General features: G+C 35.3%; 65 protein-coding genes and 3 pseudogenes (1 of these 68 running past the window's edge). 55 read left to right on the forward strand and 13 right to left on the reverse strand.

Going from position 1 to position 57326, the window contains the following annotated elements; all coding sequences use genetic code 11:
* Positions 1–305: 305 nt before the first annotated feature.
* From ACE38V_RS19740 to ACE38V_RS19750, 3 genes are all read left to right on the forward strand, one after another.
* Positions 306–722, forward strand: a complete 417-nt coding sequence (locus ACE38V_RS19740) for a hypothetical protein (RefSeq protein WP_375844004.1) — start codon at positions 306–308, stop codon at positions 720–722.
* A 761-nt stretch (positions 723–1483) separates the two neighbouring features.
* Complete coding sequence (locus tag ACE38V_RS19745; RefSeq protein WP_375844006.1) at positions 1484–2083, forward strand: tyrosine-type recombinase/integrase; 600 nt, start codon at positions 1484–1486, stop codon at positions 2081–2083.
* A complete protein-coding gene (locus ACE38V_RS19750; protein ID WP_375844007.1) occupies positions 2037–2378 on the forward strand; it encodes a tyrosine-type recombinase/integrase in 342 nt (113 codons plus the stop codon). The genes ACE38V_RS19745 and ACE38V_RS19750 overlap by 47 nt, the downstream gene beginning before the upstream one ends.
* 178 nt (positions 2379–2556) lie before the next feature.
* Here ACE38V_RS19750 and ACE38V_RS19755 read toward each other — a convergent pair whose 3' ends face one another.
* Positions 2557–3054: a sigma-70 family RNA polymerase sigma factor gene (locus ACE38V_RS19755; protein ID WP_375844009.1), complete on the reverse strand. Its 498-nt coding sequence runs from the start codon at positions 3052–3054 to the stop codon at positions 2557–2559.
* Between the two features lie 679 nt (positions 3055–3733).
* Between ACE38V_RS19755 and ACE38V_RS19760 the strand changes: the two genes are divergently transcribed.
* Entirely contained in the window at positions 3734–4429 is a 696-nt protein-coding gene (locus tag ACE38V_RS19760; RefSeq protein WP_375844156.1) for a toxin regulator, read from the forward strand.
* A 214-nt stretch (positions 4430–4643) separates the two neighbouring features.
* Here the strand turns inward: ACE38V_RS19760 and ACE38V_RS19765 are convergent, their stop codons facing one another.
* Entirely contained in the window at positions 4644–4874 is a 231-nt protein-coding gene (locus ACE38V_RS19765; RefSeq protein ID WP_375844011.1) for a hypothetical protein, read from the reverse strand.
* Positions 4875–5346: 472 nt separating this feature from the next.
* Between ACE38V_RS19765 and ACE38V_RS19770 the strand changes: the two genes are divergently transcribed.
* On the forward strand, positions 5347–5901 hold the full coding sequence (locus tag ACE38V_RS19770) for a DUF7010 family protein (protein WP_375844013.1): 555 nt from the start codon (positions 5347–5349) through the stop codon (positions 5899–5901).
* Positions 5902–6009: 108 nt separating this feature from the next.
* On the opposite strand, the gene ACE38V_RS19775 is transcribed toward ACE38V_RS19770, so the two are convergent.
* On the reverse strand, positions 6010–7050 hold the full coding sequence (locus tag ACE38V_RS19775; protein WP_375844016.1) for an IS1595 family transposase: 1041 nt from the start codon (positions 7048–7050) through the stop codon (positions 6010–6012).
* Positions 7051–7832: 782 nt separating this feature from the next.
* Between ACE38V_RS19775 and ACE38V_RS19780 the strand changes: the two genes are divergently transcribed.
* The 10 genes from ACE38V_RS19780 (at position 7833) to ACE38V_RS19825 (ending at position 13620) form a co-directional block, all read left to right on the forward strand.
* Entirely contained in the window at positions 7833–8204 is a 372-nt protein-coding gene (locus ACE38V_RS19780) for a YwqH-like family protein (RefSeq protein ID WP_375844017.1), read from the forward strand.
* Positions 8197–8481, forward strand: a complete 285-nt coding sequence (locus ACE38V_RS19785) for a YwqI/YxiC family protein (RefSeq protein WP_375844019.1) — start codon at positions 8197–8199, stop codon at positions 8479–8481. The genes ACE38V_RS19780 and ACE38V_RS19785 overlap by 8 nt, the downstream gene beginning before the upstream one ends.
* A 15-nt stretch (positions 8482–8496) precedes the next feature.
* Positions 8497–9981: a T7SS effector LXG polymorphic toxin gene (locus ACE38V_RS19790; RefSeq protein WP_375844021.1), complete on the forward strand. Its 1485-nt coding sequence runs from the start codon at positions 8497–8499 to the stop codon at positions 9979–9981.
* 1 nt (position 9982) lies between these two features.
* A complete protein-coding gene (locus ACE38V_RS19795) occupies positions 9983–10411 on the forward strand; it encodes an SMI1/KNR4 family protein (protein ID WP_375844023.1) in 429 nt (142 codons plus the stop codon).
* 248 nt (positions 10412–10659) lie between these two features.
* Positions 10660–10845 (forward strand): hypothetical protein, encoded by a 186-nt coding sequence (locus ACE38V_RS19800; RefSeq protein WP_375844025.1) that lies wholly within the window; start codon positions 10660–10662, stop codon positions 10843–10845.
* A 345-nt stretch (positions 10846–11190) separates the two neighbouring features.
* Positions 11191–11457 (forward strand): hypothetical protein, encoded by a 267-nt coding sequence (locus ACE38V_RS19805; RefSeq protein WP_375844026.1) that lies wholly within the window; start codon positions 11191–11193, stop codon positions 11455–11457.
* A complete protein-coding gene (locus tag ACE38V_RS19810; protein WP_375844028.1) occupies positions 11450–11734 on the forward strand; it encodes a YwqI/YxiC family protein in 285 nt (94 codons plus the stop codon). The genes ACE38V_RS19805 and ACE38V_RS19810 overlap by 8 nt, the downstream gene beginning before the upstream one ends.
* A gap of 15 nt (positions 11735–11749) precedes the next feature.
* The gene (locus ACE38V_RS19815; protein ID WP_375844030.1) at positions 11750–12646 is read left to right on the forward strand and encodes a T7SS effector LXG polymorphic toxin; all 897 of its coding nucleotides are present in this window, start codon (positions 11750–11752) and stop codon (positions 12644–12646) included.
* A 98-nt stretch (positions 12647–12744) separates the two neighbouring features.
* Positions 12745–13059 (forward strand): hypothetical protein, encoded by a 315-nt coding sequence (locus ACE38V_RS19820; protein ID WP_375844031.1) that lies wholly within the window; start codon positions 12745–12747, stop codon positions 13057–13059.
* Positions 13060–13245: 186 nt separating this feature from the next.
* Positions 13246–13620: an immunity 22 family protein gene (locus tag ACE38V_RS19825; RefSeq protein ID WP_375844033.1), complete on the forward strand. Its 375-nt coding sequence runs from the start codon at positions 13246–13248 to the stop codon at positions 13618–13620.
* 384 nt (positions 13621–14004) lie between these two features.
* Here the strand turns inward: ACE38V_RS19825 and ACE38V_RS19830 are convergent, their stop codons facing one another.
* Positions 14005–14376 (reverse strand): winged helix-turn-helix transcriptional regulator, encoded by a 372-nt coding sequence (locus tag ACE38V_RS19830; protein WP_375844035.1) that lies wholly within the window; start codon positions 14374–14376, stop codon positions 14005–14007.
* 195 nt (positions 14377–14571) lie between these two features.
* Between ACE38V_RS19830 and ACE38V_RS19835 the strand changes: the two genes are divergently transcribed.
* From ACE38V_RS19835 to ACE38V_RS19860, 6 genes and pseudogenes are all read left to right on the forward strand, one after another.
* Complete coding sequence (locus ACE38V_RS19835) at positions 14572–15795, forward strand: MFS transporter (protein WP_375844037.1); 1224 nt, start codon at positions 14572–14574, stop codon at positions 15793–15795.
* Complete coding sequence (locus ACE38V_RS19840) at positions 15776–16258, forward strand: heme-degrading domain-containing protein (RefSeq protein WP_375844039.1); 483 nt, start codon at positions 15776–15778, stop codon at positions 16256–16258. Before ACE38V_RS19835 ends, ACE38V_RS19840 begins: the two co-directional genes overlap by 20 nt.
* Positions 16259–16278: 20 nt before the next feature.
* The gene (locus ACE38V_RS19845; protein WP_375844158.1) at positions 16279–16743 is read left to right on the forward strand and encodes a tautomerase family protein; all 465 of its coding nucleotides are present in this window, start codon (positions 16279–16281) and stop codon (positions 16741–16743) included.
* Positions 16744–16796: 53 nt separating this feature from the next.
* Complete coding sequence (locus ACE38V_RS19850) at positions 16797–17639, forward strand: aldo/keto reductase (protein ID WP_375844041.1); 843 nt, start codon at positions 16797–16799, stop codon at positions 17637–17639.
* 157 nt (positions 17640–17796) lie between these two features.
* Entirely contained in the window at positions 17797–18591 is a 795-nt protein-coding gene (locus ACE38V_RS19855) for an SDR family NAD(P)-dependent oxidoreductase (protein WP_375844042.1), read from the forward strand.
* A 158-nt stretch (positions 18592–18749) separates the two neighbouring features.
* A pseudogene (locus tag ACE38V_RS19860) lies at positions 18750–18940 on the forward strand (IS1595 family transposase); the annotation flags it as partial.
* A 116-nt stretch (positions 18941–19056) separates the two neighbouring features.
* Here the strand turns inward: ACE38V_RS19860 and ACE38V_RS19865 are convergent.
* The 4 genes from ACE38V_RS19865 to ACE38V_RS19880 are packed head-to-tail and all read right to left on the reverse strand — an operon-like array spanning position 19057 to position 23812.
* The gene (locus tag ACE38V_RS19865; RefSeq protein WP_375844045.1) at positions 19057–20556 is read right to left on the reverse strand and encodes an FGGY-family carbohydrate kinase; all 1500 of its coding nucleotides are present in this window, start codon (positions 20554–20556) and stop codon (positions 19057–19059) included.
* A gap of 16 nt (positions 20557–20572) precedes the next feature.
* Positions 20573–21526, reverse strand: coding sequence for a transketolase family protein (locus ACE38V_RS19870; RefSeq protein ID WP_375844047.1), 954 nt, complete (start codon positions 21524–21526; stop codon positions 20573–20575).
* The gene (locus ACE38V_RS19875; RefSeq protein ID WP_375844159.1) at positions 21523–22347 is read right to left on the reverse strand and encodes a transketolase; all 825 of its coding nucleotides are present in this window, start codon (positions 22345–22347) and stop codon (positions 21523–21525) included. Before ACE38V_RS19875 ends, ACE38V_RS19870 begins: the two co-directional genes overlap by 4 nt.
* A 34-nt stretch (positions 22348–22381) precedes the next feature.
* Entirely contained in the window at positions 22382–23812 is a 1431-nt protein-coding gene (locus ACE38V_RS19880) for an L-fucose/L-arabinose isomerase family protein (protein ID WP_375844050.1), read from the reverse strand.
* Positions 23813–24065: 253 nt separating this feature from the next.
* On the opposite strand from ACE38V_RS19880, the gene ACE38V_RS19885 reads away from it, so the two are divergent.
* From ACE38V_RS19885 to ACE38V_RS19970, 18 genes are all read left to right on the forward strand, one after another.
* Positions 24066–25094: a LacI family DNA-binding transcriptional regulator gene (locus ACE38V_RS19885; protein WP_375844052.1), complete on the forward strand. Its 1029-nt coding sequence runs from the start codon at positions 24066–24068 to the stop codon at positions 25092–25094.
* A 757-nt stretch (positions 25095–25851) separates the two neighbouring features.
* Positions 25852–26016: a hypothetical protein gene (locus tag ACE38V_RS19890; RefSeq protein ID WP_375844054.1), complete on the forward strand. Its 165-nt coding sequence runs from the start codon at positions 25852–25854 to the stop codon at positions 26014–26016.
* A gap of 148 nt (positions 26017–26164) precedes the next feature.
* The gene (locus ACE38V_RS19895) at positions 26165–26368 is read left to right on the forward strand and encodes a hypothetical protein (RefSeq protein ID WP_375844056.1); all 204 of its coding nucleotides are present in this window, start codon (positions 26165–26167) and stop codon (positions 26366–26368) included.
* Between the two features lie 341 nt (positions 26369–26709).
* Complete coding sequence (locus ACE38V_RS19900) at positions 26710–27132, forward strand: PTS sugar transporter subunit IIA (protein WP_375844057.1); 423 nt, start codon at positions 26710–26712, stop codon at positions 27130–27132.
* Positions 27125–27616 (forward strand): PTS sugar transporter subunit IIB, encoded by a 492-nt coding sequence (locus ACE38V_RS19905; RefSeq protein WP_375844059.1) that lies wholly within the window; start codon positions 27125–27127, stop codon positions 27614–27616. The genes ACE38V_RS19900 and ACE38V_RS19905 overlap by 8 nt, the downstream gene beginning before the upstream one ends.
* Before the next feature lie 30 nt (positions 27617–27646).
* Positions 27647–28444 carry a PTS mannose/fructose/sorbose/N-acetylgalactosamine transporter subunit IIC gene (locus ACE38V_RS19910; protein WP_375844061.1) on the forward strand — a complete coding sequence of 266 codons (798 nt, stop codon included), beginning with the start codon at positions 27647–27649 and terminating at the stop codon, positions 28442–28444.
* Positions 28437–29264, forward strand: coding sequence for a PTS system mannose/fructose/sorbose family transporter subunit IID (locus ACE38V_RS19915; protein WP_375844063.1), 828 nt, complete (start codon positions 28437–28439; stop codon positions 29262–29264). Before ACE38V_RS19910 ends, ACE38V_RS19915 begins: the two co-directional genes overlap by 8 nt.
* A 31-nt stretch (positions 29265–29295) precedes the next feature.
* Positions 29296–30030: an MBL fold metallo-hydrolase gene (locus ACE38V_RS19920; protein WP_375844065.1), complete on the forward strand. Its 735-nt coding sequence runs from the start codon at positions 29296–29298 to the stop codon at positions 30028–30030.
* 72 nt (positions 30031–30102) lie between these two features.
* Positions 30103–30831, forward strand: coding sequence for an MBL fold metallo-hydrolase (locus ACE38V_RS19925; RefSeq protein ID WP_375844067.1), 729 nt, complete (start codon positions 30103–30105; stop codon positions 30829–30831).
* Positions 30832–30906: 75 nt separating this feature from the next.
* Positions 30907–32217, forward strand: coding sequence for a glycoside hydrolase family 140 protein (locus ACE38V_RS19930; protein ID WP_375844069.1), 1311 nt, complete (start codon positions 30907–30909; stop codon positions 32215–32217).
* A gap of 194 nt (positions 32218–32411) precedes the next feature.
* On the forward strand, positions 32412–32783 hold the full coding sequence (locus ACE38V_RS19935; RefSeq protein WP_375844070.1) for a hypothetical protein: 372 nt from the start codon (positions 32412–32414) through the stop codon (positions 32781–32783).
* A gap of 233 nt (positions 32784–33016) precedes the next feature.
* Positions 33017–33238 carry a CDI toxin immunity protein gene (locus ACE38V_RS19940; protein WP_375844073.1) on the forward strand — a complete coding sequence of 74 codons (222 nt, stop codon included), beginning with the start codon at positions 33017–33019 and terminating at the stop codon, positions 33236–33238.
* A gap of 1 nt (position 33239) precedes the next feature.
* The gene (locus ACE38V_RS19945; protein WP_375844075.1) at positions 33240–33410 is read left to right on the forward strand and encodes a CDI toxin immunity protein; all 171 of its coding nucleotides are present in this window, start codon (positions 33240–33242) and stop codon (positions 33408–33410) included.
* A gap of 250 nt (positions 33411–33660) precedes the next feature.
* On the forward strand, positions 33661–34356 hold the full coding sequence (locus ACE38V_RS19950; RefSeq protein ID WP_375844077.1) for a GntR family transcriptional regulator: 696 nt from the start codon (positions 33661–33663) through the stop codon (positions 34354–34356).
* A 19-nt stretch (positions 34357–34375) separates the two neighbouring features.
* Positions 34376–35383 carry an ADP-ribosylglycohydrolase family protein gene (locus tag ACE38V_RS19955; protein WP_375844079.1) on the forward strand — a complete coding sequence of 336 codons (1008 nt, stop codon included), beginning with the start codon at positions 34376–34378 and terminating at the stop codon, positions 35381–35383.
* Between the two features lie 30 nt (positions 35384–35413).
* Entirely contained in the window at positions 35414–36784 is a 1371-nt protein-coding gene (locus ACE38V_RS19960; protein WP_375844081.1) for a purine-cytosine permease family protein, read from the forward strand.
* Positions 36777–37673: a PfkB family carbohydrate kinase gene (locus ACE38V_RS19965; protein ID WP_375844083.1), complete on the forward strand. Its 897-nt coding sequence runs from the start codon at positions 36777–36779 to the stop codon at positions 37671–37673. Before ACE38V_RS19960 ends, ACE38V_RS19965 begins: the two co-directional genes overlap by 8 nt.
* A 475-nt stretch (positions 37674–38148) precedes the next feature.
* Entirely contained in the window at positions 38149–38772 is a 624-nt protein-coding gene (locus ACE38V_RS19970; RefSeq protein ID WP_375844085.1) for a DUF2238 domain-containing protein, read from the forward strand.
* 310 nt (positions 38773–39082) lie between these two features.
* Here the strand turns inward: ACE38V_RS19970 and ACE38V_RS19975 are convergent.
* The 4 genes and pseudogenes from ACE38V_RS19975 to ACE38V_RS19990 form a co-directional block, all read right to left on the reverse strand.
* Positions 39083–39235: pseudogene (locus tag ACE38V_RS19975) on the reverse strand (class II aldolase/adducin family protein); the annotation flags it as partial.
* A gap of 371 nt (positions 39236–39606) precedes the next feature.
* Positions 39607–39897: a hypothetical protein gene (locus ACE38V_RS19980; RefSeq protein WP_375844087.1), complete on the reverse strand. Its 291-nt coding sequence runs from the start codon at positions 39895–39897 to the stop codon at positions 39607–39609.
* A gap of 176 nt (positions 39898–40073) precedes the next feature.
* Positions 40074–40409 (reverse strand): hypothetical protein, encoded by a 336-nt coding sequence (locus ACE38V_RS19985; RefSeq protein ID WP_375844089.1) that lies wholly within the window; start codon positions 40407–40409, stop codon positions 40074–40076.
* 1047 nt (positions 40410–41456) lie between these two features.
* Positions 41457–41744, reverse strand: coding sequence for a hypothetical protein (locus tag ACE38V_RS19990; RefSeq protein ID WP_375844091.1), 288 nt, complete (start codon positions 41742–41744; stop codon positions 41457–41459).
* 582 nt (positions 41745–42326) lie between these two features.
* Here ACE38V_RS19990 and ACE38V_RS19995 point away from each other — a divergent pair.
* Together ACE38V_RS19995 and ACE38V_RS20000 are read left to right on the forward strand one after the other, a co-directional pair.
* Complete coding sequence (locus ACE38V_RS19995; RefSeq protein WP_375844093.1) at positions 42327–43346, forward strand: processed acidic surface protein; 1020 nt, start codon at positions 42327–42329, stop codon at positions 43344–43346.
* Positions 43343–43927 carry a class D sortase gene (locus ACE38V_RS20000; RefSeq protein ID WP_375844095.1) on the forward strand — a complete coding sequence of 195 codons (585 nt, stop codon included), beginning with the start codon at positions 43343–43345 and terminating at the stop codon, positions 43925–43927. The genes ACE38V_RS19995 and ACE38V_RS20000 overlap by 4 nt, the downstream gene beginning before the upstream one ends.
* 66 nt (positions 43928–43993) lie before the next feature.
* Here the strand turns inward: ACE38V_RS20000 and ACE38V_RS20005 are convergent, their stop codons facing one another.
* A complete protein-coding gene (locus ACE38V_RS20005) occupies positions 43994–44959 on the reverse strand; it encodes a quinone oxidoreductase family protein (protein WP_375844096.1) in 966 nt (321 codons plus the stop codon).
* A 132-nt stretch (positions 44960–45091) separates the two neighbouring features.
* Here ACE38V_RS20005 and ACE38V_RS20010 point away from each other — a divergent pair, with 132 nt between their 5' ends.
* The 14 genes and pseudogenes from ACE38V_RS20010 to arsB all read left to right on the forward strand — a co-directional run.
* On the forward strand, positions 45092–45361 hold the full coding sequence (locus ACE38V_RS20010) for a hypothetical protein (RefSeq protein WP_375844098.1): 270 nt from the start codon (positions 45092–45094) through the stop codon (positions 45359–45361).
* 130 nt (positions 45362–45491) lie between these two features.
* Positions 45492–45704 carry a hypothetical protein gene (locus ACE38V_RS20015; protein WP_375844100.1) on the forward strand — a complete coding sequence of 71 codons (213 nt, stop codon included), beginning with the start codon at positions 45492–45494 and terminating at the stop codon, positions 45702–45704.
* A gap of 678 nt (positions 45705–46382) precedes the next feature.
* Positions 46383–47075: pseudogene (locus ACE38V_RS20020) on the forward strand (aspartate/glutamate racemase family protein).
* 756 nt (positions 47076–47831) lie between these two features.
* Positions 47832–49958: a BglG family transcription antiterminator gene (locus ACE38V_RS20025; protein WP_375844161.1), complete on the forward strand. Its 2127-nt coding sequence runs from the start codon at positions 47832–47834 to the stop codon at positions 49956–49958.
* Positions 49955–50944 carry a 6-phosphofructokinase gene (locus ACE38V_RS20030; RefSeq protein WP_375844102.1) on the forward strand — a complete coding sequence of 330 codons (990 nt, stop codon included), beginning with the start codon at positions 49955–49957 and terminating at the stop codon, positions 50942–50944. Before ACE38V_RS20025 ends, ACE38V_RS20030 begins: the two co-directional genes overlap by 4 nt.
* 13 nt (positions 50945–50957) lie before the next feature.
* Positions 50958–51266, forward strand: coding sequence for a PTS sugar transporter subunit IIB (locus ACE38V_RS20035; protein ID WP_375844103.1), 309 nt, complete (start codon positions 50958–50960; stop codon positions 51264–51266).
* A 29-nt stretch (positions 51267–51295) separates the two neighbouring features.
* Positions 51296–52585, forward strand: a complete 1290-nt coding sequence (locus ACE38V_RS20040) for a PTS sugar transporter subunit IIC (protein WP_375844105.1) — start codon at positions 51296–51298, stop codon at positions 52583–52585.
* 33 nt (positions 52586–52618) lie between these two features.
* Entirely contained in the window at positions 52619–53017 is a 399-nt protein-coding gene (locus ACE38V_RS20045; protein WP_375844107.1) for a tetratricopeptide repeat protein, read from the forward strand.
* Positions 53018–53061: 44 nt separating this feature from the next.
* A complete protein-coding gene (locus tag ACE38V_RS20050; protein WP_375844108.1) occupies positions 53062–53928 on the forward strand; it encodes a class II fructose-bisphosphate aldolase in 867 nt (288 codons plus the stop codon).
* 93 nt (positions 53929–54021) lie between these two features.
* A complete protein-coding gene (locus ACE38V_RS20055; RefSeq protein WP_375844110.1) occupies positions 54022–54645 on the forward strand; it encodes a P-loop nucleotide/nucleoside kinase family protein in 624 nt (207 codons plus the stop codon).
* Between the two features lie 76 nt (positions 54646–54721).
* On the forward strand, positions 54722–54862 hold the full coding sequence (locus ACE38V_RS20060; RefSeq protein WP_375844112.1) for an Imm70 family immunity protein: 141 nt from the start codon (positions 54722–54724) through the stop codon (positions 54860–54862).
* Between the two features lie 429 nt (positions 54863–55291).
* Positions 55292–55561 carry a hypothetical protein gene (locus tag ACE38V_RS20065; protein WP_375844114.1) on the forward strand — a complete coding sequence of 90 codons (270 nt, stop codon included), beginning with the start codon at positions 55292–55294 and terminating at the stop codon, positions 55559–55561.
* Positions 55562–56320: 759 nt separating this feature from the next.
* Complete coding sequence (locus tag ACE38V_RS20070) at positions 56321–56668, forward strand: ArsR/SmtB family transcription factor (RefSeq protein ID WP_375844116.1); 348 nt, start codon at positions 56321–56323, stop codon at positions 56666–56668.
* 25 nt (positions 56669–56693) lie between these two features.
* Positions 56694–57326, forward strand: partial view of an ACR3 family arsenite efflux transporter gene (arsB, locus tag ACE38V_RS20075; RefSeq protein ID WP_375844119.1) — the 5' portion only. It continues 420 nt past the right edge of the window; only the first 633 of its 1053 coding nucleotides appear in the window; the start codon lies at positions 56694–56696; its stop codon lies off the right edge, out of view.

Genomic DNA, 57326 nt, shown 5'->3' on the forward strand with positions numbered 1-57326 from the left:
CATACACATAAAAATTGAATGAATTGGATTAGTTGGAACGCCGTATGCTGGGAAACTCGCTTGTACGGTGTGAAGTGGGGGAAAAGCTGGCGATAACTTCAAATGCTTACCTATCACTATAATAAAATTAGATTTAGTCAGCAGTTGTCTGTTGGCTCTTTTTATGCCACATCAGGAAGATACTGTTCATAAAACTATCCTTTTTAAACGAACGGCCAGTATAGTTGAACAATTCGATAAAAAACTCAAATTCCTCCAATTACCATTGTTTAAAAATGGTATAATTGGAAAAAAGGGGTGCGGGTATGAGGAAATTATTATGGAGTTTCAGCTTACTTATTATCATTATGATGTTAGGGGGATGTTCAAGTTCTTCTGAAACTTCGGGTTCTTCAGAGGCAAAAGACGTTGGCTATCAAATAGTAGAGTACGGTGGATTAAGTGATAGACGAGCTGTATTGGATAAAGATAATATCAAAAAGATTGAAGACATTATGGCAGCTGTCAAATGGGATAAAATAGTATCAGTTGATAAAGATAACAAAGAAGATGCTGTATTTTGGTTTATAGACCAAAATAACAAGGAAGGGCAGAAATATAAAGTGTGGTTCAACGAAAGTGGCTCGGCATACGTACAGAATAAAAAGCAGATATGGGGCGTTTTGGAAGGGAAAGCCGGTGAAACATTATCCTCTATTTTCAAACTTAATGCACAGAGATAAAGAATAGAGAAATTTTTAGTTATAGGAGTGCGTTAGTTTAATAAGTAATTAAGAAGTCAGCATACTAATGTTGGCTTTTTATGTCGTAATCGGAAGATTATGTGACATAGTATCCACTTAATCCATTGGACATAGTGGATTTCTGCAACTATCTTAACTGCATTTAGAGTAGGACTAATTAGTGATTGTGACTCTAATAATGAAATCTTATCTGTTTAAAATGCATTTTTTTTAAGAATCTCCGCAAATTCCTGAGGAGATCCTTTTCTTTTAGTATTTCCTATAGGTATAAGCATCGGATCCCAGATGAATTTTTTAATCACCTAAGTATAAAAGCCGAATATTATCCAAACTTTTAGCTATTTGCTTAATGACAGGATTAACATTTTTAGCATTAAGATTAGTTACTATTAAGGGTTCTTTTAGGTAAGCAATATATATTACAGGTAACTTAGACGTCGTATCAATACTATAGGTAGGTATTTGAATTAAGTTATTATCCATCATATATCCATAAACCTTACTATAGACACTTGAATCTAAATTATGGGAATGTAAATCGTACTTACCAATTCTAAAATTAAAATTCCCATATAAATCTCACCCAAATAGCTCTGCTACTTAAGCATTTGCCACCAGTTAAATCAAGATAGTTAAATAAACACCAATTCTTAAGTAATTTTTAATAGGTTTATAGATTTCAAAAACTGTCCATACTTGTAACTATCAATGCATTAAAGTAAAGAAAGGGGAGTGCCTTGATGGTATTGCAAGGAGGTTCTGATTTACTTGGTTATAGTAAGAGGTTCTTCCGGCATTTAAAGAGGAAGAACTATTCAAAGGAAACGGTTATTGGGTATTCAAAGGATTTACAGAAATTTGGTCAGTTTTTGGAGGAGATTTATGAGAGTCAGATTTTAATAGAAGATGTAAAGAAAAATGATATTTTAGATTATATGGATTTCCTGAGGGAAAGAGAAGGGTACCGGACAAATTCAATTTTACGCCATCTTGCCACATTAAAATCATTTTTAAAATTTCTCGTTCAAGAACATGATTTACTGGAGAATCCTGCAATGAAAATTCAAACCCCAAAGCATTATACACCATTGCCAGAAATTCTCGAAGTGGATGAAGTGCAAAGCCTGCTAGAAGAGGCAAAAAAGATTTCATATTTTTACTACGCGCTATTTAGCTTCATTTATTATACAGGAACGAGGATTACAGCTGCTAGAATGCTCCAAAAGTGCCATCTTAACATAAAAAGTCAGAGAGTATATTTTGAATATATTAAAGGGGGGAAGAGATCTCCATTTGCCACTGCACCCTCGTTTAACAGTTATTATGGAGAGATATCTTGAGCAATATAAGGGAAACGGCTCACCTTATGTCTTTCAATCCCCAAAGGTAAAGAACACCCCAATCAGTGCCTGCGAGATAAGGATTAATCTTCGTAAAGCAGCAGAAGCAGCGGGAATAACAAAAAGAGTGACCCCGCATATACTCAGGCATTCCGTTACTACGCATTTAACCGTTCTCGGAGTAGAACAGGTATTCATTGCAGCAGTACTAGGTCATATTGATTTGCGATCGACTAGTCGTTATCAGCATTTGTGTGTAGATAATTTAAGGGAAGTGGCGGGAGTGCTTAAATAGTTAATGATGGAAGGATAAAGTGAAAATGTTATTCGCCTAATTGATCAAATTTTAAATGGATTAATATCAAAAAAATAAAATTCCATGCTCCTACCGTTATAATCGCTGGAGCATGGAAATTAAACAAACGTTTGATTGAAATCCAAAGTCCCTTAAATAAGTGGATTTTCAGAAAAAATTATAAAGGAAATCTATTTAGGTTGGAAGCCTTCCTCAACCTCCGCAGAGCACCACTTCGCCAGCCCTTCACGGTCGAAGGAGAGACCATCTCTAATTGGGCAATATCCTTAATAGTTAAATCAGCTATGATAGTATATAGTACCCATTTTTTCTGATTGACAGTAAGATCAACACAATACTCATAGATGATTTCCTCCTCCAAGGTACGAGGGGAATTAGGATCCTCAATCAGCGTCCAAAATTCCTTATCCGGATAAAATTGGTTATTTTCATGTTTGTTGATGGATGTCAGTTCGCTCATAATCCTTCCTTTAATAAAAGTGTAAGCATAGTTTGAAAATTTTCCTTTCTCAGGATTAAATCGCCCATGCGCCTCCCATAGTGCGATGAGTCCAGTTTGAAAAAACTCTTCCTTATTTTTGTAAATATGCAGTGAACGAAGGATGTGTCCGATCATCGGTTCATATTGTTTTACTAATTCATTAAAGCTCTCCATCATTGACCCTTTCAGGAAAGCGCGCTTACCAATTGGATTCCCGGGTAAGTCAAACATAACGAGAAGAAGATCATCTATCAAACTCGAGAATTAAGGATTTTAGGGGGTAGAATTCGCAATCTTCCCTAGGGAGAATCGCGAATTCTAGGGGTGAAAATGGGGGAGAATGAGGAAAGTGATAAAAAAAAATGGAGCTTAATAAGAAGCAGGGGTAAGAACCGTCGGCCCTAGCTTATATTCTTGATATTAACCTCTGTAGCGGCGCCAGTATTTGCTGTACTTACCTTTTATGATTTTAGTTTAAATAAGTAATATTAATATCCAATTGTTAAGAGAGTGTAGGCACCATCATTTTGGTTGCTTTCGCTCTCTTTATTTTTAATCAAACGTTTGATTGAATTCTTCTGGACACAATTCAAATAAAATATCAAAATAAATTCATATTTATTTCCAATATCTAAAAAACTGTTCTACAGAGATTTACACTCCATAGAGCTATTTTTAAGCTATTAACCAAATAGGTTTTTGGCATATTTTGCTGGGACGAGAAATCCCTCTCTTGTGTCACTTTCAATCTCTCAAATTTTGTAAAAAATTGGGTCGTGATTTTCAATTTTTAGTTCTTTATAATATATAGGGAATCGATTAGACTATATAAGGGGAAATTAATTTGAAAAAAGTGCTGGAATTTTTTAAAAAAAGATGGAAGTATGTATTAACCGCAGCGATTGCACTTATGATTGGAGCAACCTTTGGTCCCTCTGATGAAGAATTATCGTCAGCTCTAAAAGCCAATGCAGACTTAAATAGTAACATAAAAGAAAAAAATTCAACGATCAAAGAAAATGAAGCCATGATTAAAAACTTACAAGCAAAAGTAGATGAAGCGGCTCCTTGGTTCAAAATGAAAGAAGAAGAGCAGAATCAGAAAGAAGCGGAAGCTAAAGCAGCAGAAGAAAAACGTCTAGCAGCAGAAAAAGCCAAGAAAGAAGCGGAAGCTAAAGCTAAGGCCAAGGCTGAGGCAGAAGCTAAGGCTAAGGCAGAAGAAGAGGCTAAAAAAGGGTATGAAACAGGCATTACTTATGATCAATTAGCAAGAACTCCTGATGATTATGTTGGCAAAAAGGTTAAATTCCATGGTACAGTTGTTCAAGTTATTGAGGGTGACGATACAACCCAAATAAGATTGGCTGTTAATGATGATTATGACAAAATTATTTTTGCAGAATTTGATAAATCCGTTGTAAGCCAAAGAGTATTAGAAGATGACACGATTACGATATTTGGCTTATCTTCAGGTCTAATCTCATACGATTCAACTATGGGGGGACAAATTTCCATTCCTGGTGTTTCTATTGATAAGATCGACATGTAAAAGAAGCAGGGGGACGTTTCTAAGTAGTTCAGTTTTAAGGTAGAAAATTAGAAGCGAAAACATAACAAAGTAAATAGCATTATTTTAACACCATAATTCGCACAAAAAAACGCAAGGGATTTATATCACCTTGCGTTTTTCTTTAAGTCAATTTGACTATCTCTTTATACTTGATACATAAAGGTTTGTATTGCAACCAAAATAATTAATAATGTTAAGGTAAAGAAAGAAATTGATAATCTTTTCTTCTTAAAATATATTGCTCAATCCCCAATAAAAACATTGATATTGCAAGAATAATTTGTACAAATCCAGAGTAGAAGAAATTTACAGGATATGTCGTAAAAGATAAAAGTATAAATACTATCATGGGGATAATTAATATTAATTGAGTAATTACAATAGGCTTTACTCTGTTCTTAAAAAAACGGTTACTTATTTTCATATTTTTCTCTCCATTAAGGGTAAATAATAATTTATTCCAACTTTCACTTTTTTCTAAAGAATACCATCAATTTATTCAGTTTCCTTATTTAAATTAGGCTCTGTTAAATAATATTGTTGATAAACAAGGACCCTATATGAGTAACTGGTTCTCTTTTGGGAGAGAAAAGTTAGAAATAAATGTTAAATCAACAGACTAAATAGCAATATTTTAGTCTGTTCTTTTTGTTGTTAACTAAGGGATTTTATTAAAATTACATATTAAATAGCACAAAACCAGCATATAAATCTATGGCTAAAATACACTCATTTTTCAACATCGACTAGGTTTAAAAATAATAAATTTAAAATGAATGATATATTTTACTTAGGATTGTTATAGGGTTTATATGGAAAATGTTGTATAATATAAAATGAAAACTTAGATAGATATTCAACTAACGGGGTTGTTGAATAAAAGAAAGGGGAAAAATTTGGAATTAAACGAGATTAGAAATGAACTATCAATAAGAGGGAAAAACGGGATAGGATTTTTATTTTCAGCTATAGTAATTTGGTCAATAGTTACAATAATATTTATACAATCGATAGAAATTTATCAGAAAAACATCTATATGTTGTTTTCAACAGGTTTAATGTTCCCATTATCCGTTGGAATTTCTACTTTAATAAAGGCTGATTGGAAACTTAAAAATAATCCATTAGGTAATCTAGGTTTATACTTAAATCTGGCTCAGCTTATCTATTTCCCTATACTTTTTTGGGGAATTATAAAAAGTCCGAATGATGCTATCATATTTTTTGCAATTATAACAGGAGCCCATTTTTTTCCTTATGGCTGGTTTTATAATGCTAAAGCCTTTTATGTAATGGCACCAGCGATTTCGGTCTCAATTATGTTTTTGGGTTTGTATCTAAACGGAGATAATCTATGGTTGATACCAATTTCTATAACTATTTTTTTGCTATTTTTAATTTTTTGGCTCTACTTCGATTATAAGAAGAAAATAAAAGTGATTGAGTATTAAACTAATGGATAACTTTAGTTAAGGAAGACCATCAAAATGATGGTCTATTTTTATGCACAAAATCTCAATAATTTTCAAATAAATTGTCCATTCAAAGTACATCCCTCATCATAACTTAAATGTTGATAATCTTAATCTTTCATAAGTTGCATTAGTCGAGAACAAGCAACTATCAATAATCATTTTACTTATAGTTGTAGAATCATTACGGAATCTTATTATGTCCAGGAATTGAAACCAACTCAAATAATGGTCGAGGTATTTTGTTGCCACACCATTAAATCTGTCCATCCAGCCTTTCAAGCGGCTATGATAGTTATTGACATTTCGGATATGGTAAAGACCTCTGACTCGTTCCTTCCCATCAGATTTGAAGGGGTAATGCTCTAATCCTTTATCTTTTGCATAGGTTTTGAAAGCCCGCCACGCATCCGTACATAAGGTATTAGAATTAGATAGCTTAGAGCCGATTGCTTTATCTAAGCGTGATTTTACAATACGTCCCTTTCCTATCACTTTGGAATAAGTCAGTTTTTGACGGTCCCTTGCAATCAGCACACAAACTTGTTCTCTACTGATGCCACGGAATTGAGAAGCATCACCACGTTTGCGAGCTTTACGCCCATTTAATTTTCGTTTACCTTTTTCAGAGTATAGGAAATAGGTTTCGTCCATTTCAACGATACCAGAAAATTGGTCGAAGTCCATTTGGTTCAAAGCGGATAAAATCTTATGCCTCCAATAGAAAAGGGTGACATAGTGGACTTCAATCATTTCAGATGCCTTGCGTAAAGAATACCCTTCGATCATACATTGAATGAAATCAAGCCATTTATGGGAAAGGTGCGACCCCTGTAAAGGGGTATTCGTAACATCTGTAAAGGTTTTACCGCAATCTTTACAGCGATAACGCTGCCGTTCCATTGTTTTCATTCCTACTTTTACGGAATACTTTCCGAATCGGACAACATTAGTCGAATGACAGTGAGTGCAAGTATAGCCATCCTTATGTTTCTGCTCTGATACTTCTTTAAAAATTGGTTCACTTGCAGAAATTGAGGCAAGAGATTTGGTGAAAAACTCCTTTAAACGTAGTTGGTCTGCGATGCTGAGTTTTTGAATCTCCTTTATAATGTCAGTTAATGCCATTCGAAACCACTCACTTTTGTCCTTATTTATATAGTCATTATAGAACAACGGTTCGCTTTATTCAAATATCAACATAATTGTTTAACAGAGCCTTAAATTAAAACAACTTTCGCACTAATATTAACAACGAAATTAGCATAAGTACTTTCAAATGACTTATAGCCATTATCCGTTTACCAATTAAGGTGTTTTTTTAAGCGTTAATTAGCCATACACATTGTTAAATCAACAAAAGTAAAGAGTCCAATTCAAATGAATTGAACTCATAATTATTGTGCTTTTTTAATTTTTCTACTTCAAAACTGAACTACTTAGGGACGTTTCTCTGCTTCCTTTTTATATGGAGGGAAGAAGGAACTGGCCTCCAGCTTTCCTTTTTGATATTAATCTCTGTAGCGGCGTAATTATTTGTTGTACTTACCTTTTATGATTTTTGTTTAAATATAGTAATATTAATATCCAAATGTTAAGAGAGTGTAGGCACCATAATTGTGGTTGCTTTCGCTCTCTTTATTTTTAATCAAACGTTTGATTGAATTTTTCTAGACACTATTCAATAAAAATATCAAAATAAATCAATTTTCATAATAATTTCCAATATTTAGAAATAATATATGTAAAAAGTATATTATTTCCATAAATAGATAATAAGAATTCTAGCAATTTTGTGGAAATAGGAGGAAAGGCCTTCCGTAATAGGCCTGTAGGAACATTGACGCTTTTTCACTGGAATTGGATAATAAATCCATATCATAGAAAACATGCAAGAAATGGGGGATATCATGAGTTTGCTTGCATTTCTATACGAAGAGTTACGAAAGAAGCAAGAGGAATTAAAGCGTCTTCAAACATGTCAAGCCTCCCTTCAAGAATGTCAGGAGGAGTTTTTGTTAAATGAGCCGTTATGCCTTGAGCCAAAGTTGAGTGCACACACATGGCACGGGAATCTCGCTAGGAAATTTGATTTGATTCGTGAGGAGGAAATTCTCTCCAATTATCGAAATCTTGAAAACAATCAATTGAACCAAGCATTTAGCACGCTGAGTAACAAAATTCAAGATGTTCAAAATGAAATTGCTGCTCTTGAAGTAGCGATTCAAAATGAAATTGCTCGGATGAGAGCCGAGAGTGAAAGGAGGCAAAATCATGAGTAAGGAAGTGAAAATCCAATCTAAGGAAATTGAGGCGGCATTATCTTATCTAAAAGAAAAGACAAACACGCTGCAAACCACTTTTCCGCATGATATTGGCGGCAGCAATTCGCTCGATACCGTTACTCGCTTGAACGAGTTGGGGATGTCGTTAGAACTGTTGCTCCTTCGTTATCAAGCTTTCCTCCTGAGAAATGAAGACGCAACTCGGGAGGCTGTGAAACAGCTAGAAGAAACCGATGAAACGATCTCCCAGCAATTTCTATGGAACTTAGAGTAGAAGGGTGGAGGGAGAATGAAAGTATTAGATGTTCATGGTTTTCAAGCAGGATTGGAGGAAATTCAACAAAATTTGCGAACGCTGAATGAGCAGGTTTTGGAACTCGAACAGGCGGTACAAAGGATAATTGGTTTGGAAGAAGCACTCAAAGGAAACGGGGGAGATTCCATTCGCCAATATTATCAACAAATCCATCAGACCTTTCTCATATTCTTCCAATCCTTTATCGCAAATTATGATAAGATAATAGAAAAAATAGGATACACCCTACATACCTTAGAACCCGCAGAAAATGGCTGGATTCATGAGTCCTTTGTTGATGAAAACGTTCAATTTGGGCTAAGGAAAATCCAATCTATTACAGAGTCGCTGACCCATGAAACGAATGACGTTATGGCAAGTGTAGAGGATCTCGTCTATTTGCCCAGACTGAGGGATGAAGCTACACAATTTGGCATTCAACAAGCGAAAGATCAAGCAAAAAGGGCCATCGAACAACTTCATCTTTTTGATCAACAAGCAACGAGAAGCCTTGAACCCATCGAAAAAGATATCCAAAAGATGACGGTCTTTATTCAACAAGCGGAGGCGATTAGGGGTGATCAAGATATCCTGATCCATTTTGAACCAGTGAAATTATTGGGTCAATCCGGATATTTAAGTTTGATGGGAGATTCATCCCCATTTACGGAGGAAGAGGAACAAAATTTAAGAGATTATCTTATCGCACTTGAAAAAGGAGAAGTAGAGCCGAATTTAAAGGGAGAATATCCCGATGATTTTACCATGGAGAACAACATCTTCCCCTATCTTCCAGGAAAAGAAATAAATCTAGATCCTAAATTAAAAGCCATCTTAGCTCTTGGATTCGACATTATTGCTGGAGATGCCTTGACCATCATCAATCCTGATGCCTCCTTAAAGGATAAAGCCATTGCAGCGGCTATGATGCTTCCGCCGGCAAAGGGAGTAAAGGTATTGAGTAAGGTGAAGGATTTGGAGGAGTTGGTTAATGGGGTGGAGGATGTTGCTAAGTGTACGGGTAAAGAAACTTATCAACATCTAAAGGACTATAAGAATAATAAATATTTTACTCGGAGTGTAGAGTATAATGCAGGTAAAGATGGCACAGGATTAACTTATAAAGTATATCAAAGAGGAGATATTAATTGGGATATGGTCCGAACAAAAGGTGCTAAAAAAGGTCGCGGGTTAACAAATGCTGAAGCATCTGCGAAATACGGACTTGCTCCTATTCTTGATGATGCAGGTAGTGTTGCAACATTGCATCATTCACAACAAAAAGGTCTTGGACCATTATATGAAGCTTCAACAAGGTACCATAATATCAGTAACGCTAAAAGAGCTCCACTACATCCTTATAAAGGAAAGTTAAACCCATTTTATCCAATGGATGAGACAACTAGAGGAGCATTTCAAAAAGTAGATTCTATTAATTATTGGAAAATACGAGGAGAAAAAGCTATAGGAGGAAAATAATATGAGTATTTTGCCTGAGAGACTAGATGAAGTTCTAGGAGAAGAAATATATAAACGTGAAGATAGCAATCTAGTACAGGATGCTTTAATAAGACTAGGTGTAAACGCATCAGATACTTTCCAAGAATTTTATATCCAGTATGCAGGACCTTTTTGGGAAGAGCATGTACCCTTTGAATTACTAGATATAGCAGATGGAGAAAATAATATTGAATCATACACACTCATTTCTAGAAAAGAACATGGTTTTCAGAGGCAGTATCTGGTTTTAAGTGAAATGTCAGCAAATGCTGTATTAGTGCTGGATACTGTAACAGATAAAGTTTATATAGTTAACTTTGAGGGTGGAGATGAACTGCTCTTAAAAGGAGAGTTAAAGGAAACTTGGTCATCATTTTTTGATTTCTTGAAGGCATATTTTAATTGTTAATTATGGTTCAATAAAAGATAAATCATAGATACTTAAAACCTTGATTGGTAATATGCCTTTCAAGGTTTTTTAACTTTAAGAACTATATGGTTAAAAACAATATTACTATTGAATCAAAGGCTCATGATGGTTAGCAAACCTACGAGATTGGTTGTAGTGATAATTAAATAACACAACCACACTAACTACTCGATTTATATTTTGCACACGAGAATGATAAAGCTTGTAATACTAATGGTAAAAACATTTTGGTAGAAGGAAATGTTTCTAAGCAAATAAATAAGCGAATTAGTGATTTACCTGAACAAACTAAGCAATCTGTTATTATTGATGTTAAGGGGCAAAATGTCGCAAGGGATGTTTTAGGGGACATTAAACAAAAAATAAATGAAAGAACAAATGGTGGAGTAGAACTAATTTTTAAAACGGATTAGAGGTGAAATTTAGATGGAGGTAGGAATATTAGAAGAAGCAGGGGGACGTTTCTCTGCTTCTTCTTTACATGAAAGGAGGCATGGAGCTGTCACTTAGCTTCATTGCCCCTATGCTTCTTGTAAATATTCATTATTCAATTAAAATTGTATAAATAGCAAATTATACTATTCTGTTAAATTAATTAACATGCACTACCGATAAACGGTAGGAGCAAGAGACTTAAACAAACGTTTGATTGAGATCCAATGTCCATAAATAAATGGTTTTTCAGTCAAAATTATAAAGGAAACAAGAGGAATTAAGGTGCCTTCATATATGTAGGTCCTCCCTTCAGGAATAAGATCTTGTCAAACGAGCCGTTATGTCTCGAGCCGAAGCTGAGTACATACACATGGCACGGGAATCTTGCTAAGAAATTTGATCTGATTCGAGAGGAGGAGATTCTCCCCAATTATCAAAATCTTGAAAACAATCAAATGAACCAAGCATTTAGTGTGCTAAGTAACAAAATTCAAGACGTTCAAAATGAAATTGCTGCTCTTGAAGTAGCGATTCAAAATGAAATGGCCCGGATGAGAGTCGAGAGTGAAAGGAGGCAAAATCATGAGTAAGGAAGTGAAAATCCAATCCAAGGAAATTGAGGCGGCTTTATCTCATCTAAAAGAAAAGACAAACACGCTGCAAACCACTTTTCCGCATGATATTGGCGGCAGCAATTCGCTTGATACCGTTACTCGCTTGAACGAGTTGGGGACGTCGTTAGAACTGTTGCTCCTTCGTTATCAGGCTTTCCTCCTGAGAAATGAAGACGCAACTCGGGAGGCTGTGAAACAGCTAGAAGAAACCGATGAAACGATCTCCCAGCAATTTCTATGGAACTTAGAGTAGAAGGGTGGAGGGAGAATGAAAGTATTAGATGTTTATGGTTTTCAAGCAGGATTGGAGGAAATTCAACAAAATTTGCGAACGCTGAATGAGCAGGTTTTGGAACTCGAACAGGCGGTACAAAGGATAATTGGTTTGGAAGAAGCACTCAAAGGAAACGGGGGAGATTCCATTCGCCAATATTATCAACAAATCCATCAAACTTTTCTCATATTCTTCCAATCCTTTATCGCAAATTATGATAAGATAATAGAAAAAATAGGATACAACCTACATACCTTCGAACTCGCAAAAAATGGCTGGATTCATGAGTCCTTCGTTGATGAAAACGTTCAATTTGGGCTAAGGAAAATCCAATCTATCTCAGAATCGCTGACTCATGAAACGAATGACGTTATGGCAAGTGTAGAAGATTTAGTCCCCTTACCCAGACTAAAAGATGAGGCTACACAATTTGGCATTCAACAAGCGAAAGATCAAGCAAAAAGGGCCATCGAACAACTCCATCTTTTTGACCAACAAGCAACGAAAAGCCTTGAACCCATCGAAAAAGATATCCAAAAGATGACGGTCTTTATTCAACAAGCGGAGGCAATGTTTAGGGGTGACCAAGATATCCTGATCCATTTTGAACCAGTGAAATTATTGGGTCAATCCGGATATTTAAGTTTGATGGGAGATTCATCCCCATTTACGGAGGAAGAGGAACAAAATTTAAGAGATTATCTTATCGCACTTGAAAAAGGAGAAGTAGAGCCGAATTTAAAGGGAGAATATCCCGATGATTTTACCATGGAGAACAACATCTTCCCTAATCTTCCAGGAAAAGATATTCATCTGGATCCTAAATTAAAAGCCATCTTAGCTTTTGGATGGGACATTAGCTGGAGATGCATTGACCCTTATCAATCCTGATTCCTCCTTAAAAGATAAAGCCATAGCAGCGGCTATGATGCTTCCTCCGGCAAAGGGAGTAAAGGTTTTGAGTAAGGTGAAGGATTTGGAGAAGTTGGTTGAGGGGGGGTGGGGATGTTTCAAAAGGGTTAGATGTTAATAAATTAAAAGACATATCTAAATTATCTGTTGAAGACATTCCAACTGCTATAAGTGGGAAATTTAATGAATTTTTCAATTCTCTTTCAAGTAATGAGTTGGATGAATTATGGAAGGATAAAAAGATTAGAAAGAAAATTGAACGACAGCTTAGAGAACCTGGTGGATTGCATGAATGGCATTTAGTATCAAGAGCTCCACAATTTAAGTTTTGGGGTATCAATGCTGAAAAAATTAAAGATTTAAGAACTTCAATTTCTGATGTAAATTTATAAATCCTAAAGGTGTTCATGGGGGATTAGGTTCTACTAAAGCACACAATGAATTATTGGAAATTATTGATACATCAAGTGACTATAACACATTTATTAGAAGACTTAACAATTGGGCTCTCTATAGACTAGAGGGGGGTATTTCATCATTACCAGAAGAATTAAGATTAAAATAGGAGGGTGTCATTTATGGAAGAACAAGGAATGGTTTCAATATGGTTAGGTAATATTAAAACACAAAACCAATTAGAGAAATACGTTAATTTAACATATGATGAAGAAGGTGAATCAGTACCTTCTAAATTTTATGGAGATTTTAATATAGATATGGATGAAATAGATGAGGATTTTATTGAAAAAGTAGTAATAGAAGAAAAGAGTGATAATATTTCCGTTTTATTAGAGGGCTGTTCATATGAGGAGATTATATTACCTAAAGTGAAAGAATATGTTGCTTTAAATAAGTTGTATAACGCAGTTATTTTGATTTACAACTTTGAGTATCAGAACCTAGTTAACTCTTTTGGGGATTTTGATTATATTACTTCCACTAATTACCAGTAATAGTAATCTTTAGAGGAGAAGAAACATGGGGCCTTTCTCTGCTTTTTATCTGGAAGGAACAAAGGAACTTGCCTCAAGCTTGCATTTTTGATATTAATCTCTGTAGCGGCTCTATTATTTGCTCTACCTACCCTTTTTGATTATAGTTTAAATAAAAAATGATTTAATACTATTAGGTTATTTATATTCAAAATTTAAGAGAGTGAAAGCATCATCATTGTTGTTGCTTTCGCTCTCTTTATTTTTTAAACAAACGTTTGATTGAATTCCCCTAGACAAGAAGCAGGGGGATGTATCTCTTTTTCCTTTTATTTGGAAGGAAGTGAACCGTCCCCTAGCTTCTTCCCCGTTACGAATCGAAATAAGGTTTACCAAAGGATAAGATTACTTTGGACGTTCATTTAAAATATTCTCTTCCAAAACTGTAAATTTATCGCCATATACTTTCGTAATATGCTTTTCTCCCCAAGCACATAAAGAATTTAAAATACTTTTCAAACTCCATCCATATTCACTGAGCTCATATTCCACTTTTGGGGGAATTTCATTATAAACAATCCGGTTAATAATTCCATCTTGTTCTAACTCACGTAATTGTTGAGTTAACATTTTCTGTGTGATGGCAGGCATAAGGCGTTTTAGTTCACTTGTTCGCTTTTTACCATGGGTTAGATGACAAAGGATTACACACTTCCATTTCCCACCTATGACTTCGAGTGTCGATTCAACCGAAATATTATACTTTTTGGCAGACATATTTATGCTCCTTACTCAATATTTATAGGTACTAAAAAGTACCTATATAACTTTAGAGTGCTTATATAACTTTAAAGTGCGTACTTACTTTTATAAAACGCACTCCTTATAATACATCTTGCGGACATTTTCTACCAGACTTTTTGCAGTTCATGTCCTAGAAAAATTTCACATCACTAGAAAGGAGGAAGGACCATGGAAAATAAAAAAAGTACATGGGCACTTTTAGCTTTAGCAGTAAGCGCATTTGCAATTGGAACCACAGAATTTATAAGTGTTGGTTTATTACCCCTCATTGCAAATGACATGCATATTTCCGTTACAACAGCCGGGTTAACAGTCTCCTTCTATGCATTAGGGGTAACTTTTGGAGCACCCATTCTGACCCCGTTAACATCAAGCCTATCACGAAAAGGTTTGCTGCTTTGGATTATGGTCGTCTTTATTGTTGGAAATAGTATCGCGGCGAGTGCGACGAGTTTCGCTGTGTTGATTGTTGCACGTGTAATTACAGCTTTATCACATGGAGTATTTATGTCTGTGGGTTCAACCATTGCTGCTGATCTAGTACCTGAAAATCGTAGAGCTAGTGCCATTTCCATTATGTTTTCAGGACTAACGATAGCTATCGTGACTGGCGTACCTTTTGGTACTTTTATTGGTCAACAATTTGGATGGAGGGAAGCCTTCATTGCAATTGTCATTATTGGAATCATTGCATTTATCGCAAATTGTATATTGGTTCCATCTAATCTGCCAAAAGGTACTCGTACATCATTGCGCATGCAATTTAAACCCATTACCAATGGTCGTTTACTACTTGTTTTTATGATTACAGCACTAGGTTATGGAGGTACATTTGTTGTTTTTACGTATTTATCTCCTCTACTTCAGCAAATTACTCATATTAAAGAAGGTACTATTGCCATTATTTTACTTGTGTATGGGGCCGCTATAGCAATCGGTAATATCATTGGTGGAAAGGTATCGAATAAGAAACCTATTGTTGCATTATTTTATATGTTTATCGTACAAGCCATTGTGCTCTTGATCTTAACCTTTACAGCTCCGTTTAAGGTTGCCGCATTAGTTACGATCTTGCTTATGGGACTATTCCATTTCATGAACGTACCGGGTCTCCAAGTCTATGTCGTTATGTTGGCGGAACGATTTGTTCCGGAGGCAGTGGATGTGGCATCAGCGATCAATATTGCAGCTTTTAACGCGGGAATTACACTGGGATCATACCTTGGGGGTGTGATCACTGACTCCATTGGACTTATTAATACGGCTTGGATAGGTGCATTAATGGTTCTTGGGGCTGTGATGCTTACTAGTTGGAGTATGGCTTTAGAGAAAAAAGAGCAAAATACTGAATATGTCAATGGGGTGAAATATTATGAGTGCACCGAGCATTGATAAAATAAGAAAAAGAATTTTAATAGAGGAGGAAACACTTCAATTCTCCTCTTTTACGAATGAAGATGCCTTTCAATTAGGTTTATTAATCGTTGAAACAGCAAAGCAAGAGGGAAAATCGATTGCTGTTGATATAACAAAAAATGGTGTGCAATTATTTCATTTCAAGATGACAGGGACGACTGAGGAAAATACCAAATGGATTGAGCGGAAAAAACGGGTCGTTTCTTTGCATAATCATAGCTCTTATTATATGCAGATACAAAGTGAGTTAAGTGGAATCCCACATCATGAAGCATACCGTTTAGATGCCTCGGAATATGCTGCGTTTGGTGGAGCATTTCCCATTCAAATAAAAAACGTAGGGGCTATTGGGATGATAACAGTATCAGGATTAACCCCTGAAAAAGATCATGAATTGGTGATTAGAGCAGTTAAAAATTATTTAAATAATCAGTTTTAGAGGAGGATACTAGGCCATTAATTAAGCTAAATACTTGGCCAACCATGTCAACAGAAGAAAAAAAGGAATTCATTTATACTGTAACTGAACTTACAACAAAATTATTAAAGATTGTCCCTGATAAAATTCAAGTATTGATAAATGAACTTGAGAAAGAAAACTGGGGAAAAGCTGGGGCTATAGCAATCGATGCTGCCTTTGCTGAGAAGAGTAGGGTGGTCAATTGGGATACAAAAGAGTCTTATCATACTCCGGATAGTAACATTGATGGAATGGCTATCATCACGATTGATATATGGAATACATTTGATCAAGATACAAAGGATAAGTGGGTAAACCAGCTGACACAAATAACATCTAAATATACTCATGCACCTTTGGATAAAGTCCTTATCCTTATTCGTGAAATGATTCCAGGAAACTGGGGACAAAGTGGTGTAACGGGAGCCGATAAAGACTTCCTTTCAAAAAGCCGGAAATTTTAAGAACACACGCATTCGAATGAAAATTCAAATCGATAATAATGGAGGTAATTTTAATGGTTAAAAATTTACAGGATACAACTACGTTGCATAACGGGGTAAAAATGCCTTGGTTTGGTATAGGAGTATTTAAAGTAGAAGAGGGACCTGAGTTAGTTAATGCGGTAAAAGCAGCTATTAAGAATGGTTATCGTAGTGTTGATACTGCAGCTATCTATGGAAATGAAGAAGGAGTCGGACAAGGTATCCGTGAAGGAATTCAAGAAGCAGGAATTTCAAGAGAAGATTTGTTTGTGACTTCTAAAGTTTGGAATGCTGATTTAGGATATGAGTCTACAATAGCAGCATACGAAACAAGTTTAAAAAAACTTGGTTTAGAATATCTTGATTTGTATCTCATCCATTGGCCAGTAGAAGGTAAATTTAAAGATGCATGGAGAGCATTAGAGACTCTTTATAAAGCAGGAAAAATAAAAGCCATTGGGGTAAGTAATTTCCAAACACATCACCTTGAAGAATTGATGAAAGATGCAGAAATTAAACCGATGGTGAATCAAGTAGAGTACCATCCACGTTTGACTCAAAAGAAAGTTCAATCTTTCTGCCAAGAACATGGTATTCAATTAGAAGCATGGTCACCATTAATGCAAGGACAATTATTAGATAATGAAGTTCTAACTGAAATTGCAAGAAAGTATAACAAATCTGTAGCTCAAGTCATTTTACGGTGGGATTTACAAAATGGTGTTGTGACGATTCCAAAGTCTACAAAAGAACATCGAATTATTGAAAACTCTACAGTGTTTGACTTTGAGTTAACGAAAGAAGATATGGAACGAATTAATGGCTTAAATCAGAATCATCGAGTGGGTCCCGATCCGGACAATTTTGATTTCTAATGAAATTTCTTAATAAACTTACCAAATGAAATATAGGAACGTGTCCCTAACGTAATTTTAATAAGTGAAAGTCATCTTTATAGGTGGCTTTCACTATTTACCATGTAAATCAATCCAATTTAAAGTGTGACAAAAAAGCAATTAGGAGGGATTCCATATGTTTCTGAATTTAAAAGGGAAAACTGCGCTAGTTACAGGGTCTACAGCAGGAATTGGTAAAGCAATTGCAATGTCATTAGTAATAGAAGGCGTTACTGTCATTATAAATGGACGCCATGAAGAAAAGGTTAATCAAACAATTAAAGAAATGCGAGAACAGTATCCTGAAGCTGACCTTCAGTCATTAGTATCTGATTTAGGAACAGAACAAGGATGCCAAAAGGTTATGGAGGAATACCCAGAAGTAGATATTCTTATTAACAACCTAGGGATTTTTGAGCCAAAAGAATATTTTAATATCTCTGATGAAGATTGGTTTAAGATATTTGAGGTCAACATTATGAGTGGTGTTCGGCTTACTCGATGGTACCTAAATCAAATGATTCAAAAAAAGGAAGGCAGGGTCATCTTTATTGCTAGCGAAGCAGCCATTATGCCATCTCAAGAAATGGCTCATTATAGCGCGACTAAGACGATGCAGCTCTCGCTTTCACGTAGTTTAGCTGAGCTGACTAAAGAAACAAATGTAACTGTCAACACTATTATGCCAGGTTCTACTTTAACAGAAGGAGTGGAAACTATGCTAAATAGCCTTTATCCTAATGAGAAATTGACCATGGAAGAAGCTGAAATGCGGTTTATGAAAGAAAATCGGCCAACCTCTATTATTCAAAGGCTTATTCGACCAGAAGAAATTGCACATTTTGTTACATTTTTAAGTAGTCCTCTTTCTTCAGCCATTAATGGTTCTGCTTTGAGAATCGATGGAGGATTAGTACGTAGTGTATTTTAATATCATAGGGACAAGGGGACAGGTTCCTCGTCCAACCTAAAAATGCCAATAACTCTAATTGATTCATATCTTAAAAGAAAAAGCTCTACTGAGATTTACTCTCCGTAGAGCTGTTTTTAAGCTATTAACCAAATAAGATTAATGGCGTATTTTGGCAGGGTAAACACGTTATTAGGGGTTTGGATCACATCTAAAATGTAAATGGTCTTCATTCTCGTTTAAAACAATGGATAGAACGCTTTAAAGGTGTGGCTACAAAATATCTTGATAATTACCTTTCCTGGTTCTTGTTTGTCGATAGTCGTAGCATCATATTAAAGAATTTCTATTAACATCATTTGTAATTTAGCAGAACCCTAGTGGATACCCGAGTTGCTCTATCCTTTCTGCCGGGAAAAAGCTAATTAAGAACCTTTAGTAATACAAAATATTTTACATTCCTGCCTTTTTAAGAATATTCAATATTCAATTAAAGGAGTCTTTATAATATTGATCTGTAAAGGTGATTGCTCGTTTCCAACCACTTATTTTTTTAGTTCTATCATCGTTTTCAATATTTGGAATAAACTTTGAATATGAAATTGTATCAGGGGATAATTCTTCTCTATATATTCCTGAGGCGATACCTGCATTCAGAACTGTCCCGTACAAGCTTAATTCTTTTATATTAGGTACTGCAATTTTGATATTAGATATATCACTTTGAAATTGCATAAGATAATGATTACAGGAGGCACCACCATCAACTTTCAATATAACAGGTTTATGACCAAAGTCTTCAATCATTAATTGAACAATATCGTTGATCTGGTATGCAATACAATTCAATGCTGCCTGAACAATTTCAGCTTTTCCAGTTGTGCGCGTCATTCCCACTAATGTAGCCGAGGCCTTTTCGTTCCAATACGGGGCTCCGAGACCTGTAAAAGCTGGAACTAAATAAGTTTGATTACTTGGGGATGCTAAATTTACCCACTTCTCAGTCTCTGCTGCAGAATGAATTAGTTTTATATCTTCAATTAGCCATTTTATGACTGCTCCAGCATAATTAATATTTCCTTCTAAAACGTAGTTTACTTTATTTTTTATTTTCCACGCAATCGATGTAACTAAATTATGTTTTGAACGAATTGGTTGTCCACCGATATTCATCATGATAGAGGATCCTGTTCCATATGTTGCTTTGGCCTCGCCTGGATTCAAGCATTCTTGTCCAAATAAAGCAGCTTGCGAATCGCCTAATACGCTATAAATCGGAACTTTTTTGGATAACAATTCATCAAAGTCTGTATATCCAAATAAAGCATCAGAATCAACAATTTCTGGAAGGACCTTTGGAGAAATCTGAAAAATGCTGCAAATCTCTTTGTCCCATTCAAGCTTGTCTATATTTAATAATTGTGTACGGGAAGCATTTGATAATTCAGTTTTAAATGCTTCTCCATACGTCAATTTAAATAAAAGCCAACTGTCTATTGTCCCCAAACAAAGATCATTTTTTTCTTCGGCCTGTCGTACTTTGTCTATATTTTTTAACATCCAGCTAAATTTAACAGCGGAAAAATAAGGGGATAATGCCATGCCTGTTTTTTGTTTAATTATTTCTGAATCGCCTTTTTGTTTAATCTCATCACATAAATACTTTGCCCGGGAACATTGCCAAACGATGGCTTCAGTCAAAGATTCTCCATTATTTTTTGACCATGCACAGGCAGTTTCGCGCTGATTCGTTAATGCAATCCCAACAATAGAATCATGGTTTACTTGCGTTTTCGTTAATAATTCTTTCATAAGCTCAATAATGTTGGAATAAATTTCATTTAAGTCATGGCTAATCCAGCCTTGCTCATTAATGAGTTGCCGGTGTTCTTTACTTACCAGGCAGACTATTTTTCTGTTTGAATCAACCAAAGCAACTTTAGTACCTTGTGTACTTTGGTCAATTCCGATAATATAGCGTTCCATTTTTTTCGCCTCGCAATTAATGAACACTTAATAACATATCTTTTGCAACTTGTGCGATATTTGCCGGAGAAATTCCATAATAATCGAATACTTCATCTTGGGTACCTGCGATAGCGGGTTCATCCGGGAAACCAATGATTTTCAGTTTTGTATTTACTTTACCTGCAACGACTTCTGCGATTGCAGAGCCCAAACCTCCATAAATACTGTGCTCTTCCACTGATATCATTGCATGAAACTTCTCACACAATTCATTTATCATATCGACATCAAGGGGTTTGATCGTTGCGAAATCTACCACTTCTGCTGATATACCCGAATTTTTTAACTCTTCTGCAGTGTGTATCGCAATACTTAAAGTTTCACCTGAACCAATAATGGCAATATCTTTGCCTGGCCGAATAATTTTTGCCTTACCTGGGATAAACGCCTCTTCCTCATTGGTGTAAATATCTTCAAGTTGTTTTTTCCCGATTCGAACATAGGCTGGTTTGGGAGAATGAGTTAAATACTTAAACAACGCTCTTGTTTGATATTGATCACAAGGCATATACACTTCCAGATTAGGAATCGCCCGCGTAATTGCCAAGTCTTGCAATGAGTGATGTGTCGAACCTAAATCACTATAACTGTTGCCGCCGCTTATTCCTACTAATTTTACATTTGTATCAGAATAAGCCACATCATCTTTTATTTGTTCAATACTGCGCATTGACAGGAAACTTGAAGGTGAAAATGCAAAGGGACGTTTATTACTGTGCGCTAGACCGGAACTAATCGTTACTAAATTTTGCTCGGCTATTCCCACTTCAATAATTTGGGCTGGCAGGGCGTCTGCAAAAGGTTTTAAGGCACCGGAACCTCTTGAATCACTTGTTAAAACCAGTAGATCCCTATTTTTTTTCCCTTCTTCCATTAGCGTTTCACAGATGACTTCTGCAGCTTTTCTTCCACTTGTTATGTTGTTCAAGAATTCTCCCCCCATTCTAATTGAGTATTTAAATCTTTTATTACATTATTATATTGATCTTTGTTTGGAACCTTATGGTGCCATTCGGGATTATTTTCAGCAATTTTCATACCTTTTCCTTTTATGGTATGTGCTAGAATCAGTTTTGGTTTTTCACTTAAAGAATGCTTGGATAAAGCTTCAACAATTTGCGCCATGTCATTGCCATCAATTTCTTGAACCTCCCAGCCAAATGATTCATATTTATCTTTAAGGGGTTCAGAATTCATAACATCTGTCGTCTTGCCTGTGATTTGTAAACTGTTGTGATCAATAATCGCGGTTAAATTATTAAGTTGATAGTGGCTTGCCGCCATTGCAGCCTCCCAAATTGAACCCTCTGCTTGTTCTCCATCCCCCATTAATACGTAAGTGTGATAGTCCTTTCGATCGAGTTTTGCCGCCAAGGCGATTCCAACTCCTATTGCAAGCCCATGCCCCAAAGAACCGGTGTTCATTTCGACTCCGTTTACTGTATTTGTGGGATGCCCGATCAGGTGTGATTTAAATTGTGAAAAAGTTTTCAATTCACTCTTTGGAAAGTATCCTCGGTCTGCTAGAATAGTCCATAAGACTTCTACGGCGTGTCCTTTACTTTGAATATAGCGATCTCTATTTTCATTTTCCGGATCTTTGGGATCTTGTTTTAAAACCTGATAATATAATCCTACGAGTATATCAGTACATGATAAGTCAGAACCAGTATGTCCGGTTTTTGCATTATAAATCATCTCAAGTGTGGCTTTTCTGATTTCAATAGCCTTTTTCTCTAAACTTTTAATATCCAATTTTTTCTCACCCCTTCGTGAAATAAAACTATTTTGTAATCGAGCCAATATCACCGCGAAGATAAGCCTGGATATCTTCTTCAATTGGATCATAAAAATCCGGGTTTATCCCTAAATACTTGCACGCTTCGTATAAAACAGGAACGACATCGTCTTGTACAGCCGCAATATGATGAATATATGGACCATAAACCAATTTAGCTTCTAGGCGATTTAAGTTTTCAAATTCTAAATATACATATGTTCCTTGATTAAAGGGTCCATCTATTGTTTTAGCATTGCCCATTAATAGAGAATATTCACCGTTATCACCATCAAAGCGGCATAAAGTATAGGTTCCTTTTTTTGCTCGAAATCCAACAGAACCCGGGTAATCAAACACAAAATGTCTTCTAGGCAAAATCGGTTTCGTATCGGCTGTTGAAAATGGAAATACTCCCAAGTGCTGCAATAATTCTCCGTTTTCATTATCCGGATGCCGGCAGTTTACATCTGCGAATATTGCTTTATGTGAACCGAGTGTTGCGGCTTCTACCAATAATTCAGATATAACTCCGTGAATATCTGTTTCACATGTGACGGGCAAACCCTCATCTTGAAGGAGTGATTCAGAAGCATATGGTAAAATGCCAATTTCATCCTGTAAGGCAGTCCAGCATTGAATCACACCGGAGTTGCAGCCATATTTCCTGCATAAATTTTTTATTGCAATTTTTAGTGCTGCTATCATTTCCAAATCTTTATTCTCAATTTGAACGTCTGCTATTTCTTGTAAGTAATCGCATACTTCTTTAATCTGGCTGTGATCGTTTAGCTTTACATGATTTATTTCTTGAATCAGTTCAGCCAAGGGAATTGGCGATAAGGAAATGTTGAATTTTTCTAAAAGTTCCCCTTCATTTGCCATAACGGACCAAAAGTCAAAAGGACGAGGGCCTATTTGTAAAATTCTTGTTGCTTTAAAGGTCTTGACCACATTGCAAACTTTTAAGAAATCAGTTAACCCGCGTTCAAATGCAGGGTCGTCGATATCACAATTTTTTATATATGTAAATGGCACTCTGAATCTGCGTAATACTTTTCCAATCGCAAAAAGGCCGCATTGAGAATCACGCAATCGTGAACCATCTTCTGCAGGCCGTTCATCCTTCGGCCCCCAAAGAAGAACAGGGACGTTTAATTTTTTGGCTAACCTGGCACATTCATATTCTGTTCCAAAATTTACATTTGCCAGAAATAAACCATCAATCTCAGCTTGCTTAAATTCCTTTGCAATTTTTTCCATTCCTTCGTCATCATATAAAAGCCCATCTTCATTAATATTTTTAATATCTACGTAATTGACACCCAATTCATCCATTTTTTTACGTGTTAAATTAGCATATTGGATAGCAGATTCAGCACTAAAAAGATTTCTGCGTGTGGGGGCAAAGCCTAATTTTATATTCTGAAATTCCATAACTATAAGCCTCCTCTATCATTCTAAATACGGTAATAAATTTTTATCTTTTTCAACTAAAACATTAACATGTTTTTAGTTTTATGGTCAATAATTTTATATAAAATTTACTTTTTCTATTAATGATTACGCTTTAAAAATAAATTAATGCTATAGTATATATAGCTTTTTTAAAAAAATATGAACTAAAATTTATTAATTTATGGTAAAATAATAATGATTTTATTTTAATAATGGGAGTAATGGTGAATATATGAAGATAGAAGATATTGCTAAAATCGCTGAAGTCTCTACATCAGCGGTTTCATTAGCGTTAAACGGGAAAAAAGGAGTAAGTGAAAAAACAAGGACTAAAATATTAAAAATTGCTCGTGAGAACGGATATATATCAAAATCATCCAATAAAAAAGAAGCATCTAATATAGATACAAGGATTTTAAGATTTATCGCTTGTACGAATGCCGGCATTGTAAATCAGCAATATCAGGCGCTTCCATTTTTTATGGAGTTAATGAAAAATATTGATAAATATACGATTACAAGTGGCTATTCGCTTACCGTGTCTTCAGTGGATATTACAAATTTACGGGAAGAAATTATAAAAATTGAGCAGGAGCAAAAATCTGCTGGAATCCTATTGCTGGGTACAAATTTAACAGCAGATCAAATAAAAATTTTTGCTGAAATTCAACCCAATTTGGTTGTGTTAGATACCTGCTATGATACTTTGAATGTTAATTTTGTTTTAATGAACAATATTTTTGGGGCTTATCAAGCGGGGAAACATTTGTATGAACTTGGCCATAAAAATATTGGATATGTTGCTTCGGATGTTAGGATGTATAACTTTGATATGAGAAAAAAAGGATTCCTGCAGGCAATTTCAGAACAAGGCTTAAAAATAAGTGAGAATAATTTTTATACGATTTCTCCAACTGAAGTTACATCCCAAGAATCCTTTAAAGAAAAAATATTAAAAAATTTAGAACATCTTCCAACCGCCTTTTTCTGTGAATGTGATTATATGGCCATAAGCGTTATTAAATCTCTACAAGAGTTAGGCCTTAAAGTTCCCGAGCAAGTTTCTGTCATCGGTTTTGATAATATTTTGGAATCTCAAGTTATAACACCTGAACTTGATACGATAAATGTAAAAAAAGATAAGATAGCTCTGTTTGCAGTTGAAAAGTTGGTAAAGCAAATTGAAAATAATGAAAGTGAAAAAATTAAATTATTTATTGATACTGAATTAATTAAAAGGAAGTCATGCGCACCGGCTTAATGAAATGTGTTTTCAGAGGAAGTGAGGTTCATTTCAATTGCTTTGCCCACAGAAGGTTGATAATTCGAAAACTGGTTATAAATATCGTGAATTTATTTTGGAAAATCGGCACCTCGACAGCAAATTACGTCAATTAGCCCTTCATCATGTTCTTTTTTCTTCAGATGGAGGGCTCACACTCACTGGCTGCGGTGAAGAAATATCTGTTCCCAGGCAGACGCCGCCCCTCCCTTTCGTTCTGGCATGTCGAAAACCACGTAACTTTCTTGCACTGCTGCTTATTTTACCCCTCCATAGCTTATAAAACCCATCCTCCTATTTGCACTTGCTTGCAATCTCTTGATATTGTTCTCAAACTATTTTCAAAGGTGACAAGGTAAACTTGAAAAAGCAGGCTGTTCAAAGATAAATCGTTAAGAAAAATAAAACAGCTCTTCTTTAACTAAAAAATTTAGTTAAAGTACTGATTATCGAACGGAAAAATGCAAACTGATCTTCAAAATTGAAAACATTGCAATATCAACGATAAGACTTATTGATGGTTGGAAAAACTTCGCCATTTTTAGCCTGCCGATTTATCTAAAAACAGCAATTTCGCAATAAATTGTGAAAAAATAGCTAAAATAATATATAAAATTTTAGCTTTATATTGCGAAAATTTTATCTAAATGGTATATTTGTTTTGTAAAAAAAGAAAAGGGTTACAAAAATTAAGACGATATCACCCATCGAGAATAATAAATGGGAGGGATAAGACATGAATGAAAGAATTCAGATTCATGAGTCAGCTTTTTTTGATACCTATCTCTTACATAATTTGGGTGAATATAACGTCGGAAAGAAGAGGCCCTTAGTGATTATCTCCCCGGGAGGTGGTTGTGCGTTTACGAGTGATAGAGAAGCCAATTGCACTAAAGTTTAATAGTATTATCCTCTGGTATACCACTGATGATCAGTCAAAAAATATTCCTGAGGGCACTTAGCTTTGCAGATGGCAACTAAATGGAATCACCCGGATCTAGGTCCAAAAGTTAAATGCTACGAATGATATGTTAAGAGTCAACATGGTAATGTTGGGATATCCGTTGCTGTTTGAGAAAGAGGACTTAAGTTTTGCATCCGAGCGCATTATGTATTCACAAACAGCAAACGAAAGATTTTATGGTACAAAATCTCCGGTTGAAATTGAGATGAACAATTTCAATGTTCTCAATTTCATTGATAAAGAAAGACCGCCGATGTTTTTTGGTCTACTTTTGAAGATGCGTTGGTAAATGTCGGCCACTCACTTTCTTTGGCTACAAAATTAAGAAGCGTCAATATCGAAATTATCCATTAATATGTTAAAAAGAGTATCTGGCATCACATTTTTTTCTATAAAAGTTGATAGGGGTAACGAAAAAAGCTATTTTATGGAACGATTTATCTGTTTTTCTTAATAAAATAGTAGTTTTAGTTAATAGAAAATAGTCCATAGAAGCATAAGTTTGAGTTTTGTAAGCTTGAAGCACAGTTATTTTGCAATTGTTGAATCCAAATAAAGACAAAAAAGGAATTGATTGTAAAATAATCCACTTGAAAATAGAGCCATAAATTGAAAAAGGATGTGCATAGAGTGAATCAGTTTATTTTAGCTTCTCATAGTGATTTAGCTCATGGAATGAAAAAGGCGATTAAGATGTTAACAGGCATTGATGAAGGAATTATTTCTTTTGGACTGCAAGATGGCGAAAATGTAAACGAAATTCTTGAATCAGCAAAAGAAATCATTGCAAACGCATCAGAAGGTGATGTATTTACAATTGTAACGGATATTCCTGGAGGTAGCGTAAACAATGCTTTGATGGAATTAATCAATGAAGAGAATGTTTACTTGCTTTCAGGTATGAACATTCCTTTGATGTTGAATTTGGTCCTTAAACCAGAAATCAATCCTGCAGAAATTCAAGATTGCGTGGAAATTGCACAAAAAACGATTACTTATTTCGATAAAAGTATCCTAGAAGAAGAAAATGAGGAGGAAGATTTCTTTGATTAAACTAATGCGTATTGATGAACGTTTAATTCACGGTCAAGTTGCAGTTGTTTGGAGTAAACAATTAGATGTTAACCGTATTATCGTTGCAGATGATGATGTAGTAAAGAATGAAACACAAATGATGGCTTTAAAAATGGCTGTACCTAGCAATATCAAAGCTACTATTGTTGAAGTAGATAAAGCTATTGCATTGATTAATGACCCTCGTGCAGCAGCGCTTAAGATTTTTGTTATCGTATCAAATCCTAAGACTGCTTACAGACTTGCTAATGAAGTGGAAGCGATTCCAGCTATCAACATCGGTAACTTCGGAAGAATGAGCTCTGTTAAGGGTGACGAACAAAAAGAAAAAATTGGTAACAATTTCTACGTTGATAGTGAAGACAAGGTAGACTTCTTAAAATTAAAAGAATTTGGTATTCCAGTTTATTACCAAAATGTTCCGACAGATCAAAAGAAAGATGTTGAAGGACTTTTAAAATAGTCCCTCGCAAAATGAGGAGGAGAGAAATAAATGGTTAACGAGGCTTTATTAGTTGCATTAGTTATGTTTATTGGTATCATTTCCGATTCAGGTATTGGAGATCCGATGATTAAACGCCCATTGGTTATGGCGACATTAACAGGTTTAGTATTGGGAGATTTACATGCAGGTATCGTTATGGGTGCTTCATTGGAAGTTATCTTCTTAGGTATGACACAAATTGGTGGTGCAGTTCCATCTGAATCAATGAGTGGGTCAGTATTTGGTACAGCATTTGCAATTATGTCAGGTTCTGGTGTTGAGGTTGCTCTTTCACTAGCTGTTCCGATTGCACTTTTAGCAGGTGTGTTATTAAACTCAATTCACATTCTTCAAGCGATTGCTATACGTCCTGCTGACAAGTTTATCGCAGAAGGAAACCAAAAAGGAATGATTATGGTTCACTTCATCTGTATGGTATTTAAACCAGCAGTATTCTTCGTACTTGGTTTCTTCGGAATTATGCTTGGTTCAAATGCAGTAAACGAATTTGTACACAACATTCCAGACGTAGTTATGAATGGTTTAACAGTTACTGGTCAAATGTTGCCAGCACTTGGTTTAGCAATCCTATTGAATCAACTTTGGGATAAGAGAATTGCAGCATTTACATTCTTAGGTTTTGTTTTAATTGCATACTTGAAATTGCCACTAGTTGCAATTGCCGCAATCGGTACAGTTATTGCCGTATTTACAGCATTTAACAGCATCGAAGGAAATAAAAAACAAGCAGTAGCAACAACAGCTGCAACACCTGAAGATATTGAGGAGGATTTTTTCAATGACTAATGATAATCAAAACACAACTTTATCAAAAGAAGATAAAAAAATGCTTCGTAAAGTGTTCTGGAGATCATTTGCAATCTTCGGATCATGGAATCAAATGCGCGCGTCTGCTATTGCCTTTGTTTACGCTTTGCTTCCTGTAATTAATCGTTATTACAAAACTAAAGAAGAACGTATTGAAGCAATGAAACGTCATGCGGTCTACTTCAATATCACTTCAGCAATCTTTACTTTCCCGCTTGGTATTGCAGCATCTATGGAAAAGCAACATGCTAAATCAAAGGACTTCGATGTATACTCAATCAATGCGATTAAAGCCTCTTTAATGGGACCTTTGTCTGGTATTGGTGATTCATTCTTCTGGGGTACTTTCCGTGTTATCGCAGCTGGTATTGGTATCTCATTTGCCAAAGAGGGTTCAATATTAGGACCAATCTTGTTCTTAGTACTTTACAACATTCCTGCAATTGCAGCTCGTTATTATGGTACATTTTTAGGTTATTCACTTGGTGTGAAATACATCAAACAAGCTTATGAGAATGGCATTATCCAAATCATTACAAAAGCAGCTGGTATTTTAGGTTTAATGATGGTTGGTGCAATGATTTTTCAAGTTGTTGGTATCTCAACTCCATTACATTTCACTTTAGGTGGAATGGAATATAAATTACAAACAATTCTTGATGATATCTTCAAAGGATTGCTTCCGTTAGCAGCTACATTTGGATGCTTTGCTTTATTACGTAAAAAAGTGAACATGAACTACATCATGCTTGGAATTGTTGTATTAAGCTTTGCGTTAAGTTTAATCGGAATTCTTTAATCCATACTAGGAATCTAAAAGGAGTAGAATTATGAAATTATTGCCTCACCTTTATCAAGTATGTGGAAATATGTATGCTTCTCATCAAAATGTATATGTAATTGAAGCAGAAAATTCTCTTATTTTGATTGACGCTGGTCTTGGCGAAAAAGATCTGAAAATTATTCAGTCAAAAATTGACTATTGGGGTCTGAACCATAAGAAAATTTTGCATGTCTTACTAACTCATGAGCATTATGAACATATTAGTAATGCTGCATTCTGGCAGAAAAATGGAGCGAAAGTTATTGCTCATTCATCTGCAGCTAAGAATATTGAGCTTGGTGGAGTTCATATAGGTGAATACAGATATCTTGATTTTGGATCAGTAGAAGATTTTACAGTCGATACTACTGTAGAGGATGCAAGTGTTATTGAACTTGACGGTGTAATGATTAAGACAACCCATACTCCTGGACATTCTGATGGGTCGGTTCTTTATGAAGTTACACTTGATAATCAAGTGGTGGTATTTAGTGGCGATGCTGTTTTAATGACAGTATTGGTTCACAAAGCTGCATTCGGTTGGAGTGGTGACTTAAATTATAATGTTGATCAATATATTGAAAGCATGAAAAAAATCTCAGGTACTAAGGCAGATATTTTATTGCCAGGCCATGGAGAAATCTGCATGCGTAAGGCTGAAAAGATGTTCACAGGAGCATACTTATTAGCAAGACTGAATCTAGATCGTGATTATTCACGTAGACCAGTTATTACTCAATAATTTGAAGACTAATTTAATTTATCAAAACTGAAAGGAGAAATACTGCTAGAAGCTCATAGTAGTAATTGAATAATGCAAATAACAAAAAATATATATCAAGTTCTAGGCGGCATGTATGCAAATATTGCGAATATCTATGTTATCAAAGCAAAAGAAAGTATTATTATTATTGATGCGGCTGAGACAACTACAGATTGGAAAATTGTTGAAGAAACGCTTGCTTTGTGGGGGCTAGATAAATATCCGATTTCGAATGTTTTATTAACGCATAAACACCAGGGACATATTGGAAATGCAAAATACTTAAGGGATAATGGTGCAGTTATTATTGCGCACGAAGATGATGCAGATGCCATCGAAAATGGAGATTTAGATGCCATTGTTGACTTCTCACCCTTCCCTGAAAGAGAGGAGTATATTCCATGTCCTGTGGATATTCGAGTGAAAGATGGCGATAAACTTCACTTAGACGGTGTTGATGTGACAATGATCCATGCACCTGGGCATACTGATGGTTCAGTTCTTTTCCAAATTGAAGAAGAAGACAAAATTGTCATTTTTGCAGGAGATGTAATCAGTGTGAAAAATGACTGCCAAACTGTCAACCTAGGTTGGGAAGGCGGAAACGATTTTAATGCTCAATTGTATTGGGAAACTGTACAAAAGCTTTATCATGTTGAATGTGAACTTCTTTTACCTGCTCATGGACAACCAGTTATGCAAAATGGCACAAAAATGCTGAAAATGCTTTATCAAGAAGCTCTTCTTAAATGGAGAGAGCCAACAATCGATTTTGAATAAAACAAATAAAAATTGCTGTTGAGGTAGAACGTTATAAATTTCGTTCTACCTTAATTTGCAAGAAAGGATGAAAAAATGCTAACAGTAAATGAAAATAAACGTACTTTGCTAAAAGATGGAAAACCATTTTTCTATCTAGCTGATACTTGCTGGAGTGCCTTCACAAGTATTGAAGAAACGGAATGGGTTTATTATTTGAAAAAGAGAAAATCTCAAGGATTCAACACACTTCAAATTAATATTCTGCCACAATGGGACCGCAGTATCGGTTCATTTGATATGTTACCATTTGCTATGGATGAAAATGGAAAATTCGATTTTACAAATATTGATGATGCATATTTTGAACGTGCTCGTAAAATGTCACAGATTGCAACAGAAGAGGGCTTCTCATTAGCACTTGTCGTTTTATGGTCGAATTATGTACCAGGAACATGGGCAAGTGAAATGGATAATCGAAATGTGATGCCAATCTCCTTTTTAGAGGGCTATTTAAAAAGAGTTGTTGCTGCTTTTAATGAATTTTCTCCAATTTACTTAGTTAGTGGCGATACTGATTTCCCTACAGATGAAACGAAGGAAATGTATGAACGTGCTTTGGATTATCTCTCTGAAAACGCTCAAGATTGTTTAAAAACATTACATATTAGAGGCAGATTAGAAGAAATCCCAGAAGAATTAGCAAAAAAAATTGATTTATATCTGTATCAATCCGGTCATAACAGCTCTTTTTTAAATATGCCGTATTATTTAGCAAAGGTTTTCCATGATCTATCACCTAAGAAGCCAGTTATTAATTCTGAACCTTGCTATGAACAAATGGGTTACAGCCGTAATGTTTATGGAAGATTTTCACAAAGAGATACTAGAAGGGCAGCCTGGCAAAGTGTTTTATCAGGTGCTTGCGCTGGTGTGACTTATGGTGCCCACGGCATTTGGAGCTGGCAAGAAATAGACAGTAACTACTCTTCTGCTGCAGGGGAAGCATTCGATTTGCCATTATTGTGGCAGGATGCTTTGAAATTACCGGGAGCTTGGGATTATGGCTACTTAAGAAATATCTTAGAGTTGTTTGATGTTTCTGAACTGGAGCCCTGCAATGATTTACTGATGGATGTTGATGAGCAGGTTCGATTTGCTAAAGCAGTTTCAAAAGATTGTTATGTCTTGTATATTCCAAGTAATACTACTGTTAAAGTAAATTGTGTATTTTCAAATTATTCAATAAAATTAATTGACTTGAAGACGAAAAACTTTATCCACCCTAAATATTTTGTCAAGGACAATGTGACTACGTTTTTAATGCATTCGTGTGAAGAGGATGTAGTGATTATAATTAAGGGACAAGGGGACAGGTTCCCTCGTCCCACCGAAAAATGCCAATAACCCTAATTGATTCATAGCTTAAAAGAAGCAGGGGACGTTTCTCTGCTTCTTTTTATCTGTTGGAAAGAAGCGAAGAACCGTCCCCTAGCTTCTTTCCAAAGTTAGCTCAGTTCCTAAACATTTTATATTAATTATTATAGTGGTATACTTTTCTTATAAAAATGAACGTTTTAAATAATAGGAGAGATGTTTGGATGAAGTCTGCGGAGTTAATTGATAATATCAATAAAAGTGTTGAAGATCTAGATTTCGTTACTGCTAGGAAATATATCGAGGGGAATTTAAGCATATTACAAGAGAATCTACAATTACTTAAAAGTAATGCAAGGGAAATTTATAATTTTTTAAATGAACAAGAACAATTGGGAGTTAAACTACTATCTAGAAAAGATTTATCAATTATCAATGCTGTCAATGCATATGCATATAAATTTGATTTAAGAGGAATTAAGTTAATGCTTAAGGAAAATGCAAAGTTATTTTTGAGAGATGATGTGATCGCCTATTTGAATAGCGATGCTAAAACTATTTTAACAGGCATGGGAGCAATAAATAGCAGGTTGTAGGTCAATGGTGAGAAGGGAAAAGGGGACAGGTCCCTCATTCTGCTAAAAAATGCCAATAACCCTAATTGATTCATAGATTAAAAGAAAAAGCTCTATGGAGAGTAAGTCTCTGTAGGGCTCTTCTTTTTAGTTGATAGAATGTTGAGGCATGATCAAATCGCTATTCCGCTTGAGGGTAATGAAAGCACATTTAAATCTTTATTAAAATATTTAAATAGATAAAGGGAATTTGGATGAGTTTATTTGATGAGTGTATTGAAGCTTTAGGTGAGGATGTTCATGTCTATTCCGGTAATAATAGAGAGCAAGTATTAAGTAATCTTGAAAGTTTATTTCCATTTGTTGAGTGGGGGCGTATTGAAAGGGAGAAAGTGTCTAATCATACTGAAGTAAATACAGTCGATGAGATAATCTCCTTCAAAACATGGGTGAATATAGTAATGTTGTTTATGTAATTTGGGACGAAGGAACATTACCAATAATTTAATCTACTTTAGAACAAGTAATTGGGCTATTGATGATGTTGCTGCTGTAAGCTTTGATACATGGATATTTTTACTGTTTCCAGGATATGTCATTGAAATATTTCATGATGGAGAAGTAAGAGTAGGTTTAAAGCAAAATTGATAATTTTTCCCTCAGGAAGAGACAAGGGGTACCTTGTCCTACAAAATATTTCAAACGAATCTTATCAATAAACTAATTTAGAAGCAGGAGAAGTTTCTTTTTTTCCTTTTATTTGGAAGGAAGCGAAGAACCGTCCTCTAGCTTCACAAGTTTTTAAAATTATTTGCAATTTTAATTGTAAGCGTTGACAAAATGTTTTTACAATGCTACTTTAAACTTGAGTACTCAACTAGTCAACATAGGAGGTATTATGAAATTTAACAGTGCCCAGGCGGTTTATTTGCAAATAAGCCACGATATACAATCTGATATTTTTAGAAATTATAGCATCCATGATAAGATTCCGAGCGAAACCCAGCTGAGCAAGAAATATAATGTTACCCGTACTACTATTCAGAAAGCTTTAAAAGAATTGGAGGAATCCGGTGTTATTTACAAAGTGCATGGAAAAGGCAGCTTTGTAAATGCAAAGAGCCCAAAAATTAATATGTTCAATTTTAGTGGTTTTTCAGATTATGTCCGAAAAATGGGTGGTGATACCGTAACAAAAATATTATCACAGGAGGTGCTCCAGCAGCAGGGAAAGAGAATCTTTAAACTGCGCAGATTACGGGGGGCAAATATTGAAGGGGCCGTTACCTGGCTGACAATCGATCAGTCATTGCTGGATCTTCATCAATTTCCCAATTTGGATAAGAATGATTTTGCAACCCATTCTCTTTACGATACGATTCGGACAAATTATGATGTCTATCCTAGTACCGCAAATCTAAGCGTGCACGCGATCCTATCGTCTGAAGATGAAAATCGGCTTTTTAATATGGAAAATTCAGAGCCGCTGCTAATGGTAGAAGGAACCGTGCTTTCCGATCGCGGAACTTTGGTAGAGCGGGTAAAAGTTATTTATAGCAATGACGCTAATTTTAAATTTGTAACAGGAATATAGAAATTGGAAGGTGTTCGTCATGGGTAAAAGAGACAAAATTTTAGGTATTTTATATGGACAGGCAATCGGCGATGCGATGGGGATGCCCTCAGAACTGTGGCCGATTCAAAAAATCCATGACCATTTTGACGGAAAGATTACAACTTTCTTGGACGGTCCAAAATCAAACGATATTGCCCTGAATTTTACGAAAGGTCAATACACAGATGATACAAATCAGGCCTTTGTTATTTTAGATGCTTTAATCGAAAACCGTTTCGTACCCAATACACAAATCATTGTGAACCATCTCCAAAAATGGGCAGAAGAAATTGATGCGTTTGAAAACAATATTTTGGGGCCTAGTTCCAAGGCTGCCCTCCTTGCAATTGAAGAAGGAAGGGATCCGCTTGATATTACGAAAAAAGCAGAAACAAACGGGGCAGGAATGCGTATTTCGCCAATAGGCGGCCTATTTGACACACTTCATAGCAACCAATTGGTGCAGATGGTATTTGACATTACAAAAGTTACCCATTCATCAGATGTTGCCATTTCCGGAGCTGCAATAGTTGCCGGAGCTGTTAGTGCAGCCGTTGAAGATAAAACATGGGATGAAATTATTAAATATGCCCTATCAGTCGGCGACCAAGCCAAAAAATTGGGGGCACCCACCTGGAATGCCTCCTGCAAAGAAAGAGTTAAGCTTGGCATAGAACTGGCCAAACGGTATCAATACGATGAAGAAGGGTTTTCTCAAGCAATTTACAATCTAATCGGTACTGGGACAATGGCTAGTGAATCTATTCCGGCTGCGGTTTCAATTTCCTATTATACACGTAATGTCCATGAATGTGCTTTGTTCTGTGCCAATCTTGGCGGCGACACAGACACAATTGGAGCAATGGCAACAGCCATCTGCGGAGCAAAGCAGGGATTTTCATTAATCCCTCCAGAATGGGTAGAATTAATTGATTCAGAAAACCCACAGTATCATATTCCTTATTATGCCGATCAAATCATGAATTTTAGAAACAAGACAAACTAACAAACTCTTAAATTAGAGGAGGAAAAAATGATGGATGATGAAGAACAAATCATTGTACCGGCATCTGAACAAACCGTAAAGCCATGGGGTCTTTTCTTTAACTGGTTTGCTGCAAATATTGGAATCATGGGAATCGTATATGGAGCTTTAATCGTAAGCTATCATTTAAGTTTCTTCCAGGCATCGCTTGCATCATTAGTAGGGGCATTTTCTTTCTTAGTAGTCGGATGGGTCGCTACGATTGGCAAAAAAGCTAGAATTACGACTTTTAAAATGTCACGGGCAACATACGGGATTCAGGGCAATAAAATTCCGAATGCCATTGCATGGGTTAATATGGTAGGATGGCTGGCCGTAAATGTTGTTACCGGCACTCTGCTGCTAGTCTCAATGTTTAGTGCCCTTCACATTAAATCCAGTGGATTATCCACAATAGTTGCCCTCATCATTTTTGCAGTTTGCGTTCTACTATCAGGATTGGTCCGGGAAGATACATTGCAAAAAGTGCAAACGTGGATTTCCTACATTTTTGGCATACTGACAATCTTTATTATGATTTTTTTCGTTGCCAAAACAGATTGGCATCAAGTATTGACAATGCCCAGTGGAAACTGGATGAGCGGTTTCCTACCTGCCGTTTCGATTGTCGCTGCCGGCTCTGGAATCAGCTGGTCCATGGCCGGAGCGGATTGGGGAGCTTATGTAACGCCGAAAGCAAGCAATGGAAACGTATTTTGGAGCACAACTTTAGGAGGAGCTGTCCCTCTATTCGTTCTGATGTTTGCGGGTGTACTATTGAGTTCTGTTGAACCGACTCTTGGAACATCTGCCAATCCAATTGATGTCATGTACCATGCACTCCCTTCATGGCTGGGCGTTGTTTACTTTCTTGTCGCCGCAGGAGGGCTCGTTCCACAATGTATCGTCAGTCTGCGTTCTGCAAGAATTAATTTGAAAACAATCGGAATTCGTGTCTCACAAAAAACTTCGCTTGCTTTTCATGGAATAATCGTAATATTGATTCCGATTTATATTCTGTTTGTATCTGAAAACTTTCTCGCTAATTTTCAATTATTCCTTGGTTTTCTCGGAATCTGTTTAGCAGCTTGGGTTGCGATATTTCTTTGCGATTCCGTGTTTAATCGTGAGAATGGCGGAGCATACGATGTAAACATCTTGATGTCGGGCTCAAAAAACCAGGTAAACTGGCGTGGCGTTTCTTCATGGATCATTGCAGTCATTGTTGGTTTTTTATTCACAAATAATGCAGTCTGGACCGGCCCCTTCGCAAAGGGAATTTTTAAAGATAACTCATTGGGCGTTTTTTTAAGCGGGATACTAGCCATCATCGTGTTCTGGGCTATTAATTCAATTGGCAGGGGTGAGTCAAATCATGAATAAATTTACTTCAGAAAAAAAAATATTAATCATTGGCGCTGCTGTAATTGACGTACTTGTTAATGTACCCGTCCTGCCAAAAAGCGGTGAGGATATAACAGGAGAATTACAGGGAACTGTTGTTGGCGGATCCGCATTTAATGTCCGTCAGGCAGTCGAAAGTTTAGGCATTAAAAATGTGCTTTTCGCGCCTGTAGGCAATGGAAATTACGCAGAAATCATAAAAAAAGAGTTTGCAAAAAAGCAGATTCCAGTTGTATTAAGTGTGCAAGACGGTGACAATGGATGGGATGTATCACTTGTGGAACCAAACGGAGAACGCACATTTTTGACTATTCCCGGAGTTGAAACAAAGTGGCAGCCCCATTGGTTTGAACAAATAAACATTAAAGATTATGATTATTTCTATGTATCCGGCTATGAACTTGAAGGAAAATCTGGTGAAGTGATTCTGGATGCGTTGTCTATGAAAAAAGTAGGAAGCAAAATCCTATTTGACGCAAGCCCAAGAGTCGGTCATTTAAAAAAATCGATACTCCAAAGATTACTTACAAGTGACACAATCATCCATTGCAATGCTGATGAAATAAAGTTATTGGCACCGGAATGCGATAATATTGAAAGCGCTGCCAATAAACTGCAGAAAAAAACAAATGATATTGTATTGGTTACATTGGGCGCAAATGGCACCTATTATAATGACGGTGCGAATGATGGGATTGTTCCCGGAGAGAAAGTAAAAGTTGTTGACACCATTGGTGCAGGAGATTCACATAGCGGAGCTTTCCTATGCGGTTTAGCTGCAGGAATGACAATTTTTGAAGCTGTGCGATTGGCAAATTTCCATTCTGCAAAAGTAGTCTCCCAGAGCGGCGGCGCAATTGAACAATAAAGTCTGACTATCCGTCATCATTTCTTATAGCACATGTTTATTTCAATTAGAAAAAGCTAACAAAAGTGGGGCACTTAAATGGCGCCCACACTTTTATCCCGCCTTAACGGGCAGTAAGACCCCCACCTCAAGATTCTGCGTATGCAAAGAAGATAGGTGGGGGATCAACTGCCCGTAAAGGTCCGATTGGTTCAACTAACCATCAATGGGGGATGAAGAAAACCCCCACTGATGGAAGTTTCACTTAATTGGCTTTTTCTATATTTTCACATTGCAGCGATTGTTCCTTATGTTAAAATCATTTTTTGGTCCTATCCTCTTTAAATCAGTCTTCTACTCCATTCATTTACATTTTCCCTTTCCAATTTACACCCGCATATTTTTAAAAAAAGTGAGACATTATAAGTCATATTGATAAAAGTTATTCCTTCATAAAGATTGTCAATATAAGTATTTATTCTTACAGGAGTGAAAAATGTTGGAAAGAGATAAAGGTGCAACGATTGATTTATTATTGCTGTTGCTTGTTGCTGGAGTATTTATTTGGTCTGCGATTCAACCGGCAGGATATTTGATATGGACAATGGAAGTACTACCTGCCGTTATTTTACTGATTTTTGCAATAGCTACATACAAAAGGTTTCGCCTTACCACACTTTCGTATATTATTATTGCAATTCTTGCGATTATTATGTTTATCGGCGGCCATTATACTTACTCAAAGGTCCCCCTTTTTAATTGGATAAAAGAACATTACGATCTTAAGCGGAACCACTATGATCGGTTTGGGCACGTTCTAAAAAGTTTGTTTGCGATTGTGATAAGAGAAATATTAATTCGTACTTCCCCACTAACGAATGGGAAATGGTTATTTACGGCCACTTTAAGTATGACTCTTGCTCTTTCTGCCTTATATGAAATTAGTGAATGGCTATTCTCCGTGATAACAAAGAGTGGAAAGACTTCTAAAGATTTTTTAGGAATGCAGGGCGATATCTGGGATTCACAGTGGGATATGCTGCTGGCATTCATTGGTTCAATACTTACACTTCTCATTTTTTCAAAACTGCATAATAGGCAGCTAAGAAAAAAGATGTAAGAGTCGATATTGGATATATATTATATTAACTTGTATCCATGGTCACCAAGTTTTTTCATACAGAGGAATTTTGTTTACTGGGTTCACCGTTCATATTCTAATAAGGAAAAGGCTGACTTTTTTTAAGTCCGCCTTTTCTTTTTTTCAAAGTATAAGAAGACAACATTGATTACATTGACATTCCCATTTAAAGGTTACGTAGTATAGACGCGAAACTATAATAGAAATCGGAAGAGCAAAAATAACGAGATCAACAAATGTATCTTCAGATAGACTGCGGCGTTTGCTTTCACGCATGGCGAGTCATAGTCCAAAAAGTTTTATCATCGTGTCTGCTACTTAGATTTCCAAAGTTAAGACCGCCTATCTCGTATAATTTTTTTTAGTGGCGCATATCGCGATCCGATAAATATTTTTCCAGTGGAAACGGTGCAGGTAATAAATTCATTTCATCCAGTTTTTTCAGGAAGTCGCGCTTACCAATTATTGTATTCCGGGCAAGAAAAACATAAAGATAATTCCCTTTTTTATGCAAAAAAGAGAATTATCGATTTTGAAGTGAGAATTGCAAATTTTCCTAAGGAAATTTCGAGGTGGGAAATGAGGGAAATGGTGGAAATTATAGTTTTGCGGTTATGGGCCTATTTTTATCTATTTGAAAGGGAAAGCTTCCTCACCCCAACCAGAAATTTAATAGGGAGCCATCCTATTAAAAAAGCCAGCAAATCATTGCTGACTTCATCTATCTGCATATAAATTAAAGCCTCGTTCATTTGAAATCTTGAGCTCGTAAACAATATCCTAAAAAGGAAATATATTATTTAATTAATGGGATTAAATCCATCTTTTTCTATGAAGTTGCTCAGAAAAATTAAATGACTTGGGCCTACTGTCATAATAATTAATATTTCTCTTTTTATTTCTATCTCTTTCAATTAAATTGTCAAGTTTTCGTATGGCCTTTTCCAATTCTAACTCAGTCAAATCTCCTTTTGCAAATAAACTACATAGCATCCCGTACGCAATGGCTTTTGTATCGATTTCTATTTTAAGATTTAAGTCAACATCGGAATTTCCACTGTGATTAACCGTTGAACGAAGTTTGTTTTCTACAGGTTTCTCCATTTGAACTCTTCCTTCTATTTCTACATTAAGGGGGCTGTCCAGAAAGTCGTATTTTCGACTTTTGGATGCCCCTTTTCATGTTTCAGAACCTTGATATATCAGCATTCTTGATTACTACAGTTTAGAGGAATTCCACTTTTCGGACAGCCCCTTAGCCCAAAATAGGGAGGTTGATTTTAAAAATCGATTTCTTGATCTTGATCTTGATCTTGATCTTGTTCCTGATCGGAATCAGCTTCAGATCTGGCACGTACCCTTGCTCTTGAGTCACTATCTACTCTGATATCCAAATCAAAATCTAACTTTGCGTTTCCACTGTTATTGACACTAGCTCTTGCAATGTTTGTGTTTTTGTCCTTCACTGCAACATCCGTTTCATTCTCTGCCTCACTGTCTGCTCTAGCTTCTGCTTCTAGATCATTGTCAATTTCAACGTCAACATTTTTGTTTGAATCCTTTCTGCGCCTTTTTTTTCCTCCAAAAATTTCCTCATTTCTCCATACTTTGCTCATTGATCATATCACTCCTTTGGGTTTTCATACTTTAATATATTCCGTTATTCACTTTATGTTTGGACAAGAGTCTAAAATATTCTAGACAAGTATCTATTTTTTATAAATGAAGTTTAATTAAGGTTATATCCTTCTAAATGTGGGGCAAAGGAGAAGTTGTTTTACTTGCCCTCTTCCATTCGTACAATAAAAATAGGTTTTGGCAAACAAGGAGTTGAATAAGAGTTCTTCTAAAACAAAGGGTGTTTAAAAGGAAGATTCAGCTGTCAGAACAGGCAGCTTTTCTTATTGTATGAACGGGCAGGTGTGCGGCCGAGCATAGGTCGTACCATATAGCGGGTGGGATTCCCGTAGAGTAAGAACTAGCCATTCGCTCGTAGCGAGGAGTCTTGGAGGGCTAAAGGTAACTTTAGTCTTTAAGCGTAGACAGTTAGGTGACGGGCCGTGAAGAACCGTCCACTAGCTTCTTCCTGAAAGGACCAATTAGTTCTATGTTCTCCGCGACTTCTGATGGTTCAACTTCTTATTAATTAGGTTAAGAAGGTTATACTTTACTTATCTGTCAGGTATCTTGGGTAAGAATGTAATCTATTTTCCTATATCTGCTTTATTTACTCTGAATCACCTTTGGCAAAAAACTTCTAAACTCTCTGTATTTGATCATGCAAATAGAGCCACTCCAATCACGAAATCTTAGGCCACTTCATTTCCAGTTAGAACACGTCTTGATTTGGAGTGATAGGTATGATAGGTTCGTTTCCTACTTGAAACACCTTTGTATATCGCCTTTCAAGCAAAATTAAACCTCTAGGGGCCATGTGTAAATACATTCCATGTTTTCCAGTATCAAATTGCGAAGGGGCTCAAAATGTAGTTAGCAAAAACACTCATTCAATGATTAACTAGTCTTTTATGAAGATCGTGTCACAGATTAGATATTTACCGTTTCCCCATATATTTACACTCATACTGGATACACCAATAAAAAATAGTAGGTTAATCTTACCTACTATTTTTACTCCGTTACAATTATTTACTTATTCTTAATTATTCAAAATAAGAAATACTATTTAAAAATATTAAAGCCACCATTGGAAGTCCTGTAATTAATAAAATTAACCACAAAAGAACGCTTAATAATTCTCCTTTATATTTTTTAGAATATATGAAGGTTAATACTATCGAGATAATAAAAAATAAAATAACAATTATTAAAAGTAAGATTGTATTGATAAAGTCAAAAATATATAAATTAAAATAAAACTCACTTCCAAACAAAAAATTATATACAGCATCACATAATAAAATTAATATAATATGTATATTTTTATTCATTCTTTCGTTACTCCTCAATACAATTTTTAGAGATTAAGTTATGCTCCTTAGTTTCGTATTGTTGTGTTAGCATAACCTTCAACAATAAAGTTTAAAGATTTTCTAATTGCCAAGTTTTGATATTGAAAAACCCCTTGGAACTTAAAGAGATATTGTATCCTGATTCACTGTGTTTCTCCCGTTGCTCTTGATATCAACAAATCCATGATATCTTTGTTTTGGATACTTTGTGTTCGAATAATGATATATGGAGTACGTTTGAAACAATATTTAAAGGTACTCTCAAAGCAAACGTACTTCCCGGCTCAAGTGTTTTTTCAATAATAATTTAATCCACTGTATAACCTTTTTTAGGAAAGACTTCATATATTGGAGTTTTTTCCATGTCTTCAGAAACATGTATGCCTTATAGATGAAAACGTAACACAGTTGTATGAATTTTACAATAAATTTGGAAGAACCGTCTCCTAGCTTCAAATTTGGAAAAAATAATAAGCTATTATTGTTCCTATTTTTGCATATATAATATGGTTAACACGGATTTTATACATTCCAGGTAATTTGAATAGAAAGAGGAAATGGATGAAGAAAATTATCAGTAGTTTCATTGTATTATCAGTATTGCTCGCTAGTTTTCCTGCCTATTTTGAAGCAGGGAGCATGTCTTCTTTTGAGACAGATCTTCAAAACTATCTAAAGGATGTAAGTCAAAAGCGGGGATTTAAGGTAACGAAGGATGATATTGAAGTAGCCCTTTTCATGAGGGGTGAAAAAGAATTAAAGGATTTTGCTAGTATGCAGGAATTATCTGATTATTTAGGACCTGTTATAGTATCTGATTATAGTAATCTGAACGATACATTGATCTCATATAACATGACTTTGGAAGATCTCCAAGGGTTGATGGATAAAAATGATGAAGTGATGGAAGATTACATCTATATCAAAGATCTAGAAGATACGATCGATTTTTATAATACCGCTCCTGTTGAAATGGAAGAGGAGTTTTTTGATCTTCTTCTCGGTACTTTGGAAAGTGAACTTGATTTTAGTAAAGATGAACAAGAACGTGTCAAAAAGCATCTTGAAGGCTTGGAGGAGGAACTTTCTTCTGAAGAAACACTTAATCAGTTAACTAGAATATCAGAGGAAATGCAAAATATAAGTGATTTCGATACGATCGATGAATTAACACCAGAAACAACAGCAAAAATAATGTCTTTGTTTAATGAAATGCTTTCTATCTTTGAATTGAAATTGGATTTTACCTTGATTAAAGGAAAAAAGGAAGAAAAAATATCAATAGTAGATCTAATGTATATGACTGAGCTCGTTAATGCGAGTGTGAAGATAGATGTATATAACCTAAAAGGGGATTTCCTGGCTGATATCATTCTGAAGGGCGATACAGTTGATTCCGAAATTATTAAAGATATTGGCAAGGACATTGACCATACAACCGTGAAAATCAATGAAGTGAAGACGGAAAACGGAGGGAAACTTCCAGATACGGCAGGAAATTATTTTACAAAAATGATGTTCGGATTGATTTTAATGATAATCTCTCTATTTGCAATTAGATATGTGAGACGAGCTTCATGAAAAAAAGGAAAATCTGGATTGTAGTCATTGCCATTTCTTTGATTGCAGGATTAGGGTTTTGGTTTACTACCACTAATGCTTATAAGCTTGCAAAGGGCTACTATCTTTATAAAACCAATAAAGTAATTGTGTCTCATAAAAAGGTGGAGACAGACAAGCTTTACCCAACGAGGCCAAAAATAGGGGATGAAATAGGACAACTAGAAATTCCAAAGTTAAAGTCCACTCTTCCTATTTATCATGGTTCGGATGAGGATGAACTGGAAAAGGGTGTCGGTCATTATGCGAAAAGTGTGCTTCCAGGTGAAAATGACAACACGGTCCTTTCGGGACATCGAGATACTGTTTTTCGCAGGCTTGGGGAGATAAAAATAGGAGACCAGTTGATTATTCAAACATCTGCGGGAAAATTCACTTACAAGGTGAAAAAGACGAAGATTGTTGACAAAAATGATCGAACAATTATCGTCCCTAAGCCAAGAGCTACGCTTACAGTATCCACCTGTTATCCTTTCAACTATATCGGTTCAGCACCTAAAAGATATATTTTGATTGCAAACCTCATAAAATCGGAGACATGAAGCTGGGGACGGTTCTCTGCTTCCTTTTTGTTTGGATGGAAGCAAAGAACCGTCCCCATAGCTTCTTTAAATTTTAATCAATACTTTCCCTTCATAATTTCGGCTTTCGATTAGTTTATGAGCTTCTGCCGCATCCTTTAAATTAAATATTTGAGCAATGGAAATAGAAATTTTTTTCGAAGCGAATAGCTCCAAGACTTTTTCTGCAACAGGTGCTAATCGTTCAGGATCCTGTTTTCGAGTTGTTCCTAAGCTAAAACCCTTTATATTCCTACAACTGCTATGAACATCGCTTGTTTTAAATGTACCGGCATTACCACTACTATTGCCAAATTGTACAAGGGTCCCATATAAAGCCAGACACTCCAAGCTCTTACTGGTGACTTCACCTGCAACCGAGTCAAAGCTAATATTAGCTCCTTTATTATTTGTTTGCATTAATACTTCCTCGGTAAAAGTATCATAAGTACAAACAATATCTGCTCCTAATTTTCTAACATAATCTGCTTTATTTAGGCTTCCAACTGTGCCTATAATTTTTTGAACACCAGCTAATTTTGCCAATTGTACAAGCATCGAACCTACGCCACCAGCTGCACTGTGTATAACAATAGTATCTCTTCTTTGTACTTGTCCAATTTCATATAGTAGGATATAAGATAAAATAGATACTGTCGGCATTGTTGCAGCCTGTTCAAATGAAAGATTATCTGGAATTTTAAAAACCAATTTCTCATTGGCAACTACATATTCTGCATATGAGCCATTTTTAGGAAAAGCTATTACCCGTTCTCCTTTTGAAAAGGTTGAATTAGGGGAAGTTTTTTCTATTGTTCCTGCTACATCCAATCCAAGGATTAAAGGAAAATTTCCTTTTCCTTTATTACCTAAACGTGTTTTAATATCAGCATAATTCACACTCGTATAAGATCCCTTTATTAAAACTTCATGTTCTCCTATTTTGGGCATTTCAATATCCGTATATGAAAGTACATCGGTTCCACCATATTCATTTTGAATAACAGCCTTCATTTCTTTATCCTCCTTTAAACCTTTTTTACATTTTACTATAAAGTGAACCGTCCCCTTGCATTAATTTTTCTGTTGTATCAAATGGAAAAATTTTATAAAATTTTTTTATACGGATTAAAAGGATGGGGAAACATGAAAAATTATTTTGGGGCTATATCACTTATCATTATCATATTAATGGTAGGGCTTTTTTTCGGTTATATCACTTCAGTAACTACAATAGGTGTCACGACTTTTCGGATATTAATGATATGTGGAGTTATTTTATCCCTGCTTTTTTCTTATCTTTGTGAAAAAGGAACAATGAGGAGAATATCTTTAGGAATAAGCATATGTGTTGGTTTATTGTATCTAATAGGGATTGAATTGATGAGGGTTGTCTTTCAAGAAAATGGGTTTTAACAAGAGAGTGCAGGAAAGGCTGCTTAGAAAAACAATTTAAATTTTGGCCGCTTTTATATGACACATATAGAAAAGTGGAAAAATGGTGGAACAGGATGTTCCGTCCTGTGTCCCTTCAAGGGGATATTCGATGTTAAAAGAAAACGTATCACTTGTAGGTGCAATATGTATTTTGATTATTACCATTGTGAATTTTTCAACGGACAATCAAATGATAACAGGGATAGTTGGAGGAAGTTTATTTATTTTTGTTTTGATTTTAAAAGTTAAATCTAGAAGAAAGGAAGGTTACTCGGCACATTCTAATAGGGGAAATGTTAAAAGGAAAGGACACGGATCGTAAATTAGAAGATCTGCTTCTTTCTTTTGGCTGTATTAATCAAACGTTTGATTGAATTGTTTGGCTTTTGAAATAGAAAATGTGAATTTAACAGAAAGAAGATAGTGGAATCATCTATTCGTTATTAGCGGATCGATGTTTTGAATATGGATTTTTATCATGAGATGGATTATGGGAAAGTGGAAGGGATTTAAGGATCTATCCAAAAATCAGCCTCCTTATGATTCTGGTTTAAATAAAGTGATTTTTATATTGGTGATTATTGCCACCAAAATTAAAACCCAGGAATGTTGAAATAATAGCATTTTTGGGTTTTACTTTTTAACGATCCGATCTTCAAAAACTACTTTGTTGACGAAATATTCAAATTAGTGTAGAAATAAGATGAAAAAGTGGGGATCTATAGCAATTACGATTAATTGTGGAGTGAGCATTGGTTTATACTTAGGAAATCTCCTTGTTCTAACTTACCTGCGATTGCTGCAGGTATTGGGGGTACAATTACAGGGGTGGGTATTAGTTTGGGAACAGAGCAACTACGCCTAAGTCGAAAGACCGTTATTGTTTCTGAAATAGATAAAAGAACATGGATGAAAATTAAAAACTTATATGCAATTTCATTGTTGTAATTTGTATTTATTAGCAGTATGCTTCAGTATATTTAAAATTGGGGGATTATTTATGAAAACTATTGGTCTTATTGGCGGAATGAGTTGGGAGTCATCACTAGAATATTATCGTATTATAAATGAAGAAGTGAAAAATAAATTGGGTGGTTTACATTCAGCCAAGTGTCTTTTATACAGTGTAGACTTTGAAGAAATAGAACGTTATCAGGCAGAAGGTAATTGGGAAAGTGCAGGTAAATTATTAGGAAATGTTGCTCGTTCTTTAGAACAAGCAGGAGCTGAAATTATCGTGATTTGTACAAATACAATGCATAAAGTAGTTGGATATATTGAAGAAAAAGTTAGTTTACCTATTTTACATATTGCTGATGCAACAGCCATGTAAATTCGAAACTTAGAAATGAGTAAAGTTGGGTTGCTTGGCACTAAATATACAATGGAGCAAGATTTTTATAAGTCACGAATAGAGTCATATGGTATTAAAGTTTTGATGCCAAATCAAGAGGATAGAAATATTATAAATAAAGTTATTTATGAAGAATTGTGTCTAGGAAAAATTCGTCATTCATCAAGGAACTATTACAAAAAGGTTATCAAGAATTTAGTAGATAATGGTGCGGAAGGAATTATATTAGGTTGCACAGAAATTGGATTATTAGTAAAACCAGAGGATTCAGATGTTCCGTTATTTGATACGACGGTAATTCACGCAATTGAATCAGTTAATAAAGCAATTGAGGGGTAATTTAATTAGAAGGTGCTTTAAGGGGACGTTTCTCTGCTTCCTTCCAAAAAAGAAGCAAAGAAGAACGAAATTGCTCCCCCAAGGATTGAAACCCCATAGGCCGTAACCGCGACTTCATTCTTCTCAGGCAATCAAAAATTTTGCGATTAGGTTTGTAGCACAAAAAAGAGCTAAGGCACAACTAGTAATTTCCACTAGTTGTGCCTTTTTTAGCGCAAAACTTCCGATTGTCCCCTTTAAGAACTGTCCCCTTGCATTATCTAGAAAATTCCTCCTTAGCAAAAAATATTTATCCTAATTCTTGCCTAGGAGGATTGATTTCAAACTTATTTACACAACTTTTTCCGCAATGTCAAATAACTGTAGAGCTTTTTCTTTTTGACACAATTCACTGTCACTCCGTAAATAGTTATATTAACAGGCAACTGGAGGAGACCATCTTTTTTCAATTTGTCTTGTTTGATATTACCGATTACCTATTTAAATAAAAAGGTAAGACCATTATGAGCAATTCGTCTGTTATCTTTTGCTCGGTGTGTATATGTATAGGTTCTACTGCCAGGAGTTGTGATTGGGCAGGTTTAGGCTATCACCAAATCACTCGTGCATTTTTTCTTAATAATTTTTAATAATGTCTCTATCCCTTAGTCTAAGTTTAAGAATCACTTTTCTTAAGACTTATGCTTATTTTTTTGCAGATTAAAATTGCAAAAAGATACACTAAACTATTCTGATATATCAAACTATAATCAAATTATGGAAGGTGATCACTTCATGAAAAAAAGGACACAAAGAGTTTTTACAAGATTTTTAACGACGAATACTCATTTAACCTTTGAAGATTTAAGTAAAGAATTCCATATTAGTGAACGTACTCTACGAAACGAAATAGTGTTGATCAATGACTATTTGACTGAAAACAATTATCCAATTGTTACTACTACTAGGGGAATAGGAATGAAATTGCCCCTGTCTGAAAAGGAACGCGAAAAACTGTTAACGCAAGTCGGTGATGATTGGGACAAAGAATATTATCAGCCGGATGAACGACTTCTTGCAATACTTTTAGATATTGTAGATAGCTCAAAAATAACACTGCTATATGAAATGGAAGAGCGATTACAGGTATCTAAAAGTACGCTGGATGAGGATATGCGTAAACTCAGGCAGTCATTAAAGAAATATGCTATTTCTGTACTTAGCCTAACGAAACAAGGAATTGTATTGCAAGGGGATGAACGGTTTATTCGTTCTATGCTGTACGATGTAATTAATTGTACGACAGATATTGATCATTTAATAGGATACAGTGATACAGATGCTGAAATAACATTTGCAGATAAATTTGTACTAGATTATTTGGATAATAGTGTATTGCAGGTCATTGGTGATCTTTATGATGAAGTTCTGAAAAAATCGATGGAAGAGATAAATCATGTGTATAGAGATCAGGTAATTTTGTTTTTGGGTGTGTGGTTAAGGCGTCTACAAGAAGGCAATACCGTCAGTGAATTAGCGAATACAAGAGCAGAGATAATAGAGGGACCAGTAAAAACTTTTGTAGATACGATATGTGAGGAGTTTGCAATACATCCATCAATAAATGAAATTAAATATATTACTTTTACAATTGAATCGTTCAATCCAAAAAATATGAATAATTCATTTGATTGGGTTACGGCGCAATTATTAGCTATTCAGCTAATTGAGCATGTGGAGAAAGAAACTGGCACTCCTTTTACTATGGAAGAAGAAAGTTTGTATGAAGGTCTTTATAAACATATTACGGGATTATTAAGTAGAGCTAAGAATGATTTGCAGGTATTTAATCCATTAAAAGAGACGATTAAAGAGTCCTATTCAGAGATTTATAACGCAGTAGCTTGTTTTAGTAAGCAAATAGAAAAATATATAAAGAAACCATTATCAGAAGATGAAATAGGTTTTTTGACTATTTACTTTTCAACCTCCAAAAGCCAAATAAAGCAAGATGAACAATATGTATATCAAGCAGTTGTAGTTTGTAATCATGGAATTTCAACTGGAAAGTTGTTAGCTGCAAATTTGAAAGAGTATTTCAATATTGAAATTATAGCAGTTTTGAGTTCCTATGAGTTACCGTTTATTGAAAAGTTAGATGTAGATTTAGTATTTACTTCTATTTCTATTGATTATCCCAAAAAGCCGGTCTTATTGCTTAATCCGATTTTAAGGGAAAGTGATAAGAAAGAAATCAAAGAGTTTTTGAAAAAAAATAAGGATAAGAAAAGAACTGTATCCAATAAGTTAGATGCTACAAAGTTGCTACAGGATATTTTAGCGTTAATTGTTGCAAGTGGAGGCGAAGTTACTCAAGAAAGTTATCAGAAATTAGAAAATACTTTCAAAAAACATCATATGGAATTTAATACAAGGGAGATACTGCCTATGTTGCAAGATATTTTGAACGATTCTAATATCTTACTAATGCAAGAATGCAAAGATTGGAAAGAGGCGATTATGAGAGTTGCGATACCTTTAGTAAATGAGAAGGCAATTGAAAGGCGATATATCAATGCCATGATAAAGTCTGTTGAAGAATTTGGACCTTATATAGTAGTAGGAAAGCATTTAGCTTTGGCACATGCAAGACCAGAAGATGGTGTAAATAAATTAGGAGTTAGTGTCATGACGTTAAAAGATCCGGTTTGTTTTGGAAATCAGGATAATGACCCAGTGAAAATAGTCTTTTGTTTAGCGGCTGTGGATTCTTACTCGCATTTAAATATTATGAAAAACCTAATTGAGTTAATTAATGATAAAGAAAAAATAGATAAGTTAATTGTTGCAACAGATGTGAAAGCGTTTAAATCATTATTATATGGAAATGAAGTGGAAGAATGATAAAAGTCGCAATTATTACAAGTGGCGGAGATGCAAGTGGAATTAATGCAGTATTTGAAGGAATCCTAACATGTGAAGAAATTGAGTTGTGGGGATTTCATGATGGGTACGATGGGATATGTGAAAATGAGCCTTTTAGATTAACCAAGAAAATAGTAAAGGAACATATCCATACAGGTAATGCTCTGCTACATACATCAAGATCGAAGAGGACTTTTAATAAAGAAGGCAGAGAAGAAATTGTATGCAAATTAAAAGAGAATGATTTTGATATTTTAGTTGTTTGTGGAGGAGAGGGTTCTGGAAAAGGAGCAAGCCTTTTATCTAAAGAAGGGATGCGCACTTTATTAGTGCCTATGACAATAGATAATAATATCTATGGCACAGACTATACCGTTGGTTATCATACAGCATGTCATTATATTGCAGATGGTGTAAGGAGATTACGTCAAACTGGAATGAACTTACCAGGTCGTATTTTTATGATGGAGACATTTGGTGGTCAATCAGGGCAGTTAGCACTTGGTGGGGCAATAGCAGGGGGTGCTGATTATGTGTTACTTCCAGAGCAACCTATAAATATGGAGAAATTATTGAGGAGAGCGAAGGACTGTTTAGAGAAACAAGGACAGTTTATCGTAGTAAATTGTGAATCCAATACCTTAAATGGAGAGTGGATACGAGGGAAACAAGGCGCAAGTTTTGAAATAGGGAATGAGATTGAGAAAGCCATGGGTGTTCGCGTAAGATATTCCATTTTAGGGTATACCCAACGAGCAGGTGATTCAATAGAGGCTGATGTAATGGATGCAATTAAGATAGGTTTAGCGGTAGCTGAAGAGATCGTAAAAGGCACCACCAATGCTATGGTGGGTCTAGTTGATGGGAAAGCAGTGTTGGTACCTTTAGAAGATGTATTTAGCAAAACTAAGGATTTAATAGCAACAAATAAATATATAGCTCTAAAACTGAAAATGATTGATTAAAGGAGAGAGAAAAATGAAAAGACTCAATATTTTATTTGTATGTGGGGCTGGTTTAGGAAGTAGCTTCGCTTGTCAAATGTCAGCAGAAGATGTGCTAAATAAATTAGGAGTTGATGCGAAATTGGATCATAGTGATATTTCATCTGCGGCATCAGCAAAGCCGGATATCATTATTACTGCTCAAAATTTTCAAACACAATTTGAAAAATTCACGATTGATCCAAAACAAACAACAATTGTGTATTTGAAAAATATTGTGTCAAAGGCAGAGATTGAAGAAAAAATTACCCCGGTATTAAAGGAAAAAGGTGTCTTAGCTTAACAAATAATGAGCCAATGGAGGAATAAAAAATGGTTGTGGTAAATTTTATTATCAAAAATATTTTAACACAAGCATCAATTACAGTTGCACTGATTGCCATGTTGGGATTGATTTTGCAAAAAAAATCAGTAGGACAAGTTATTTCAGGTTCGTTAAAAACGCTATTAGGATTTCTTGTATTGTCAGCAGGTTCTAGTATCATCGTTGGTAGTTTAACCTATTTTGGAAAGATTTTCACAGAAGGCTTCCATATGCAAGGGATCATTCCTTCAATTGAAGCCATTAATGGTCAAGCAATGAATGATTTAGGCTTAGGCCGTGATATCGCTTTAACTTTTCTAGCTATTTTTGTATTTAATATTATTATTGCACGTTTTACAAAATGGAAATACATCTTTTTAACTGGTCAAGCCATTCTTTGGATGGCTACTATGACAACGGTGTTTGGGTACTTTGCGGGCTTACGAGGAGCTGCTTTGATTTTAGTAGGAGGATTCATTGGGGGCGTCTTTGCTGTAGCTATGCCAGCAATTGCTCAACCATTTGTTCGTAAGATTACTGGTATGGATGAAATCGCTTTAGGACATTTCTGCACAATTGGGTATGTATTTGAAGCAGGTGTAGCCAAACTATTTGGTGAAAAAGGTGAAAAGAAAAAGTCCATTGAAGATTTGAAATTACCAGCTCAATTTGAGTTTTTACAAGATACCTATTTATCAGTAATGGTCGTGATGGTTCCTCTTTATATCATTACGGCAGCATTTGCAGGTAGTGATTTCGCTTCTAAACTATCCGGGGATACAAACTATATAATGTTTGCATTCTTACAATCTATTCAATTTGTAGTAGGAGTTTACGTGCTATTATCTGGGGTTCGCTTATTGTTAGGTGAAATCGTTCCGGCATTTAGAGGAATTGCAATGCGTTTGGTTCCAAATGCTGTGCCAGCGTTGGATTGCCCAGTGTTATTCCCATATAGTCCTAATGCAGTTATCTTAGGATTTATTACAACTACTATAGGTTCTATTATTGCAATGTTTGTATTGCCTGTCTTTGGTTTGGCTATGATCTTACCAGGTATGCTAACAGCTTTCTTTGCGGGTGGTACTGCTGGTATCTTTGGTAATTTAGTAGGAGGACGTCGAGGGGCAATTATTGGCGGTATTTTCCATGGCTTCTTCATCACACTGTTACCTGCACTGTTAGTTACCATTTTCAATTCAATGGGATTTGTCAATGCAACAGCGACTGATGTCGATACTGTAACAGCGGCTTTATTATATGCATGGATTATTGGTCCAATCTTAAAGGCATTTTAGGATTGGAGAAAGTGATAGAAGGAGGCTTACGTAATGTTCGGATTTGGGAAGAAGAAAGATAAAAAACCGAGAGTAGGTACTACAGAAGATGTAGTATTAACGGAAGAAAAGAAAGAAGAGTTATTACGTACGATCTCTTTTAAGAAAGAAGAACTAAAGCAATCTATTGGGGAAAATCTATCGAAAATTTATGAAGAGATTGGCTTAGCATACAATGAGTTAGGCGAAGAAGATAATGCAATTGAGGCACTTGAAAAAAGTATTCAAGAGAAGAAAACTGTGGGCGATGGTTACAAAGCTTTATTAAGGTTATATAACAAGAAGCGTGCAGAAGCAGCAAAAGCAAATGATGAAGAAACTTTACAGATATATTTAAAGAAAATGGATCAAATGATTCAAGTTTCAAAAGATGTTACGCGTGGTGTGAAATAAGGAAGAAAGAAAATAAACGATAATTATAAAGGGGAAAATACTTTATGTATACTACATTAAAAGAAGTAACACGTAAGGCAGAAGAATTGAATTATACAGTTGGGGCTTTTAATACACATAATTTAGAGATGTTACCTGATATGATACGTGCAGCAAAAGAACAAGGGGCGCCAATTATTATTCAAACAAGTGTAGGTACAGCAAAATATATTGGCCATGAAAATTTAGTCGCTGTATGTAAGTCAATGGCAACAAAAGAAATGGTTGATGTAGTATTGCATTTGGACCATGCTCGGGATTTTGATGATATTAAAGAGGCAATCGATAAAGGGTATACATCAGTAATGTTTGATGGCTCTCATTTACCATTTAAGGAAAATATAATGAAGACATGTGCAGTAATAGAATATGCACATAAACATGGAGTTTCCGTAGAGGGTGAATTAGGAACGATTGGCGGTACTGAGGAAGGTATTCATGTAGGTGAGGATAATAAGGTTTATACTGACCCAAAAGATGCAGTAGAGTTTGTTAAGGCAACAGGCGTAGACGCTTTGGCAATTGCTATCGGTACTAATCATGGTCAATATAAATCTAAAACAGAAGTAAATGTACCACTATTAAAAGAAATTAATTCAGTAGTAGATGTACCATTGGTCATTCATGGAGGTACTGGTGTAAAAGAAAAGGATATACATGGATTAATAGATAATGGGATTCGTAAATTTAATGTTGGCACTGAATTGTTAGTTGCGTGGACTAAGACGGCGAAAGAAACATTTGGAGAAACTAAAGTAAATAAATCATTACGTCATAATATTATTCCATGTAATGAGGCCATAAAAAATATAGTTAAACATAAAATTGATATTTTCATGAATAAAGAAGGTCATATCAATAGTTTAAATTAAGGGCAAAAAGTTCAGTGTAAAAAGATAATATGGAGAGTACGAGGTTTCCCTTGTGCTCTTTCTTTATTTGTTAGAAATTATGAGGTGATAGGTATGGAAAAGTCCTTGATCTTATTAGCTGGTTTGCCTGGAACAGGAAAAACCTACCTTAGTGAATTCATCATTAAATATTTGGGCGAATTTTATTTGCTTTCTCAAGATGAGTTGAAAGAATATTATTGTGATGTTTTTGGTTATAATAATTTGGAGGAAAAGCAAAGAGTAGAAAAAATTGCTTGGTCGAAATACTATGAAATAATGGAACGACAAATGCAATTAGGAAAAAATATTATTTCTGATTATCCATTTAGTCAGAAACAAAAACCCCACATTCAGCAATTAGTAGAAAGATATGGTTATAAGGTTGCAACTATTCGGTTAATAGCAGATTTAAATGTATTATTTGAACGACAAAAAAAACGAGATTTAGACCCAGCAAGGCATTTAAGTCATATTGTAACCTCTTACAAAAAGGGAAATTATTTAGCAGATAGAAGTAAAGCAGATAATCTGTTGACATATGAAGAATTTATAAAAAGATGTACAACAAGAGGATATGACACTTTTGAATTAGGAAAGTTATTTGAAGTAGATGTTACTGATTTCACAAAAGTGGATTACTCTAAGTTGGTGAAAGATATAAAAAATTGGGATGAAAGTAATATTGTTAAGGATTGAAAAAGTTACACAAGGTCCCTCGTCTCATTCTGGATTAAATTATTCGGGTTATTGACGACTTATCACAATAGTCTCCGTGGGAGATAAAATAAGTCTAAGGGTTACTAGTCAAGTAAATTATTTTGCAATAAATGATGGGAAAACACATTTCGATTTGTTGCGTATTACGATGGATGTAGCAGAAGAAGATAAATGTGTTTTGAAAATTATAAACTAATAACTCTTTAAAACAATAGGTGCTTTTCCCATCTCCTAAAAACTAATAGAGTTCTTTAGAAACTGAATTAAAAAGCTTTGTAGAAGTAAATTTTTTCTCATCATTGCTTTTTTGTTTAATTCATATCTAGCCCTAAATTAAGTCATAAGAAATATAAAAATAGAATTAAACAAACGTTTGATTTAATTAATTTTGTTGTCGGCTGTATGTTTGGGTAGCTTTTACATTTTTTCAATTGTTGAGTCAGAGCTCCTCATCTTAACCATAAACTTAATGAGGAGTTATCCTAAAATTAGATGGCTCCTATTCTTGTGGCGAAACAAGGAACTTGTCCTATTGTTTATTCTGATGAAATATTCTGAAAAAAAGTTGTATAAAATGGAAAAATTTTATAAAATTTTTTTATACGGATTATAAGGATGGGGAAACATGAAAAATTATTTTGGGGCTATATCACTTATCATTATCTTATTAATGGTAGGTTTTTTTTTCGGTTATATCACATCAGTAACTACAATAGGTGTCACGACTTTTCGAATAGTAATGATATGTGGAGTTTTATTATCTGTGCTTTTTTCTTATCTTTGTGAAAAAGGAACAATGAGGGGAATATCTTTAGGAATTAGCATATGTGTTGTTTTTTTTTATCTAATAGGGATTGAACTGATGAGAGTTGTTTTGCAGGGGAATGGGTTTTAACAAGAGGGTACAGGAAAGGCTACTTAGAAAACCAATTTAAGTTTTTGCCGCTTTTATATGACTCATAAAAAAAGTGAAAAAATGGTGGAACAGGATGTTCTGCCCTGTGTCCCTTCAAGGGGATATTCGAGGTTAAAAAAAACGTATCACTTGTAGGTGCAATATGTATTTTGATTATTACCATTGTGGATTTTTCAACGGACAATCAAATGATAACAGGAATAGTCGGAGGAATTTTGTTTTGATTTTAAATGTTAAATCTTGAAGAAAGGAAGGTTACTCGCGCATTCTAATAGGGGAAATGTTAAAAGGAAAGGACATGGATCGTAATTTAGAAGATCTGCTTCTTTCCTTTGTCTGTATTAATCAAACGTTTGATTGAATTGTTTGGCTTTTGAAATAGAAAATGTGAATTCAACAGAAAGAAGATAGGGGGAATCAACTATTCGTTATCAGGAAACGAATGCCGTCTTGGCAAGCATAGAGGATCTGGTCTCCTTACCCAGACTGAAAGATGAAGCTACACAATCTACCATCCAACAAGCGGAAGTGATGTTCAGGGGAGACAAAGATATCCCAATTCATTTTGAACAGGTGAAATTATTGGTGCCAATCAGTTATCTCAGTTTGGGGGTAAACTCATCCTATACAATGCTATCATTTTGGAAGCAAAGAAACGTCCCCTAGCTTCTTGCAATATATAAGTATTTAGTTATATACTTATTGATGTATATATCGAATGGAAAATGGGGTGTGGATATGGAAAATACTTTAGTGGATATAGAACGTGTTTCAAAAGTGTTGAAGCTATTAGGTGATAAAACACGATTGACGATTATTGGGATTTTGAAGCAGCGCGAGTGCTGTGTTTGTGAGTTATTTGAGGTATTTGATATGAGTCAACCTTCCATTAGTCAACATCTGCGAAAATTAAAAGATGCAGGACTGGTAAAGGAAGAACGCAGAGGTCAATGGATTTATTATTCTCTCCATACACAAAGTGATACTTATGGGTTGATGGAGGATATTTTAAACCATATTCCTGATCAAAGTGAAAAGATTCAAATCATTTTACAAAACAATCCAACGGCTCGTTGTGGTTGTTAAAGTAATATCTTAAGGAAGTGATAGCATGAATTTGGAGAAAAAACGGTTAAGTTTTTTAGACCATTATTTGACTCTTTGGATTTTCTTAGCAATGGCTTTTGGGGTTGCCCTAGGTTTTGCAGTGCCGGGATTTGTTGATCGTCTAAATTCCTTACAGGTTGGAACGACTTCCATTCCATTAGCAATTGGCTTAATTTTAATGATGTATCCGCCTCTTGCAAAAGTTCGCTATGAGGAAATGGGAAGAGTATTTAAAGATGTAAAAGTTCTTGTATTATCTTTAGTTCAGAACTGGATTATTGGTCCTATCTTGATGTTTTTGCTGGCCATCATCTTTTTACAGGATAAGCCGGAATACATGGTTGGACTAATCATGATTGGTTTAGCACGGTGTATTGCTATGGTTATCGTATGGAATGATTTAGCGAAGGGAGATACAGAATACGCAGCTGGGCTTGTGGCTTTTAACTCGGTCTTCCAAATGCTGTTTTTCTCTGTTTATGCTTATGTATTTGTTACAGTCGTTCCTAAATGGTTAGGGATTGAGGGGGCGATTGTAAATATTACAATGGCAGAAGTGGCCAAATCGGTATTCATTTACCTGGGTATTCCATTCCTTTCGGGGATGTTGACTAGACTTATATTGGTTAAGGCAAAG

This window comes from Cytobacillus sp. Hz8 (assembly GCF_042263505.1).
Classification (GTDB): domain Bacteria; phylum Bacillota; class Bacilli; order Bacillales; family Cytobacillaceae; genus Bacillus_BE.

Excerpts from the sequence above, each read along its gene's own strand:
- ACE38V_RS19740 (WP_375844004.1), top strand. The coding sequence starts at position 306 with ATGAGGAAATTATTATGGAGTTTCAGCTTACTTATTATCATTATGATG.
- ACE38V_RS19745 (WP_375844006.1), top strand. The coding sequence starts at position 1,484 with ATGGTATTGCAAGGAGGTTCTGATTTACTTGGTTATAGTAAGAGGTTC.
- ACE38V_RS19755 (WP_375844009.1), bottom strand. The coding sequence starts at position 3,054 with ATGGAGAGCTTTAATGAATTAGTAAAACAATATGAACCGATGATCGGA.
- ACE38V_RS19765 (WP_375844011.1), bottom strand. The coding sequence starts at position 4,874 with ATGAAAATAAGTAACCGTTTTTTTAAGAACAGAGTAAAGCCTATTGTA.
- ACE38V_RS19775 (WP_375844016.1), bottom strand. The coding sequence starts at position 7,050 with ATGGCATTAACTGACATTATAAAGGAGATTCAAAAACTCAGCATCGCA.
- ACE38V_RS19780 (WP_375844017.1), top strand. The coding sequence starts at position 7,833 with ATGAGTTTGCTTGCATTTCTATACGAAGAGTTACGAAAGAAGCAAGAG.
- ACE38V_RS19785 (WP_375844019.1), top strand. The coding sequence starts at position 8,197 with ATGAGTAAGGAAGTGAAAATCCAATCTAAGGAAATTGAGGCGGCATTA.
- ACE38V_RS19790 (WP_375844021.1), top strand. The coding sequence starts at position 8,497 with ATGAAAGTATTAGATGTTCATGGTTTTCAAGCAGGATTGGAGGAAATT.
- ACE38V_RS19795 (WP_375844023.1), top strand. The coding sequence starts at position 9,983 with ATGAGTATTTTGCCTGAGAGACTAGATGAAGTTCTAGGAGAAGAAATA.
- ACE38V_RS19810 (WP_375844028.1), top strand. The coding sequence starts at position 11,450 with ATGAGTAAGGAAGTGAAAATCCAATCCAAGGAAATTGAGGCGGCTTTA.
- ACE38V_RS19815 (WP_375844030.1), top strand. The coding sequence starts at position 11,750 with ATGAAAGTATTAGATGTTTATGGTTTTCAAGCAGGATTGGAGGAAATT.
- ACE38V_RS19825 (WP_375844033.1), top strand. The coding sequence starts at position 13,246 with ATGGAAGAACAAGGAATGGTTTCAATATGGTTAGGTAATATTAAAACA.
- ACE38V_RS19830 (WP_375844035.1), bottom strand. The coding sequence starts at position 14,376 with ATGTCTGCCAAAAAGTATAATATTTCGGTTGAATCGACACTCGAAGTC.
- ACE38V_RS19835 (WP_375844037.1), top strand. The coding sequence starts at position 14,572 with ATGGAAAATAAAAAAAGTACATGGGCACTTTTAGCTTTAGCAGTAAGC.
- ACE38V_RS19840 (WP_375844039.1), top strand. The coding sequence starts at position 15,776 with ATGAGTGCACCGAGCATTGATAAAATAAGAAAAAGAATTTTAATAGAG.
- ACE38V_RS19850 (WP_375844041.1), top strand. The coding sequence starts at position 16,797 with ATGGTTAAAAATTTACAGGATACAACTACGTTGCATAACGGGGTAAAA.
- ACE38V_RS19855 (WP_375844042.1), top strand. The coding sequence starts at position 17,797 with ATGTTTCTGAATTTAAAAGGGAAAACTGCGCTAGTTACAGGGTCTACA.
- ACE38V_RS19865 (WP_375844045.1), bottom strand. The coding sequence starts at position 20,556 with ATGGAACGCTATATTATCGGAATTGACCAAAGTACACAAGGTACTAAA.
- ACE38V_RS19880 (WP_375844050.1), bottom strand. The coding sequence starts at position 23,812 with ATGGAATTTCAGAATATAAAATTAGGCTTTGCCCCCACACGCAGAAAT.
- ACE38V_RS19885 (WP_375844052.1), top strand. The coding sequence starts at position 24,066 with ATGAAGATAGAAGATATTGCTAAAATCGCTGAAGTCTCTACATCAGCG.
- ACE38V_RS19890 (WP_375844054.1), top strand. The coding sequence starts at position 25,852 with ATGAATGAAAGAATTCAGATTCATGAGTCAGCTTTTTTTGATACCTAT.
- ACE38V_RS19895 (WP_375844056.1), top strand. The coding sequence starts at position 26,165 with ATGTTGGGATATCCGTTGCTGTTTGAGAAAGAGGACTTAAGTTTTGCA.
- ACE38V_RS19910 (WP_375844061.1), top strand. The coding sequence starts at position 27,647 with ATGGTTAACGAGGCTTTATTAGTTGCATTAGTTATGTTTATTGGTATC.
- ACE38V_RS19915 (WP_375844063.1), top strand. The coding sequence starts at position 28,437 with ATGACTAATGATAATCAAAACACAACTTTATCAAAAGAAGATAAAAAA.
- ACE38V_RS19920 (WP_375844065.1), top strand. The coding sequence starts at position 29,296 with ATGAAATTATTGCCTCACCTTTATCAAGTATGTGGAAATATGTATGCT.
- ACE38V_RS19925 (WP_375844067.1), top strand. The coding sequence starts at position 30,103 with ATGCAAATAACAAAAAATATATATCAAGTTCTAGGCGGCATGTATGCA.
- ACE38V_RS19930 (WP_375844069.1), top strand. The coding sequence starts at position 30,907 with ATGCTAACAGTAAATGAAAATAAACGTACTTTGCTAAAAGATGGAAAA.
- ACE38V_RS19935 (WP_375844070.1), top strand. The coding sequence starts at position 32,412 with ATGAAGTCTGCGGAGTTAATTGATAATATCAATAAAAGTGTTGAAGAT.
- ACE38V_RS19940 (WP_375844073.1), top strand. The coding sequence starts at position 33,017 with ATGAGTTTATTTGATGAGTGTATTGAAGCTTTAGGTGAGGATGTTCAT.
- ACE38V_RS19950 (WP_375844077.1), top strand. The coding sequence starts at position 33,661 with ATGAAATTTAACAGTGCCCAGGCGGTTTATTTGCAAATAAGCCACGAT.
- ACE38V_RS19955 (WP_375844079.1), top strand. The coding sequence starts at position 34,376 with ATGGGTAAAAGAGACAAAATTTTAGGTATTTTATATGGACAGGCAATC.
- ACE38V_RS19960 (WP_375844081.1), top strand. The coding sequence starts at position 35,414 with ATGGATGATGAAGAACAAATCATTGTACCGGCATCTGAACAAACCGTA.
- ACE38V_RS19965 (WP_375844083.1), top strand. The coding sequence starts at position 36,777 with ATGAATAAATTTACTTCAGAAAAAAAAATATTAATCATTGGCGCTGCT.
- ACE38V_RS19970 (WP_375844085.1), top strand. The coding sequence starts at position 38,149 with ATGTTGGAAAGAGATAAAGGTGCAACGATTGATTTATTATTGCTGTTG.
- ACE38V_RS19980 (WP_375844087.1), bottom strand. The coding sequence starts at position 39,897 with ATGGAGAAACCTGTAGAAAACAAACTTCGTTCAACGGTTAATCACAGT.
- ACE38V_RS19985 (WP_375844089.1), bottom strand. The coding sequence starts at position 40,409 with ATGAGCAAAGTATGGAGAAATGAGGAAATTTTTGGAGGAAAAAAAAGG.
- ACE38V_RS19990 (WP_375844091.1), bottom strand. The coding sequence starts at position 41,744 with ATGAATAAAAATATACATATTATATTAATTTTATTATGTGATGCTGTA.
- ACE38V_RS19995 (WP_375844093.1), top strand. The coding sequence starts at position 42,327 with ATGAAGAAAATTATCAGTAGTTTCATTGTATTATCAGTATTGCTCGCT.
- ACE38V_RS20000 (WP_375844095.1), top strand. The coding sequence starts at position 43,343 with ATGAAAAAAAGGAAAATCTGGATTGTAGTCATTGCCATTTCTTTGATT.
- ACE38V_RS20005 (WP_375844096.1), bottom strand. The coding sequence starts at position 44,959 with ATGAAGGCTGTTATTCAAAATGAATATGGTGGAACCGATGTACTTTCA.
- ACE38V_RS20010 (WP_375844098.1), top strand. The coding sequence starts at position 45,092 with ATGAAAAATTATTTTGGGGCTATATCACTTATCATTATCATATTAATG.
- ACE38V_RS20015 (WP_375844100.1), top strand. The coding sequence starts at position 45,492 with ATGTTAAAAGAAAACGTATCACTTGTAGGTGCAATATGTATTTTGATT.
- ACE38V_RS20025 (WP_375844161.1), top strand. The coding sequence starts at position 47,832 with ATGGAAGGTGATCACTTCATGAAAAAAAGGACACAAAGAGTTTTTACA.
- ACE38V_RS20030 (WP_375844102.1), top strand. The coding sequence starts at position 49,955 with ATGATAAAAGTCGCAATTATTACAAGTGGCGGAGATGCAAGTGGAATT.
- ACE38V_RS20035 (WP_375844103.1), top strand. The coding sequence starts at position 50,958 with ATGAAAAGACTCAATATTTTATTTGTATGTGGGGCTGGTTTAGGAAGT.
- ACE38V_RS20040 (WP_375844105.1), top strand. The coding sequence starts at position 51,296 with ATGGTTGTGGTAAATTTTATTATCAAAAATATTTTAACACAAGCATCA.
- ACE38V_RS20045 (WP_375844107.1), top strand. The coding sequence starts at position 52,619 with ATGTTCGGATTTGGGAAGAAGAAAGATAAAAAACCGAGAGTAGGTACT.
- ACE38V_RS20050 (WP_375844108.1), top strand. The coding sequence starts at position 53,062 with ATGTATACTACATTAAAAGAAGTAACACGTAAGGCAGAAGAATTGAAT.
- ACE38V_RS20055 (WP_375844110.1), top strand. The coding sequence starts at position 54,022 with ATGGAAAAGTCCTTGATCTTATTAGCTGGTTTGCCTGGAACAGGAAAA.
- ACE38V_RS20065 (WP_375844114.1), top strand. The coding sequence starts at position 55,292 with ATGAAAAATTATTTTGGGGCTATATCACTTATCATTATCTTATTAATG.
- ACE38V_RS20070 (WP_375844116.1), top strand. The coding sequence starts at position 56,321 with ATGGAAAATACTTTAGTGGATATAGAACGTGTTTCAAAAGTGTTGAAG.